The organism is Pontibacter litorisediminis, from assembly GCF_029360645.1.
Lineage (GTDB): Bacteria > Bacteroidota > Bacteroidia > Cytophagales > Hymenobacteraceae > Pontibacter > Pontibacter litorisediminis.
The window spans coordinates 115,344-173,014 of record NZ_JARDUA010000008.1; the positions used below are offsets into that span (position 1 = coordinate 115,344).

Below are 57,671 nucleotides of genomic sequence, written 5' to 3' on the forward strand. Positions count from 1 at the left end.
CAGCTTTGTCTTGAAGCCGACCAGCAGCATGATGCCACCTAGAAGCAGGCCAACGCCTGAAAGGATGATGAGCGTTTCGGCAGGTGCCATCCAGGTGGCCAGGTGTGCGAACGGTGCCTTCTCTAATCTGGCAGCTGCACCGGCAGTTTTTATAAAGTGGCTGAGACCAGCCATGATAAAAATCAGGCTGCCCAGGCTACGCAGCACCAGGAATGATATTTTTTGTTTTGGAGTAGTTTCCATACGTTTTGATTTTCTTAAAATAACTTGTTAGATAAAGTATAAACATACCTGTAGCAACTCACCTTTTGGCAAGTATAGGTAGGACAGCACCAACTGTTACTGTAATCAGTTGAGTTGTTGCTGCAATGGGTAGAAGTGTATTTTAAGCCAGCTTTGTCTTGAAGCCGACCAGCAGCATGATGCCACCTAGAAGCAGGCCAACGCCTGAAAGGATGATGAGCGTTTCGGCAGGTGCCATCCAGGTGGCCAGGTGTGCGAACGGTGCCTTCTCTAATCTGGCAGCTGCACCGGCAGTTTTTATAAAGTGGCTGAGACCAGCCATGATAAAAATCAGGCTGCCCAGGCTACGCAGCACCAGGAATGATATTTTTTGTTTTGGAGTAGTTTCCATACGTTTTGATTTTCTTAAAATAACTTGTTAGATAAAGTATAAACATACCTGTAGCAACTCACCTTTTGGCAAGTATAGGTAGGACAGCACCAACTGTTACTGTAATCAGTTGAGTTGTTGCTGCAATGGGTAGAAGTGTATTTTAAGAATGCCGGGGCGGCTCAGGGTCGTACTCGAGCACAGGAGCTAGGTGCTTCCGGGTATATGGAAGAGTAAAACTCTGTTTAGTTGACAAAGGAATAAATCGCTCTGAATACAACTCATTTACGACAGCATACACCTGCTGAACGCAATCTGTAGCTATACCTGCTGCGCTGTTTTGCTGATTAGGGTGTATCTGGTGTTTGAGGCATTTTTTTGCACAAGGCTTTTTACCGAAACGCTTGCTGTACTGACAGTCTTTTTTCAGCGCTACTTGCTGTGCAACGCTGCGCATGCTGCTGTCTTTCGGCAACGTGAAGAGCAGTAGCGTAAGGCTTACAAATAACAGCAGGTAGTTTTTCATGTACTTTTTAAGCGCTCCAGTATCTGTTTATGAAGGAACGTAGACAGAAGTCATTGTTGCTTTATTTTCCTTCAGAGGATACGGTGAGGCAGCTTTAACAAAGTTAGTACTACATTCCTTACTATGCCAGAGCAGCTTTTTGCTGCAGCACATCCTGTACTCTGATAATAACCCTGCCCCCACGGTAAGTATGGCGGTGCCAAGTATAACAGCTTCTAGTCCGAATAGGTCGCCGAATACGCCGGCAGCAACGGCACCAGCAACGTAACCAAAATCACGCCAGAACCGGAAAATGCCGAGGCTCTGTGCCCGTTGGCTCGGGTGCGTATTCTCTGCTACTACAGATAAAAAGTTAGGATATACCAAAGCCGTGCCTGCACCCAGTATAACGAGCGCAGCTACCAGAAAAGGGTAGGAACCGGCATATAAAAGCAAGCCTATCGCCACACCCTGTATTATCATCCCCATACTGAGCAGCTGTTTTTTGCAAAGCACATCACCCAGTTTACCTGTTACCAGTTGGCCCAATCCCCACACGATTGGGTATATACCAGCTAGTAAACCAGTTTCGGTCAAGGAATAGCCCTTCGTACTCAGTAGCACCGGCAACAGCCCCCAAAGGATGCCATCGTTCAGGTTGTTCACAAAACCATTCAACGTAACAGAACCTAAATTTTTATGCTGCCAGGTGGTGTCTTTCCAAATGTTGCGCAGCAGCGGGATACTGGTTTGCTTCGTTTCCGTCTGTACATGGCTATGCGTATCACGCACCAGGAACACGGTCAGCAGCAAACCAATCATGGAGAAAGCAATACCCGGAATAAATGCATAGGTGACTTCGCCGGTGGAAGAAGCGATATAGCCTGCCAGAAACGCCACCATACCAACTGCCAGGTAACCGGCAAATTCGTTGATGCCCATAGCCAGGCCACGGTTCTTTTCACCTACCAGGTCAATCTTCATCACCACGGTGGCCGACCATGCCAATCCCTGGTTGATACCCAATAGTAAATTTGCGAAAATTACCCACCACCAGGCATCGGCATACCATAGCAACCAGGGCACGGGCAGGGCAAACAGCCAACCGATCAGCAGCAACTGCCGACGCGTATACTTTGTAGCCAGCTTGCCCATCGACAGGTTAGCACCCGACTTCGCCAGGCCAAAAGCTACTATAAACGACAAAAGCGCCGTGTGCCCGTTAATTCCGAAAATTGTTTCAGCAAACTCCGGTATCACGGAGCGCTCTAGGCCTACCATCGCACCCACAAAGCCATTTACAAGTACCAACAGCCAGAACTGCCTTGTATTCTCCCGTAACCCAAGCTTTGTTTCCGATGGTTGCATCATGGCGATTGAATAATTTTAATTTGCTAAACTATGTATGTCAAAAAGCCACCAGCACTCTGGCCCGTGACTTTCACGAAACACTCAACTTTTAGCCAATTTCTTAATGTGGCAGTCTGTCTTTGATAGCGCCGTACAGGTACGTGCCGGCTATGGCGCCACCTACTGCTATCAAGATAGACCAGTACTGGAAGCCGATGTTGACAAACATTGGTCCCGGGCAGGCCCCTGTCAGTGCCCAGCCTAACCCGAAGATGGTACCACCAATCAGGTAACGCGGAATAGACATTTCCTTCGGTGTAAAGACGATAGGGTTGCCCTGGTAATCGCGTAGTTTATATTTCTTGATCACATAGGTAATAATTACGCCCAGTACTACGGCAGTACCTATGATGCCATACATGTGGAACGATTGGAAGCGGAACATCTCCTGAATACGGAACCACGATATGGCTTCCGATTTACTCATCACGATACCGAACAAGATGCCGGCAATTATAAATTTTAATCCTCTCACGGTATATAATTCTTTATTTTAACAATGGCTGTTTAATGGGTGCTTCTCTAGAAAATGAGCGGTAACAAGATCCAGGTAGTGATCAGACCACCAATAAAGAAACCTATAACAGCGATAAGCGAGGGCAGCTGCAGGTTAGACAACCCACTGATCGCGTGGCCTGAAGTACAGCCCCCGGCATAACGGGCTCCGAACCCGATGGCAAATCCTCCTAGCAACAGAACCAGGAAACCTTTCAGCGTAAAAGCAGCTTCTAGGCTAAAGATTTCTTCCGGCTGTAGGTCATCAGGCGCCGAAAAGCCTAATGCTTGCAGGTCTTGAACAGTAGCCTGTGAGATCTGCACCACCTCGCCGGTTGAAAGAAATTCTGATGCGATGAAGCCACCTAATACGGCGCCCACCAAGAATAATAGGTTCCAGGTCTGAGAACGCCAATCAAAGTCAAAGAACTTGACATTTTTGCCTGCACCACAGGCGGAGCAGATGGTGCGCAGGTTGGCCGACACACCAAATGATTTTCCAAAGAACAGCAGCAGTACCATAACAAAGGCGATAACAATACCCGAAGTGTACCACGGCCATGGTTGGCTCAAAAATTCTAACATTACTTACTCGTTTAGTTTAGGTTTAGAAGATAGGGCAGGAGCCGGTTTTAGGATTTCCGCCCTATCATTTTGTCTGTTATTATCTTGGCCAGGCACTAATGCCCCCAGCCAGGTTATAGGCCTTAAAGCCCTCTTTGCTCATGATGTCGCAGGCAGCACCGCTACGGTTGCCGCTGCGGCAGAACACGAAGTACTCTTTGTCCTTGTCCATGGTCTTCAGCGCCTGCTGGAACTGGGAAGAAGTCACGTCCAGGTTTTTAGCGCCCTTTATAGAACCGCCAGTAAATTCACCGGCTGTTCTCACATCCAGCAGCTCCGCTTTAACAGCGTTCTGGTACCTGGTTCTGAAAGTATTCCCGTCCAGGTTCTCGTAGTTTTTGGGTTTTGATCCGAATATGTTAAACATGGCTCTTAGTCTTTTGTATGCGTGATGAAATTATATGATAGTACAAAGGTCGGGAAAATCGCAGCCCTTGTCTGTGACTTTGGTCACGCAGGGAAGGGAAGTTCTTTAAAACTCAAAGGCTGGCGCAGCATCATACTGCGCCAGCGCTTCAAGCGTCTTTAACTATAAGAAATTACTTTAGTGTGCTCGGGCAAACAAAGGCTGTTTTAGGCACATTGGTCTCCGCAATAGCCTTAAAGCCACCTTCCACGTTCACAACATGCTCGTAGCCTCTGGCTTTTAGGATAGAAGCAGCAATCATGGAGCGATAGCCACCAGCACAGTGCAGGTACATCAGTTCATCCTTCGGCAGTTCGGCTAAGTGTTCGTTCAGGTAATCCAACGGGGCACTTAGTGCTGTCTCCACATGCTCTGCCTGGAACTCACCCGGCTTGCGCACGTCCACTACTTTAATGGTATTATTTTGCTCAAAACGCTGTGCAAATGTCTCTGCTGAAATAGAGTTAATAGTATCCAGTTCTTTGCCAGCCTGTTTCCAGGCATCCACACCAACATTCAGGTAACCTATCGTATAATCGTAGCCTACGCGGGCCAGCCTCGTCACCACTTCCTCTTCACGTCCCGCTTCCGTAACCAACAATATTTGCTGCTTGATGTCCGGAATCAGCGTTCCAACCCAGGGAGCAAAGTTGCCATCAATACCGATGTTAATGGAGTTCGGGATGAAACCAGCTGCAAAGGTTTCCGGCTTACGGGTATCCAGTACCAAGGCACCGGTTTCGTTGGCTGCTGTTTCAAATGCTTCTGGAGATAGAGCCTGCAGGCCTTGCTCCAGTACGTTTTCAATGTTGTCGTAGCCTTCCTTGTTCATCTGCACGTTCAGTGGGAAATAACTTGGCGGCGGTGTCAGGCCATCTGTCACTTCCTTAATGAACTCTTCTTTGGTCATATCGGCACGAAGGGCGTAGTTCGTTTGTTTCTGGTTGCCCAGCGTATCGCTTGTCTCCTTGCTCATGTTCTTACCACAAGCCGATCCCGCCCCGTGTGCCGGGTAAACGATCACGTCATCTGCCAGCATCATGATTTTGTTGCGCAGCGAGTCGTACAGATGCCCTGCCAGCTGGTCTTGTGTCAGGTCAGATTTAGCGGCCAGGTCCGGACGTCCCACATCACCGATAAACAAGGTATCTCCCGAGAAGAGCGCATAGTCATTCCCGTTTTCATCTTTCAGCAGATAAGTGGTAGATTCCATCGTATGGCCCGGGGTGTGCAGCACTTTTATAGCGACATCACCTACCTTTAATTCTTCCCCGTCTTTTGCAATGTAGGCATCATAGGTCGTTTTGGCATTCGGGCCGAAAACAATGGTAGCACCAGAGGCCTTCGCCAAATCCACGTGCCCTGAAACGAAGTCCGCGTGGAAGTGTGTCTCCAGCACATACTTGATGGAGGCGTTATCTTTCTCCGCTTTTTCCAAGTATGGTTTTACCTCCCGCAGCGGATCAATGATGGCGGCTTCGCCGTTGCTCTCGATGTAGTAAGCGCCCTGTGCCAGGCAACCGGTATAGATCTGTTCTACTTTCATGGTAGCTGATTTTATAGATTTTGTTTTTCTAAGTTTCTTGTCACCCTTATTACTGATGACACTACAAATTTCGGAATTACTATAGCCTGTGTCTGTGACTTATATCACGCTGCGGGATTTAGGCGAAGAATATTTCTTTGATGATGATGTAGATGCCCATCAAGAGCACAAACCAACCGAAAGAAGTCTTCAGTTTATCGGCATGGATCTTAGTGGATAGATAGGTGCCAATGAAGATACCGGCAATAGAGATGGTGGAGAAAATGCCCAGAAATAGCCAGTCAATCTCATAGTTGAACACATCCCCGATAAAGCCAAATAGGGATTTAACAGCGATAATAAGCAGCGATGTGCCCACGGCCATTTTCATGTCGAGTTTACTGAACAACACCAATGCCGGAATGATCAGAAATCCGCCACCTGCCCCTACAAGCCCTGTGAGCGTGCCTACTACCAGACCTTCAGCCAAAATACCACCATAGTTGAACTTTGGCTTTGGGTGCGCAGCTTTTGGATCAGTATGCTCCACGTCCAGTTCGGTGTCAATATTCTCGTCTACTACATCGGCAGGTTCAACTGGTATTTCTTTTTTCTTTTGGATCATAGATATCGAAGCAAACACCATCAGTCCGGCAAACAAGAGCATTAATAGCACGCCTTTCGTTACAGCCAAGTCACCTACCGTGAATAGATTTTCAGGTATGGCCGGCACTAGGTAGCGGCGTGTCAGGTACACGGCCACAATGGAAGGTATACCAAACACGACAGCCGTCTTCATGCTGACTAGTCCTTTTTGGTAGAATTTATAAGAACCTACTAAACTAGTAAGGCCAACTATAAACAGAGAGTAAGCCGTAGATATAACCGGGCTCAGGCCCAGCAAATATACCAGCACCGGTACGGTGAGAATAGAGCCGCCTCCACCAATTAGGCCCAAAGACAGGCCGATAAGCATGGCTGCGATGTATCCGAGTATTTCCATTTCTTAAGGTTTTATATTGATTTCAGACACAAAGGTAGGTTCACGCTGAAAGGAGTACAGTGACTGTTGTCACACAGGAGTATTTGCTGTAAAATTTAAAAGCAAAAGGCGACCTGATAAACTCTCAGGTCGCCTTTTGCTTTTGTCTTTCCTTTTAGACTATATCCAGGTCATGTACTTCAATGTAATTTCGATGCAGCGTGATTGCCCCGGTTTGCTCTAACTTTTTCAGGAGCCTTGAGATTACCTCCCGGGAACTGCTGAGCTCATTGGCAATCTGCTGGTGCGATAGTTTTACCTCGTTTCCGCTTACTTTTACATGGCGTCGCAGGTAAAAAATAAGTCGCTCGTCTAAGGCTTTAAATGCTACGCTATCCAGTGTTTGCAGGAGCTCTTCAAAGCGTTGGCGGTAAGAAGCGATCACGAAGTTATGCCAGGTTTTATACTTGGCCAGCCACAGCTCCGACAGGTGCGATGGTATCAGTATAATCTCGGATGCATCCACTGCTTTCGCCATGATTTGGCTCTGTTCGTTGCGGGCGGTACACATCATGGAAAGGGCGCAGGCATTCCCCGGTTCCAGGTAGTACATCAAAAACTCATTACCTTCTTCGTCTTCGCGGTACACTTTCAGCAGGCCTTTAGAAAGCAGCACAGTTGATTTAATGTACTGGCCGGTGCGCAGCGCTTCTTCACCTTCTTCCAGGTGCTTAAAGGTGCTTTGTGCCAGTATCTCTTCCAATAGGGACTGCTCTAACTGTGAGAACTTCTGCAGTAACGCTTCTTTATCAAGACTTTCCATATCTTATCCTTAACGTTATCCCTATGCAATAGGTCCGGTGGTATCCTTTGAGTGTTGTTTTGGTTGTGGTACACTGCAGCCCGATGGGCCGCAACAGCCTGTATTTGTAACAGCTTGCCCTAAAAGCAAAATGGCAAATGCACCAACCAGCACATCGCTCGTCATGATAGCCTGTACCAGCAGGGCTACGCCAAGTACCAGACGAATCCAGCGGGCCAGGTGCCAGCCAGTCAGCAGTTGATATTTTAGAGTCTTCATCATGCCTTTTCAGATAAGCTAAGCGTTGTATCCTGATCCTGTTCTATTGCATGCGCTGACTCTAACGCTGCCAGGTAGCGTTCCGCATCAAGGGCCGCCATACAGCCTGATCCAGCTGCCGTTACAGCCTGGCGGTACGTAAAGTCCTGTACGTCGCCACAGGCAAACACCCCGTCGATGTTGGTTTTGGTACTGCCTGGTATGGTACGAATGTAACCATTCTCATCAAGGTTCAGGTAATCAGCAAAAATATCAGCGTTAGGCTTATGGCCAATGGCCACAAAGAACCCTTTCAGAGGTATCTCCCGCATCTCATTATGGAGTACGTTTCTGACTCTGATTCCTTCCACAGTATCCTCGCCTAAAATTTCTTCTGTTACTGTATTCCAAAGAATCTCGATGTTGTGAGTTTTCTTTACACGCTCCTGCATAATGGTAGAGGCACGCATTTCATCACGGCGCACGATCATGTATACCTTGTTTGCTAGGTTGGCCAGGTACGTTGCTTCTTCAGCCGCCGTGTCTCCCGCACCAACGATGGCCACATCCTGTCCCCGATAGAAGAAACCATCGCACACGGCACATGCCGATACCCCGTTGCCATTCAGACGTGCCTCAGAGTCCAGTCCTAGCCACTTGGCGGATGCTCCTGTAGATATAATAACAGCTTCGGCTTCTATTACCTTCTGATCGTCTATCGTTACTTGATGGGGCTTAGAAGAAAAGTCGACAGCAGTAGCGATGCCATAGCGCACATCGGTACCAAAGCGCTCTGCTTGTCGTTTAAAGTCTTCCATCATTTGGGGGCCATTGATGCCGTCCGGGTAGCCGGGGTAATTTTCCACGTCGTTTGTGATGGTCAGCTGACCACCGGGCTGCAAGCCCTGATACAATACAGGGTTAAGGCCGGCTCTGGAAGCATAGATCGCAGCAGTATACCCGGCTGGGCCGGAACCAATTATCAAAACTTTTACCTTTTCTTTTTCCATAGTAATTAGTTTCTCTTAACTAAAGAGAGTTTATTTTGATGCCTTTTAGCCTGTTTATATACATCAAATGCAGTCTCCTTACCCTTAGGGAGCAGGAAGCTGCCTTGCTTTACAAAGGAAGCATTATACGTAGCATTCGTCTGTGATTTAAGTCACACATGATAGCGGTAAAGCGAGTAATGCTCCAGGGGCAGGACTGGCGTAAATACACACACTGCCTGCACTTCATGAGCACAGACAGTATGTGTACGTCTTACTATTTTTCTGTCAGTCTAAGTAGACATCCTGGAAATTAAAGCTTCCACGACAGTGCCGTATAGGCTGCTATTAAAAGGACTGGAGCTGATGGCACAACTACCGTCACACCCGAAGAAAGCATAGATAGGATAGCCTAGTACGCCGCCAGCAAACATGCCCAACACCAGTTTTAAACCGGTACCGAGCGATAATTTATTCAGTATCATAAGGCCAGTTACCAATGCCACCACTCAGGTTATACAGTTTTGTAAAACCTTGCCCCGCCATATAGTTGCAGGCTTGGGCACTTCTGTTGCCTGATCGGCAGTATAACACATACGGCTTGTCTTTATCCAGTGCATCCACCTTTTGCGGAAACTGGGCATCCATCAGGTCTACGACCTGCGCGCCCGGTATTTTGCCTTGGCTTACCTCCATGGGAGTGCGAACATCCACTACAGTGGCATCTGGCTGTTCTTCACGAAGCTTTTTAAGCTCTTCTCCGGAACTATCTTTATAGTTCATGATTGTTGGTATAGTTAAGGTAAGTAAGAGCCCCTTGTGGGCAGGAGCTCCTATTTTAGGTTATTTATTTTTAAGCTCTGTGACAGCTTCGCTCATATCGAGCACCTTCACCTTTGGCAGGGCAGCCTCTACAATGCTGCTGCCTGCTGCGGAGCGGTAGCCGCCGGCACAGTGCACCACCACCGGCTTGTCGGTCGGAATCTCGTTTACCCTCTCCCGCAGCTCAGGCAGTGGAATGTTAATCGAGTTGTCGAAGAACTTGCCAGCCTTAACTTCGGAGGCGTTGCGGATGTCCACGATCGTGTAGTCGTCTTTGTGCGCCTCAAAAGAAGCTCTTTCAAACCTGCCGCTCTCTTCGCCATCCTGCTTGTCGTACACGAAAGCCCCTTTTAATAACAACTCATACCCGATTTTAGAAGCCTTGGCAATCAGCTCATTCAGCTGCTCATCACTTTCACCAATCAGGTAGTAGCTTTCGTTAGGACCAACGATACTGCCCAGCCAGGTCTCAAACTTGCCGCCGTTCTGGATGTTGATCGCACCTTTGTAGTGGCCTTGCTTGAAAACCTTCTCGCTGCGGGCATCCACGATTATAGCACCATCTTCCGGCTTATAGTTCTTTTCCAACCTTACCACGCCCTCCACGCTAGGTTTATAGTCAGGTGCGCCCTGCTTGTTCAGGCTCACATCGTAGCCAAAGTATTTTGGTATAAAGGGCTGGTCTTCTGTCAAAACTTTTACAAACTCGTCTTCGCTCATTGGCTTCAGGGCATAGTTGCCCAGCTTTTCGTCGCCAATAGTACTGCTGTTGGCATCGCTCAAGCCTTTGCCGCAAAGCGAGCCCGCGCCGTGTGCTGGGTATACCACCACATCGTCGGCCAGCTGCATCAGCTTTTCGCGGGTGCTGTGGTACATCTGGCGGGCCAATTCTTCGCGCTTGGCAGTTACGTTGCCGGCACTCTCGCGCAGATCCGGGCGACCAACATCACCGATAAATAAGGTATCTCCAGTGAACACGGCTTTATCTTTTCCTTCATGCTCCAGCACAATGCTGATGCCGTCGGGGGAATGGCCTGGTGTGTGCAGCGACTTCAGTTTTATCTCGCCTAGCTGTAGTTCTGCACCCTCGTCAAACGCCTGATGAGGATAGTCGGCCCCCACCATACTATGCGTGTAAATGGTTGCACCGGTTTTCTGGTGTATCTCCAGGTGCGAGCTTATAAAGTCGGCGTGCGGGTGCGTTTCTATCACACCTACAATTTTTGCATGGTGCTCTTTGGCATACGCATAGTATGGCTGCGGATCGCGCGCCGGGTCAATCAGTATTACTTCCTTTGCGCTCTCGCTCAAGATGGCGTATGCATAGTGGGCTAAGCCCTTGTCTTCAAACTGTTTAATTTTCATAGATTCTCTGCTATCTTATGGTTGAACTAACTTCCTGATACAAAAATAAAGTTTTGGCTGCCCAAGTTCAGTGATGTTTGTCACACAACTTATTGTACTGTATAAACTTATGATTTGATATGGCTGGAGGCGTAAGAGCTAGGCACAAAATATAACGCTGATGCCCATGCGACAGGTAGCCTAGAAGTTTAGCTGCGTGACAAAGTTTAGATTATGGAAGTTGGTAGTGTAGTACATGGCTCCGAGCGGCAAGTCTGTACCCGGCGATGTTCTTCCAACATAAAGCAGCCGAAAACTCAGGCCTTTCAGCACTGGTTTTGCTGGGCTATAGTTTATGTCAGCTAACCAGCCTATGTAAGGAACAGCTCCATACTTATTGTGTGTATAGTTCTCCCGGCCAGGCATCCAGGCTTTAGAAGCAGCTGCTTCTAAGGATAGCCTGTCTGACCAGCGTTTTTTTACTTTCACTGCTAGTAAGTCTGATTTGCCTGTGCCTTCCATTCGGCCCCTGGAGAGTGTGGCGAAGAACTGCTCACGGCCCCATTCCCGCGGAAACAGGAAGCGCCCCTGCCCATCTATGTGCAGGTAATTTAGCGATGTATTCCAAGTTCCGGTCTCGTAAGCCAGCTGAGTGCCTACCAGCCATTGTTGCTGATTCGGGAAATAGGCAAGTGCTTCTTCCGGGTTGCCCCCGTTGCCTGCCTGCACCTGGTAAAGGCCTTCTATACCTGCTTTTACTTGCGGTATAATTTCTATAGTTGTCCGGCCATAGCTGGTGTTCGATACATTCTCGACCCAGTAGTTCCATACTTCTGCATTAAAGCTATGCTTAACAGCCCCTGTATTTACCTGTATACCTGTTACAGCAACACCTTTGGTTTCAGTATGGTGTGTATAACCTGATCGATTGCCCCATGCATCAACACCTACAGGAAACGTACCTATGGACTCACCCGCTTTAAACCACTCTACCGTGCTTCTGGGTGAGAAATGATCAAACCAGGCAAGTGTCAGGTGTGCTTTTTCTTGTATTGGAAATTGAAGACTGATACCTTGAAAGGAGTAAGGCTTCATGCGTGTATCCTGCGGATTCATCAGGGGCGAGGTAAAGCTGAATCGGCCAGCTTTCGCGTGCAGCCAATCTACTTTATACTCCAGGTACAGTTCGTCCAGCCGGTCCAGGCCGGCTTTATTTTCCGGATCTTCTACATTAAAGAGCTCCAGTTCCAGCTTAGGGTACTTACCTGTTACAGGATCCTGATGTGCCATGCCAGATGAGAACAAGTTGTAGGTAAACAACCCGGCAACCCCCACTCTGAAACCATGGAAGGGAGCTGTTTTATAAGCTATCTCGGCACCGATGGCATTGGCATAGTTATCAGAAAGTTCGCGGTGGTTCCAGGTTGCCATGAAATAATTCCGCACATGCCCGTGCACGGTACCTTTTGTAAAGAGCTCCTGCACGCTGTTTACCTGTACAGTATCTGGTTGATAAGTTTCGTGATGTTTTTGGGCAGAAGCCGTACCCCAGCTCATACTGGCTGCCAGTATAGCCGCCAGGGTAAATCTGTTACGCATTGTGTTTAGTGTAAAAAAGATGTGCAGCCTGCGCTGCACATTGAAGAGAAAGGATATTAGTTAAGGTGATAGGTCATCAAAGGGCGGATGCAGTGGTTCACCAGCGTTTCAGCGACACTACCGTAGAAGAGGTGACTGATGCCTTTTCTACCATGGGTACCGATCAGCACCAGATCCATTTCCGATACTTCGTTAAAGCTGCGGACACCGGCCGGAACCTTATAGTTGTGATGCAGGTGCAGTTCGTAGTTTTGCAAGTTCAGTTGCTCCGCAAACACCCGCATCTTGTATTTCAGTTGCTGGGCTTTGGCTTCATCTTCTTGGTCAACGATCTGCAACAGGTGCAGCTTTGCATCAAAGAGCTGCTGCAGCATTTTTATCGTTACTACACTTTTCTCTGGTTGTTTTTCCGCTTTAAAGTCTGCCACCCATAGCAGGTGTTGGATAGGCGTGATGGCCGCATGTTTATGGATGGTGATGACGGGAATGTTCGTATACCTGACCACATGCTGCGCTTCTGAGCCCGATACTTTCTCAAGCCAGCCAGCAGCGCCATCTGTACCCATAATCACCAGGTCAATGCTTTGAGCATTGGCATAGGTAGCGAGCGTTGTAGTTAACCCACCAAACAGCACTTCGCTGGTAAAGCTGAAGTCCGCGTGCTGTTTCAGCTCTGCAAACATCTGCTCCGCCAGTTCCTGCTTTTGCTTTAGCTCACTTTTGTTTACTGTTTCTGATGCAGCTACAGAACCGGCCCATTCAGCGGAGTTTATTTCTATCACATGCACCAAATGCGTGTTAATGGGCGTTTTATCCATCAGGAAAGCCAAAAATTCAATGGCTCTAAAAGACACCGGTGTAAAGTCTACCGGCACCATGACGTTCAATTTATCTTTCATTTGAGTAGTGGCTTTCAGCCTTTACATTTTAGTTTTGCTATTTCTATTCTCTTGATTGTCTGTCCTCTTTTGAGCTACCATTCTGGTTATATAGCCCGCTCCGCTGTGGTAAGGTCCTTCATGCAGGTGTATGTCCAGTTCCTGTAGCAACTTTATGTCAAGCAGTTTGAAGTCATCCTGTAGCACTTCGGCGGTATAGAGCATACGTTCATCTTTTGGTCCGCCGGAGCTATAGCTCAACTGATATGGGTGGAAAGCTTCCAGTATCACAGTGCCACCGGGTGTGAGCCAGTTGATTACCTTCTGATGCAGTTGCTGGCGCAGCGCAGGCGGAAAGTGAGCATAGATCAGTGCCACCGCCACCTGGCTCTCAGGCTCACAGGAGAATTGCGCTGCATCGGTTACCTGGTAGTTTAGGGGTACTCCACGTTGTTTTGCCAGTGCCATGGCCTTTTTGCGACCGGCTTCGCTGAAATCAAATGCTGTTACCTGCCAGCCTTTCAGAGCCGCATACACCGCATTTCTACCTTCCCCTTCGGCAGGCAACAATAATTTTCCGGGCCGCAGGAACTGGAGCTGCTCCCTGAAAAATTCATTTGGTTCAGCACCGTATACCATCTGTTCCTGGTTGTAGCGGTCATTCCAGAAGTCTTTCATAGTCATGCTTCTTAAGTTGATCGATACAAAGGTGGTATTTGGCCTGCCCTGGTTCAGTGACATTGGTTACACAAGCCACAGATTCTCGAATGACAGGCAGCCAGGTAATAAAAAAGGCTGCACTTGTCAGCACAGCCTTCTGATATTTTATAGTTAAGGAATCGCTAGAGCTTGTTGATCGCAGTTTTCAGCTTCTGGCTCACTTCTTCTGCTAATGGAGCAAGATTCGGGTTATCTACGGCAGCCATGGTTTCCATCGGATTGATAGCGGTTACTTCCACCTCTCCGTTTTCATGCTCCTGCAGCAACACATTGCAAGGCAGCATAACGCCAATGTTAGCTTCCTGCTGAATAGCCTGATGCGCCAGCCTTGGGTTGCAGGCACCCAGAATCTTATAGTTTCTGAAATCTACCTGCAGCTTTTCTTTAAACTTCTCTTTTAGGTCTATTTCACTAATCACGCCGAAGCCCTCCTGTTGCAGGGCTTCTTTTACTTTGGTGGTGGCCTCTTCAAAAGAGCTGTTTAACTTCTTACTTAAGTGATAACTCATAGCTTATCTTTCTTTTAGTGTTCTATCGCTTATGCCTGTTATAGGGTGTCGAAGTTGGCTACATCATATGCAGGACAACGCCCTACGGATTCTGTAAGCGCCCAGACGGTCGCCAAGTCACCAATGGCAGTGGCTGCAGGCCCTTTAACCGTTTTTGTGGTATTAAGAGCTGCTACGCCCGCTCCTAACGCAGACCTGTCAAACCGATTTGTGGTTCCCACGTTCTTCATCATAACATTTAAGTCAAGTGTTTCTGATTGCCAACAATGGTTAGTTGGTTAACGCATGGCTTCTAAGAGTGTTCCCGGATTATACAGCCTTTGCCCGTTTGTTAGAAGCTTACCATAAGGCCGGCTTTTTTACTTTATCATGACCTTCCTATTATTTTAAAAAATACATCGTAGCGGAAGTGGTTAATTAAAATACCAAAGGTTGTTGCAGTGATCTCTATGAGCCGCAGTAGAACTCAAAGAGGGAGTGCATGATGTTTTTCTACGTGATCGGAGAGCACTTTGAGTAGGTGGCAGTGCAGCGTTCAAGCCGCTCATCGATTACCGGCTCGAGGAGAAAGAGCTAGCTAGTGACAGAAAATCGTATTTCTAATTGGAAGTCAAGACAAAAAGGTAAGGGACGTGATGCAGGTAAAGACGGAGGAAAAAGTGGTTTTGGACAGGGAACTGCTCTTTGAGCGCTTCTCCCTTGATAGGTTGCCCTTACCGGGTAATTGAAGAAAACATAGGGAGAGAGGGTGCTGGCAGGCATGATCAACCAGAACTGGGTGGTTGAAGTGACGGTGGCATTCTTCTACGAGGACAGCACCTAAAAGCTTCATCCTTATGGTACATCTCTTTTCAATAAAGGCAATGCCAATACGACGGATATTAAAAGGGTTAAACACTTGAAAAAAATGATGTATTCTCTTGATACACCTTCACCCATCAGTAGGGTAACAAAATGATAGCTACTGTAAATGGAAGTACCTTTTATCGTTAGGTGCATGTAGCGACACATCAAACTCCGATCAAGCGCATAGCAAACAAATAGTTGTGGCGTGATGTAAAATCTTTTGTTTTTAATTGTAATTATTAAGTTATATTATTATAATTTGGTATCAGCAGCGCAATATACCTCCGTATGAAAGCACAAAGTGACGCATCACACCTCATGCACGGTTCCATGTTTGTACTGCTCGAACGATTTGTCGTAAGCACCTATGACCGCAGCACATGGATTGACCTGCTGGAAGAGTCAGGCGTTGACCATATGTCCTTTCGAATGCAGGAGATGTATCCCACCCACGAGATTTTTGCCATTCTCAGCTGTTTGAGCGAGTCAGCGGAACAGCCTGTTTTTGATTTGATGGAGCAGTTCGGTCAGTTTATGGTGCTTGACCTGATGCGGATGTACAGCAGTTATGTTCAACCAGAGTGGCGTACCTATGAAATGCTGATTAATACAGAGGATGCAATGCACAGTGCTGTTAGAAGGGAGGACAGGAGAGCCAATCCACCGAAACTGTTGGTAGCAAAAAAAAGTGCAAACCGACTCATGATAGAGTACTCGTCAAAACGCAGGATGGCTGGCGTTGCAGTGGGTATTATCAAAGGCATTGCCAGGTACTTTCATGAAAGCGAAAAGGTGGAGGTAATGCTGTTATCACCTGCGGATGCAGAGAACGTGCAAATTAAGGTAGACTTCCTGGTTTGAGTGGCATAGCTCCTCCGATTGCACCTCTACAATACCTAAAAATTAAGAAACAGATGTTTAAGCAGGTATAAATACCTCCAACAATGACCTGCCCGGGATGAGAAGCTACAAGGCTGGTTTAGGTATTCGTTATTCTCCTTTAACCGGTACTGGGAAGATTGGACTGCCGTTCTCGAAGTACAAGACGCTTTTCAAAAGCATAGAAGTACGTCTCGGCAATTAGTAGCATCGGGCCTTTATCATCAGCACGGATTTAAATCTCACGATCCCCGGATTTTAGTTATTTTTATGGCACCAGGATAACGTTCTTCATAAGGTTGGTAACATAGGTTGCCTGTTGTTTTTATACTTCTTTCTTACCCTCGTGATGCTGCACGCAGGTATTATCCCCACAGCCAGGTACTACTTCCGCTTAGTTTTTACATGGAGGTATGGAGCTTCCCGGCGCAGCAGCAGCAATTGTGACCAAAGCGCCGTTAGCCAAAGGAGCTACCGTGTTCCTGGCAGGTGCCGGAATCTGGGTGGCGACCTTTGGAGCAATGAAACTTTACACAGTTGTCCCAAAGCCATTGCACGCTAACGTCTAACTCATTATCGTCTGTTGTGCTGTCAGTGGGGCGACAGGGGCGTCTGGCGCTGCTTGCCGGAGCTGCCTCTGCCGGCGGAGTGGTTTTGAAGGATGTGAAGCGGCAGAGAGCCGGTCTGGTATCGCTAGGAAGCATACTTGTCAGCGCAGGCATGACCGGCGCACGCTTAAAAACCAGTTTCACCGCTACAGGCCCAGCGACACAGAGGAAAACCACTACTTTGGTGGCCCCTATGCCTCAGGCCATACTTTGCTTCCCTCTGCACGCGGCCTCAGTATTTTCCGTGGCGAACGTATATGGCCTAGAATTCAGGTTCATGCCCCGTGGTAAGTTAGCTGTCGTCGAAAGGAGCGAGTTACCTCTATGACATGTCAGTCAGCAGTGGAGGATACACAAAGAGCGGCGGTCGCTGAACACGCCACAACCGGATCTCAGGTTAGGAGGTGTGAGCGCTACACTTGTGATTTAGCTGCCGCCATGGCCTTGCTATTTGCGCGCTTCTTATACTTGCTTACATAAAAGTGCTCTAACCTACTCATCATGTACAAGGACAAAGTCAGCCAAAGTACGCCTATTAGATATCCCGCTGCAACATCAGTGGCATAATGCATGCGCAGATACACGCGGCTAAAGCCTACCAGTATCACAGTCAGTGTGAAAAATACCGACAGTACCCATCGCCAGGTTTTGTTTTTAACAGTAGTCCAGATGATGTAAAGGAGCAGGCCATGAAAAACGCCTCCGTTCATTGTATGGCCGCTCGGAAAACTGAAGCCTGCAATTTCCAATGGAACAAGAACAGGTCTAGGACGCTCATAATAGTGTTTCAGTAGTTCGTTTAACATAGACGTGGTAAAGGAAATGACAAGGACCCGCAGCCCATTCCAGCGCATGTCCCGGTAAAATGAGAATAGCAAGGCAAGTATAGCCGGCATGATGACAAGGTAGCGGGCTGAGCCCAGAAAGGAAGTGAGCTGCATCGTACAAGTCATGGCAGGGGAGGTGACACGGTCTGTAAAGGCAAACAGCATGGAATCAAAACCAGTGTCCTTGTCGGCGAATACATCATGGATGAGGTGGAACAACACGAGCAGGCATATTATGAACAGCAGACCGATTAGCAGGAGCTTGACAGAAAGCAGGGCCAGTAGGTGCAGTATGTGTCGGAATAGTCCTCTCATACGTGTAGTTAGCCTGCAATGCTCACCCCAATCAGTTTACCGATACCAAAGGTGATGGCCGCAGCGGTCAGGCCGAACAGCACCTGCCGGAAGCCTGAGAACCAGATGCTTTTGCCGGTGAAAAGCGTAATGGCTGCGCCAATTACAAACAAGCCCGCCGCGCTGAAAGCCAGGCTTTGGAGGATGGCCGCATAGCCGGAAGTATAAAAAAAGGGAATCACCGGTAGGATGGCCCCTACCGCAAACAGGATAAAAGAAGCAATGGCCGCTTCCCAAGCCGAGCCTTTCAGTTCCTCGGTATTGATTCCCAGCTCTTCCTTTACCAGTATTTCATGGGCGTGCTCCGTGTCTTGTATGGCAGCGGCTGCCATGTGGTGCGCTTGTGCTTCGGGTATACCCTTGGCCATGTAAATCAGGGTCAGTTCCCGCTTTTCACCTTCGGGGTTGGTTTCGATTTCCAGCATTTCAAGGGCCATCTGACGTTCATAGAGCTCCTGCGAGCTCTTCACCGAAATCCACTCGCCCAAGGCCATGGAGAGCGCCCCCGCCAGCAAACCGGCCATACCTGCCAATAACACGCCGCTCTGCCCCGCAGTAGCACCTGCCACCCCCATCACCAGGCTCATGTTGGAAACCAGCCCGTCGTTGGCGCCCAGCACGGCTGCCCGCAACGCGTTCCCGCCAATGGTGCGGTGCTTGCCTTCAATGCGGGAGAGGTGTTCGCCGGTGACCTTGCTCTTGTTATTGAGCAGTGTCTGTAGGATTTTAACATGGTTCGCCTCGTCCCCCGAAACAGGAATATGGCTTTTCTCTTTTTGCGTCAGTTGCGCATTGGTGATGCTTTTCTCGGTGTCCAGCAGCACGCCAATCACATAGCCATACCCGAAAATCTTCCCAATCCGGTCCAGCATGCGGGCGCGCCAAGATGGCGGGGGCAGGGCAATGGTTATGCCTTTGTTGCGCAGGTTGGCTTCCATCTTGGTGGCGTGTTCGTGCTCAATGGCACCCAGTTCCCGGAACATGCTGGCAATGGCCGGCACTTCCTCAGCCGCTGCGATACGTTCGTAGAGAAAAGCGGCGTCTACCTCTGTTTGCAGGCTGGCGGTATAGTTTTTATCCGGAAGTGTATTTGTTGCGGCCATGGGATATCAATGATGTGAAGTGGAGAAATCTTTATTCTTCCTCCTTGTTTTTCAATTTCATGAGCAAGGCGTAAGCTCCGCTGGTGACGTAGGTCTGGCTTTCTGGGTGTAAGTTCGTGCTTGGAAGAAGTGCCGTAAAGCCATTTTCAGAATGGCCGGTCTGGGCTTCTACCATCTCATAAATGCTGCTGTCCCGCACCGCGAAAACATATTGCTTGTTGCCGTAGCGCACAATGGCCTCGTCGGGCAAAGTATACGCCTTCTTGCTCTGCACCTCTATTTCCGCGTTCATGAACATACCGGGCACCAGTGAACGGTCCTCCTTATTTAAATGGCAATGCACCTCCACCGCCCGATCGCCAGTCACGTCCTTGCCTATATAGATGACTTTAGCAGGATATTTGTTCTCCGGCTGGTTGGCCCGGTGTGTCAGTACCTGTTGCCCAATCTCCAGTTTATCCAGGTCCTTCTCAAACACGGTGAGGATGAGGTGTAGGTCGCGAGGGTCCACCAGTTCAAACAGCACGTCCGTCGGCACGACATACTTGCCGATGTTCACATTTACCTTCGTTACATAACCATCAATGGGAGAGTAGAGGCGTATGGTGCGGGTGAGCGTACGTTCCGTGAGCCGGCTGGGGGTAACTCCGACCATGCGGAGCTTCTCGCCCAAGGCCTTGAGGAGTACCTGCTGGCTCTCGTATTCTGCCCTGGTTTGCTGGAAAACTTTATCGCTGCTGGCCTTGCTCTGGTTCAGGGCGCGCTGCCGGTTAAACTCCTGCTCGAGATACCCTAGGTGGGCTTTGGCTGTCAGGTAGTCCTGCTGCAGCTGGATATAGGTCTGGTCTTCGAGCTCGGCCATCAGCTGCCCCTTTTTCAGGTGCATGCCAGGGATCAGGGTGGTTTGTTTCAGGTAGCCGCCCAGCGGAACGCTTACGGAGACCATGTTTTGTGGGGGAGCTTCCATTACGCCGTTTACCTGCAGCACCGTTGAGATGATTTTTTGTTTTGGTTTGCCCGTCTCTACCCTGGCGTTCTTAAGTTGTGCCGGTGTAAGCTGCACCAGGTTCGTCTCCTGTGGTTTTGCATCAGGGGCTGATTCGACAGGCCGGTCTGTGCCGCAGCCTGCTAGTAAACTGAGCACGGCTATAAGATAGATATGGAATGACTTTTTCATGGCATTACCAGCTTTGGGTAAGGGCGTTGATCTCGAGTATACTCAGGTTATAGGTTCTAACAGCGTCGAGGTAGTTGGTCTGCAGGGTGATGGCCTGGTTGGTGAGCAGCACCCACTCCAGGTAGTCGATCTCACCGCCCCGGAACTGCTCATCAACTGTCCGGATGATGGAGCTGGCATTGGGCAGGGCCGTCTGTTCGAAATAAGAGAGGTTTTCCTGGGCCAGTCGGTGCTGCTCCAGCGCCTTTTGCAATTGGTTTTCCAGTCTTAGCTTTCCCGCTTGGTAGCTGTTCCTGGCTACCTGTTCCTGTATCCGGGCGGCCCGGATCCGGGACTTCTGCGCTCCAAAAAACAGCGGAACCCCCACCCCGAGTTGCACAGCAGAAAAACGATCTGAGGAAGTATAATTTCGTTCTACGCCATCCACATTCTGCATTCCCTTGATGCTTTGGTTGCTGTAGCCTGCCTCTAACTCGGGCAGCAGCCTGGACTGCTCCACCTTGGTCTGGGCCTGGCTTACTTCCTGCTGTTGTTGTAACAGCTTCAGGTAAGGGTGTGTGTCTCGTACTGCCGTATCGCTGATGGCAGGGAACTTCATTTTCAGCGGATGTGCAGCTGGTAAGTAAATGGTGTCGGTTTGGAGCAGCAACTGAAACTCTTGCTGAAGGCCGGCTATTTCCTGTTGTAGCTGCTTGAGTTGCATACTTACCTGCCCGCGCTGCGTTTGGGCCGTGTTTCTCTCCAGGATGTTGCTGGCCCCCATTTCAAAGCGAAGCTCTGCGTTGCGCAGGAAAGTGGCATACAGGCTGTCGGTATGGAGCAACAGCTGCTGTTTTTCGCGGGCATACAGCATGTCGTAGTATACGCGCGTCACCTGCCATTGCAGCTCAAAAGCGGTGAGCTCTGCCTGCAGCACGCGCTGCTGCCACTGGCGCCTGAGCAGCTGCTTGTGTTTAGTATATACCGTTGGAAAATGGATGCTTTGTGTCACGCTGAAGCGGGTATCGTTGTAGGCGGTGTTGATCTGCCCGTACTCCCCGGCTACGGTTGTTTGCGGAATGTCCCAGGTTGTTCCCTGAAGTTTCTGCTGTGCTACTGCCTGCAGCCGCTCGTTCTGTAGCGAGAGATTCTGATGAAGTGCCTTGGCAATCGCCTGTTCCAGCGTAATGGACTGCTGTGCCGAGGACAGGTTCGGCAGCAGTAGCAGGAGCATGACGCTCACACAAGTGGCAACCGGTTTGTTTACGGGCGTGTCGTGGTGTGCCGCTTTCTCAAAAAGGATGTACAGTGAGGGCAGCACAAACAGGGTGAGCAAGGTGGCGACGATCAGGCCGCCGATCACCACCGTGGCCAGCGGGCGCTGTACTTCGGCCCCGGCCCCCATGCTCAAGGCCATCGGCAGAAAGCCCATACTGGCCACGCTGGCTGTCATCAGCACCGGGCGCAGGCGCGTTTTGGTGCCTTCCAGTACAATCTCCTGCAGGCTCAGCCCACCGGTCAATCGCAAGCGGTTAAACTCGGCCACCATCACAATGCCGTTAAGTACGGCCACCCCAAACAGCGCTATAAAACCCACGCCCGCTGAGATACTGAAGGGCATGCCCCTCAGCCACAGGGCAAAAATACCACCGATGGCGGATAGCGGGATCGCCGAGTAGATGAGCAGGCCGTAGCGCACCGAGCGGAAGGCAAAGTATAGCAGCAGGAAAATCAGCGCCAGCGAGATAGGTACGGCTACTGTCAGACGATCACGGGCGGCTTTCAGGTTTTCAAATTCGCCGCCGTATACCACGTAATAACCGGGGGGGAAGCTTAGCTGTTGGGCTACTTTTTGCTGCAACTCATCCACGATGCTTTGCACGTCGCGGCCCCGCACGTTAAAGCCCACCATAATACGGCGTTTTGCATCTTCGCGCTGTATCTGGAAAGGTCCTTCCTGCAGCTGTACATTCGCCAGCAGATAGAGTGGCACCTGTTGCCCGGAAGGGGTCGGGATGAGCAGGTTCTGCACGTCGCGCAGGTTCTGCCGCAGCTCGCCCTGCAGGCGCACGACCAGGTCAAAGCGCCGCTCCCCCTCAAACACCAACCCGCTGCTGACACCGGCAAAAGCGGCATTTACCGTCCGGTTGATGTCGGCGATGTTGGAGCCGTGCTGCGCAATGGCGGCGTGTTTATACTTAATCACGATCTGTGGCATACCGGTCACCGTCTCCACGTACAGGTCGGTGGCCCCTTCCACGGTGGTGGCCAGTTCGCCCAGCCGGCTGGCGTAGCGGGCCAGCGTGTCCAGGTCCTCCCCGAATATCTTGCAAACAACATCCTGGCGGGCGCCCGTCATCAGTTCGTTAAAGCGCATCTGCACCGGATACTGAAAACCCGCCGTGATACCAGGTACGTCCTGCAGGGCGCGACCCATTTTTTTGGCCAGTTCATCAAAGGAGGTGGCAGAAGTCCATTCTGCTTTCGGTTTCAGGATCACCATCATGTCGCTGGCTTCGATGGGCATCGGGTCAGTCGGTATCTCGCCGGAACCGATCTTGGTCACCACTTTCTCCACCTCCGGGAATCTCTCCAGCAAGATACCGGCTGCCTGCTGGGTCGAGCGGATGGTGGTGTTAAGGTTACTGCCCGTCAGCACGCGGGTATCCACGGCAAAGTCACCTTCCTCCAGGGCAGGTATAAACTCACCACCCAACGACATCAGCACCAGCACCGCCGCAGTGAACAGTACTACTGCCCCGGCAATAATCATTTTAGGGAACGCAATCACGCGGCGCAGCTGCTTCTGGTAAAAATGCTCCACCGTGGCCATCATCCTGTCAGAGAAAGTAGGTGTATGGCTGATCTTCTTGCTTAGTAAAAGCGCGCTCATCATCGGCACGTAGGTGAGCGAGAGAATGGCCGCACCAATCAGGGCGAAGGAAACGGTTTGGGCCATCGGGCGGAACATTTTACCTTCTATTCCTACCAGCGCCATAATGGGCAGGTAGACGATCAGGATGATGATCTGCCCGAAGATGGCGCTGTTCATCATCCGGCTGGCAGACTGTTGCACCGTATTGTCCATTTCAGACTGAGACAGGCGGGTGGCCGTGGCGAAGCGCTTGTTGGAATGAAATGTGTGGAGTACTGATTCCACAATGATCACGGCACCGTCTACGATCAGGCCGAAGTCCAGCGCGCCCAGGCTCATCAGGTTGCCGCTCACGCCAAAGGTGTTCATCATGATTACGGCAAAAAGCATGGATAGTGGAATAACCGAGGCCACAATCAGCCCAGCCCGAAGGTTCCCTAGGAACAGGACCAGCACAAAGACCACGATCAGGGCGCCTTCCAGCAGGTTTTTCTCCACCGTGCTGATGGCGTTGTTCACCATCTTGGTCCTGTCAAGGAACGGTTCGATGACAATACCCTCCGGCAGCGATTCGCTAATCTGGTCGATGCGGGCTTTTACGTTTTTGATAACTTCGTTGCTGTTGGCGCCTTTGAGCATCATCACAACGGCACCGGCCACCTCACCCTGATCGTTGTAGGTCATGGCGCCGAAGCGGTTGGCATGCCCATAACCTACCTCCGCCACATCTCGCAGGTAGAGGGGGGTGCCAATCGCTGTGTTTTTCACGGCTATACCCCGAATGTCTTCCAAGCTACCCAGCAGGCCCTCGCTGCGGATAAACAATACCGCGTCACCTTTGTCGATGTAGGAGCCGCCAGTGTTCTGGTTGTTATGCTCCAGTGCCGTGAACACGTCTGAGATGGTCAGACCGAAGGATTTGAGCCGGGATGGATCTACTGCAATCTCATACTGCTTCAGGTAGCCGCCGAAGCTGCTCACATCTGCCACGCCAGGCACCCCTAGCAACTGCCGCCGCACGATCCAGTCCTGAATAGTGCGCAGCTCCATGGCATCATACTTGCCCTCGTAGCCCTTCTCGGGCCGCACCACGTACTGGTAGATCTCCCCCAGGCCGGTGGTGACAGGCCCTAATGCCGGCGTTCCCACGCCTGCCGGGATTTGCTCCTGCACGGCCTGCAGCCGTTCGGCCACCTGCTGCCGGGCCCAGTACACATCGACCCCATCTTCAAACACGATGGTTACCAGGGAAAGGCCGAAGCGGGAGAAACTGCGGATTTCTTTGATGCCCGGAATATTGCTGTTAGCCTGCTCTACAGGGAAGGTGACCAGGCGCTCGATGTCCGGAGCGCCTAGCGATGGCGCCACCGTGATGACCTGCACCTGGTTATTGGTGATGTCGGGCACCGCGTCTATGGGCAACCGTGTCAGGTTATAGATGCCCGTTATGATCAAACCAACCACGAAAAGCCCGATAATGAGCTTGTTCTGTATGGAGAAAGATATGATCCTATTCAGCATAACTGGTAGGCTTATTCACCAACGCTTTCGCTACTGTGTAGCTGCTGGCCTACGGGCTGGTCCCGCTGCAACTCTGTATGCCTGATCTGGCCACCCAGGTACCCGACGCGGGCCATGGCCGCAAAGGCCAGCAGCGTCAGGATAGTGGCTAAACCAAAGGGTGCTTTGGAGGAAGACCGGTACTGCAGCAGCAAGGCGGCCAGGGAGGCTACACCTGCGGCGGCCATCACCCAGATGGCCAGCTCTGCCGCCTCTTCATGCTCCTCCAGCGCGCTCTCCAATATACCCGGAACATTCTCTACCAGCTCTTCGGCAGGTTCCCCAGTCAGGTATACCGGTATGGCCAGGATTGTCATGGAGATAATGATGGCAGACGCTACCGCTTTTATCGTTTTCTGATTTCGCGCCATGCCCCACAGCATGACGCCACCGCCGATCAGGGTTCCGACAATCGGAAAATGATTCAGCAGCAGATGGATATGGGTTAAGTCCATGGCTATCTCTTGGAATACAATCTATAGGATGTGTGCCTTTGGTAGGGTTCAAAAGTTGTCAGTTGTAGCTCATGTCTTGGCTGAGACTGTAGTCAACTGCCGCGCCTCCATTAGGAAGGTAGCTGGTGCTGAGGCAGCTTTAGCTGCTAAGGACTTAGCCGTGCTGTGGTGTCTCCGTTCAGCAGTTCTAGGGTACAGGTCGCCAACAGGTGCACATTTTTTATGCTACCCGGTGTTGTTTAGTCCATCTACTGTTGAATAACGAATGTTGATTAACAAAATAAATGTACGAGAGTAAAAGTAAATTGTAAATGATAAAAATCATGTTTTAGAGGTGCATGGGATTATTATTGAGGATTTGCTTCGCAACCAGCATGCAGCTGAGCCTGCTGGATACAGTGGGCCGGGAGAAGCATGCCCGGCTGATGCAAACGCTCACCTCCCTACAAGATCGATAGGACCGCTCTACCATCGATAGGACCGCTCTACCGGCATGAACAGGATGCATGGCATCGGAAAGGGGCCTTGGCCACTGCGGCAGGAGAACCTTTCGCCCTGCTACACTACCCGCCTGGGGGATCCTCCTGAAGTCCAGGTGAAGCAAAACAGGCTTCGCCGCATGCGGAAATGACTTTGGGCGCGTTACTTTGTTGCACCCGTACCAGGCTGACGAATAGCCGGGTGGGATCTTAATCATTTCATGACAAAAAACACCATGATAAAACACTTTTACCGATCACTTCTTCTGCTCCTCATCGTTCTTTCGAGTTGCAAGGACTCGGAGGTGGCGCCACAGCGGTCCTTGACCCTGGAGGAACAGCAGTTGCTCTTGGGGAAACCCAGCGCAGCCACAATGGACATTAGCAAGCCTGACAATTACCTGATCACAAGGCCTCAATATGCCCTCTCATACAACCGGGAGCGCAGCACGCCCAACTGGGTGAGCTGGCACGTAAACCAGGACTGGCTTGGAACTTCTGACCGCCAAAACGATTTCCGCCCCGACCCGTCGCTTCCGGAAGGCTGGTACCGCGTCTCGGCTACCAGTTACCGCAACAGCGGCTTTGACCGGGGGCACAACGCCCCGTCAGCCGACAGGACCCGCACGGCCGAAGATAACTCGGCCACTTTTCTGATGACCAACATGATCCCTCAGGCTCCCAATAACAACCAGGGGGCATGGGCTGATTTGGAAGACTACACCCGAAAGCTGGTCTCGGGAGGCATGGAAGTGTACGTGGTGATGGGCAGTTACGGGAAGGGCGGGACCGGCTCCGCTGGACCCGCCAGTACGATAGACAATGGCCGCATCACGGTGCCTGCCCGTATCTGGAAGGTACTCGTCGTATTGCCTGAAGGAGAAGGCGACCTGGAGCGTATCAGCGCCAGCACGCGCGTGATCGCCGTGGACACACCCAACAGCGATGCGGTGCAGTCGGACTGGGGCGCTTACCGCACCACCGTAGATGCCATTGAGCAGGCTACCGGATATGACCTCTTGTCCGCCCTGCCAACCAGTATACAACAGGTGCTCGAGCGCAGGGTGGATATAGGCCCTACGCGATAGACGGACTACCACATGAAATGAAAAAATGAGCAGCAACAGCGAAAACACAGACACCGTGCTGGAAGACCTTCGCCATCTTTCGGAGGGTTTGCTATACCAGAGCGAGACGGACGCGCCGCTGGAGGTTGTGCGCTTTTCCAATACCGCGCCTACGGTGGAGGAAGTGACTGCCTGGGCAGAAAAACCAGAGGAAAGTAAGGTAGAGATGATAAAGCTTGAGACCTTCTTCCGCCCAATGATCTCTGCTGCATCGGAAACGACACAAGAGCGGGAAAGCGTCTCACGTTTCCAGGCACTGCAGACCTACCTGGAGCAGCACTTAAAAGAAGTGAGGGTGTACCGGATAGGAAGGCGCCGCATCACGGCCCTAGTTATTGGCAGAGCAAGCAACGGCGAATGGGCAGGAGTGAAGACGGAGCTCGTGGAGACGTAGCACAAATGTTTAGAGTAGGCGCAAAGTTTCCGCTATGCTCCCGGGCGTTTGCCTCAGTCTGATAGGCAGACGCACGTATAAGGCGGTACAACATGAAAGAAGAAATGTAAAACTATGAAAACAGCACTCGTTATTGGCGCAACAGGTCTGGTAGGAAAGCAGCTCGTTCAGCTGCTGCTGGCAGATGAACGCTTCCAAAAAGTGATCGTGTTTGGCAGGCGGTCCTTGGGCATCGCCCATGCCAAACTGGAGGAGCATCTTATCAATTTCGATGCGGTGGAGGAGTGGCAGCACCTGGTGAAGGGAGATGTGCTCTTCTCTTCGCTCGGCACTACCCTGAAGCAGGCTGGGGGGCAGAACCAGCAGTACCGAGTGGATTACTATTACCAATACAAGTTTGCAGAAGCCGCTGCCCGAAACGGTGTGCCGACTTATGTGCTTGTTTCCTCGTCAGGAGCCAATCCCAATTCCATGATCTTCTACTCCCGCATGAAGGGCGCGTTGGAGGAGGCCGTTAAAGAGCTTGGCTTGCAGAGTACTAACATCCTGCAGCCGGGCCTGCTGCACGGCGACCGCGAAGAGAGCCGCTTTGGCGAAAAGGCTGCCTACAAGGTGCTGCATTTGCTGGACAAGGTAGGGCTGGCGGGCAAGTACAGGCCTTACGAGGACAGGGTGGTGGCGCAGGCTATGGTTCACGCTGGCACTGCCGCAAAACCCGGTATGCATACCTATACCTTGGAAAAGGTGTTTGAGCTGGCGGAAAGAAAGCATTAGCAGGAGGCGCTCTTCGCGGCTTCCGTACCTAGGTAGGAGTGTATGGCGGGTGTCTACAACGCTTTTATTTTGCTGGCTTGCATGTTCATTCTGTTAGAAGTAATTAGGGGCATCTTCTAGGGGCATTTGTTGAGGTGGTGCATCCTAATTAAGTTTAAAAGGTGTTTACCCTCAGTGTTTTATGTTGCTGAGAACTTGTGTAGGTAAATAAAATGCTAAGTTTATTAGTATTGTTGCAGCTTGACTAATTAATTTAGTGGCCAGTTTTAATACTGCAGCAGGCTTTCGTGCTGCGTTTTTACCTATGCCCACAGTAGCACCAAACAACTTCTTTAGCCACCGGCGCAGCTTTACGGAAATCAAACAGGAGCTACTACTGCCTTTCTTTGATGCCTGGTGCGATCTGCAGGTCACCAGGCTCAAAGAGCAGACCGTTCAAGGTATCTTTTATACGGACCTACACGCCGGAAGCAAGCAGAGCGCTGTTTCTGATACCAAAACGGCCTTATGTAAGAGTATCCTGACGAGACCGAAGCTGAACCAACAGGCTCATACGTTTTACTACAGCAAATACAAAGATGTGCTGGAGCAGGTTCAGCAACAGCTGCTAGGCTGTGCTTATTGCGCAGAACTGCAGCACTCGCCCAAAAGCCTTGCTACACCTGAAAACAAAACCCTGCCAGGAGAATTGGCTGGAGCAGGCCATGCCTCCCTGGTCTTTGCGGATCCGTTTGCGAGCGCCTTCGCACACGGGGTAGCCAAACAAGCCATCCTTGAATGGCGCTCGGACCTTTTTATGCTCATAAGCCCTGACCATGTAACCAAAACCATGGCAGGTAAAAAGCAGCCGGAGATACTGGCCCGGTTGTTTGCCGATCAGCTGCCACAGGTACAGCGCTTCTGCCAACTGGAGAAGGATAAGGCAAGGCGCCAGCAGTTTATCTTGGAGCAGTTTGAGAGCGTGTTACGGAGCAATGGATATACATCACTGCTTTACAAAATCAATCTGCCAAACCGTGAGCAAGCTGCGTTTTACCTGCTTTTTGCGTCGGCTGATATAAAAGTCTACAGGGGCTTTAAAGAGCACATGATGGCGTACAGCGTTTCGCGTGAGGATGGTGTTCCAGAATGGTCAGCGCACAAATTTGTGCCGGCACAGTTCTCCTTGTTTGTGGAGGAGCCAGCCTATACGATTATGAAATTGGTGAAAAGGTTAACCATAAACCAAGGGCAGTACAAGTACAAGTCGATTGGAAAGATTTATGAGCTCGATAATCCGGGGACTGCCTACTGCCTTGCTAATTACCTGACTGCCTTTGAACAGATGCAGCGAGACGGGCTAGTAGAATTCTTAAATGCCAGTACCCGGCAAACGACTAAGTGCCCTACTGACACATCCATAGTGAAATTTAAGACATAGCTTGGCTCTTGCTGGAAGCAACGGCAAAAGGGGAAAAAAGGATCCGTTTGCCTCTACCATTCCTTTTCCCAGAGCCAGGCATGGTAACTGTAAAGCTGCCAGCCCATGAGCAGGTAGAACAGGCCTAACAACAGGTAAAAATGAGGGTTCTTTAGCGGGAACAGGAGATTTTGGAAAGAAAGCTCCCGGGACACCCGCCTCGGGGGAAAGTACTCCTATCATCTTCTAAGGGGCTTTATGCAGTTGCGGTAGGAGAGCTTTGTTTCGGATCGGCTTCAACGGCAGGATGCCTTATCCGGTAGTACAGAAATAGTAGTTGCATGCGCAGGCTGGAAGTCATTCGCCCTGCCATTTAAGAGAGCTATGACTAAAGGGGTAGATAGCTTCCCTATCATGTCAACTTTTAATATAAAAACCTGGCATTATGTGCGCTATCCGCCCCAGCTATTTGTGTCATCGTCCATGACACAAATAGCTTACTTAACATTCAGCGTTGTTAGAGTAAAGTGTTTTGGGCTTGTGCGGAGATTAAGTTTGCTAATCTCCGCAATTATGCGGAGATTAGCAAACTTAATCTCCGCAATTAAAAACCAACATGAGTTTATACATATACCAGCATCCGGCGTGGCCGCAGTTTACATGGGATGAGCATTCACTCTCCAGGCTCTTAGGGGAAGTGCGTTATGTGCAAGGACGATCGGCAGGCCGTATGGAAGGGCTCGGGTTCTCCGTCAGAGAAGAGACTATGCTGCAAACCCTGACGCAGGACGTGCTCAAATCCACCGAAATTGAGGGGGAGTTGCTGGAGCCCGATCAGGTGCGGTCATCAATCGCCAGGAGACTGGGTATGGATATAGCGGGGCTCATCCCATCGGACAGGGATGTGGAAGGGGTGGTGGAGATGATGCTGGATGCCACCCAGAACTACCAGGAGCCCTTAACAAAAGAGCGCTTGTACAATTGGCAGGCCTCTCTGTTTCCAACAGGTAGAAGCGGCATGTATAAGATCATCACCGGGGCCTGGCGGGATAATGAAAAAGGGCCCATGCAGGTTATATCAGGTCCACTTGGCCGGGAGAGGGTGCACTTTGAGGCTCCTGATGCGCTCAAGCTGGAGCGTGAGATGGATAAGTTTCTGGACTGGTTCAACGGGGAGTCGGTGCTGGACCCGGTGTTGAAGGCTGGCGTAGCCCATCTCTGGTTTGTGACCCTGCATCCGTTTGATGATGGGAACGGCCGTGTGGCGCGCGCGATCACGGACATGCAGCTGGCGCGTGCTGAGAAAGGCGGACAGCGGTATTACAGTATGTCCGCCCAGATACGGCAGGAGCGAAACGCCTACTATGATATCCTGGAGAAAACGCAGAAGGGTACGCTTGATATAACTCCGTGGCTGGAGTGGTTTCTATGCTGTCTGCTCAGCGCGCTGCATGCGGCAGAGGAGAAACTGGAGACCGTGTTGGAGAAAGCCCGTTTCTGGGACCTGCATGCGGAGACACCGCTAAACCAGCGGCAGCGCCTGCTGATATTGAAGCTGCAGGACGGGTTTGTCGGGAAGCTCACTTCTTCCAAGTGGGCAAAGATCGCCAAATGCTCCCAGGATTCGGCGGGCCGTGACATACAGGATTTGATAGGCAAAGGAATTCTCCGAAAGGAAGCTGCCGGAGGAAGAAGCACGAGCTACAGTCTTATTAATGACTAACAGGCGTTTAAAAGTAACAAAGGGGTTGCCTGATTTCCAGGCAGCCCCTTTGCGACCCTTAAGCAGCCGCTTTTACATCGAGCGGTGCTTCTTGGGTCTCTTTTACCTTTAGCTCCAGTATATAGCTGGCTGCCTTGAAGGCCCTGGCGGCGGCGTAGAGGAGCACGGTCCTGTCATTTCGGAGCCGGCGCATCCAGCCCTGCAGGTAAGCCACCGAGTTGGGAAAGACCTGCTCCCGGATGCCGGTGAAGGCGCAGAGGAAGCTGGCGCCCATTTCGGCCACCAGCTCCTCCTTGCTGTAGGCCTCGTCTCCGAAGCGGCTGGCCTTTTCCTCGTCTGAAAAGCGGTTGAGGCGCGTCGGGTGGCCTGTGGCGTGGATGAGTTCGTGAAAGAGCGTGGCGTGGTAGGTCGCAGCGGAGGAGAACTGTTTCGGCTCGGGCACCTGCACCCTGTCCAGTGCTGGCGCATACCAGGCTTCGGAGCCTCCGAGCCGGATCTGGGGTGCAGGGGAGGGGAAACTATCCACCACCTGCTGACAGGCTTCAATGACCTGCTGCCCGCTGCGATTAGGCACGGCGGGCAGTTGAAAGTCCACGCCATCCACCTGGTCGATGTTGAAGACGGTCCAAAGAAAGGGAACAAACCTGCTGTCGGACCGGTTGCTGTTCTCCGCAGGCTGCTCTTCTGCGTTTTTGCTTTCCTGGCTTTCATATACCTTCCAGTAGACGATGCGGGTGCCTTTCTCACCCCTGCGGATGCTGCCGCCCTGTTCCTGGGCCTGCCTGAAGGTGAGGAAGTAGGGCGCCGTGAAACTGTTTTTCTCCGTAATGTGGTGGAGGTAAAAGGCATTGAAGCCCCCGTAGGGGCGGTTGGAGCTGTAGTTTTTCGGCAGGCCGTAGGAGCCCCAGGGCTGTTGCCAGAGGACCTTTCCTTTCTGGAGCTCGGCGATCACCTCATCTGTTACTTGCTGGGCAAGCTGGCTGAATTTCTGGTATGCGTTCATAACGTATAAGCTTTAATGGTTGAAGAACTTGTTGAAGGCGCCTCTGAGGACCGGGAAGCGCTGCCGGTAAAGATGAGGGGCTACAGGAGCCCCTCGTCTGCTAGAGAATAATAGCCCTCGCTGGTGAGGATAAGATGGTCGAGGACGGTGATGTCCAGCAGCTCGCCGCCCTGCTTGATCTTCTTGGTGAGCTGCAGGTCGGCCTGGCTGGGCTTGAGGTTGCCCGAGGGGTGGTTATGGGAGAGGATGATGCCGGAGGCGCAGGCTTTCAGGGCGGCCACGAAGACGAGCTTGGGGTCTGCCACGGTGCCGGCGACCCCGCCGGTGGAGAGCTCGTAGACGCCCAGCACCCGGTTGGCCCGGTTGAGCAGCAGTACCTTGAATTGCTCGACGAACTCTAGTTTGCTTTTGTCCCAGCTTTCCTGCAGCACCTTATAGGAGTCGGTGGAGCAGGTGACCTGCGGGCGCTCGCTGGGCTTTACCTTGTTGCGGTAGGAGAGCTTGACTTCGGCTACTCGGGTGTTGGCGGATGTTTTAACGGTCTTTTCCATAATCATTGATGTTAAAGTGTGAGAAAATTGATTATGGTGCTGCCGCTGCCTTCGGGCCGGACTAAAGGCAAGGTGGAGGCGGAGAAAATGCGGAGGGTCCACGGCCAGTGGATACCCATTTTGTCCGCACGACCTTGCTCCTGTGTCCGGCACGCAAGGCTACCTTTGCCCCAGAATGAATGACGGTTGGATTTTTTGCTTTTTGAGTGGCCTTAAGAGAGGGGCCTGAAGGAAAACCAGCGCCCCCTAGGTAGCAGCATAATGCTTTGCAGTAGCCGCTGACCAGCTTTGAAGAAAGAGGCATGAAGTGCTATTACAGCCTGCGTGGGCATCAGGAGGTTTACGGCCCTGTTACTATTGGTTTGCAGGCTCCATTCTTCTACGCCTGAGGCACTCGGAGTGTGGCTTTTAGATGGCAGGCCGCAGAAGAGGGTAAATCTGGAGGAACCCTGATCTGGTCATGGGTAAGCGGCTTCCCATGATGTTTGGCAACTGCTCGTTGCCTGGGAGCTACTAAAGTAAGCTCGATCAGTAGAATTAGCAGAAATCTACAACAACAATTCCCGTTTAACCCCCTTCTTTTATTGCATCGGGTTGTGGGCTGTAAAGCAGGGGAGGGGGTGCAAGGGACCTGTAGGTTCTTTACTAAGAAATCTATCCAGAGCAGTGCTTCTTCCCTAGAACCGGAATGTTTACATCTTCTATTTTCTTGTGTGGGTCAGGCGGATACTTGTGCTCTGTCAGCGACGCAGGTATGCATCGGGTATATCTTCATAAAAGAATATTTGAATCATATTTATGAGATACTGAATTATTCCAATAAATTAATGTTGAAGCATCTATATTTTAATAAGTGAATATTATATCCTATTTTAATTTGTAATATTGAAGGCAAATTTATGCTAGTCAGTATGTTGTACTCTATGATCGTGTTGTCAACTTCCCCTTCTGTCAAACCGGCTAGCGCTTTTAAATGGCTTACTAACTAATTATTGTACCATATTTAAAACTTCTACAATCCAACCATTTTATGAAGACCAAGAACGCTGCCTCTTTCGGTAGAGGCCGTGGCGTACCTTTACCTGTGCTGTTGAAAGCGAACAAAAAGGTATGCTTCGCCCTTGTGTGGGTCATGTTGCTGCTGTCCTTTCAGCTACAGGCACAGCAAACCTACGATTTCTCCACACCCGCCACTCTCAGCGGAAATGTAGGCCCATCCTGGCCCTGGGACACCAAAGCTGCCTTCGTGGCAGGGGGCGTGGAGTACGAACTGAACCAAAGCGGTAATGGCTCCTGGACAAACAGTACGACGGGAGGGGAGGGCAACTCTGCCAGCCTCTATTATGAAACCGCGGCAACGACAAGCGTCACCCTCAGGCGGAAAGACGGGCAGAAGTTCAGGTTTTACAATGCCTGGTTGACCTACCAGTGCTTCAGTGACCCGACTTTCTACAAACCGCCGCATTTAAGGGTGTCTTACCAAGGGGCTACTGCGGCCGAAGACATGTTCAACGATCAGAACCGAGCCAACCTGACCTTAGCAAAAGATGTGGAGGTGACGTCCGTGACGTTTTTCTTCAGCGGACTGTGGAAGCTGAACCTGGATAATATCAGAGTAGGCCCGGCGGGCCCGGTGCTTTCCAGCAACGCGAACCTGGCAGCCCTCAGCCTGGACGCCGGTACCTTATCGCCTGCCTTCGCTCCCGGCACCACGGCCTACAGCGCAACGGTGGCCAATCAGGCAAGCAGCCTGTCGGTCTTTCCTACCAAGGCGGATGCCAACGCGACTATCAAAGTCCGTATCAACAACGGCGCCTTCACGTTGGTCAGCAGTGGCACGGCATCACCTGCACTGCCGCTTAACGTGGGGGGGAATCAACTGGACGTCCAGTTGACGGCCCAGGACGGAACTGTCCGAACCTACACGGTGGCGGTGACACGGCTGGCTGCCTCCTCACTGCCCGCGCACCCACTGGCATTCAATGGGACCAACCAGTACGTCAGTGTACCGGCCAACCCGAAATTCGAGACATCCAGTACCACCGTTGAGCTGTGGGTAAAGCCTGACTGGACTGCCGGCCAGGCCAGCGGGAACCCCACGCTGCTGGGCGTTCGTTCCGCAACGGGTACCCGCTACAGCATCCACCTGAACAATGGCCTCAACATGATAGGCATGTGGAACAACAGCTCCTACCAGATGGTGCCCTATACCTTTGTGAAGGGCACCTGGTACCACGTGGCGGTTGTGATGCGACCGGGAGGCTCTGACTTTTATGTGAATGGTGCCTTCATCGGCGCTATCGGTACTACATTGAATACCGGGCTCACGGGAAGGCCGGTCCACATCGGTGTGGCGGATGCCGGGCTAGGGGAGCCCTTTAAAGGGGAGATGGACGAGATCCGGATCTGGAACACGGCCCGTGCTGCCGGTGAGATTGCGCAGCACTACTGCAACCCGGTGCCTGCCGGCAGCAGTGGGCTGGTCGCCTACTACGACATAGAGCAGGGGGTGACCGGTCCCGGCAACGCAACGGCCAAACGCCTGGCAGACAAAACAGCCAATGGCCTGCATGGTACGCTTTACAACTACTACGCTTCTAATGCAGACCTGGCAAACCTGGCCGTTTCGCCGGGACAGCTGGCTACTGTTTTCAGTCCGGCGACGCTGAGCTACAAGGTAAACCTGCCTTACCAGCAGCACTCGATCAGTATCACGCCTACCGTGGCGGACGCAAGATCCTCAGTGGTGGTAGCCGGTACGGCGACGCAGAGCGGCAATGCCCGGACTATTAATCTGAATGTCGGTCAAAATCCTGTAGACATCAAAGTGACGGCAGAGGATGGGACGGTAAAGACCTACACCCTGTTCATTTACCGGGATGCTGCCTCGGCAAATGCCGGGCTGGCTAGCCTGACCCTGAGCAGCGGCACCCTGGCCCCGGCCTTTGCCACAGGCACGACGAGCTACAGTGCGGCAGTAGCCTACACGACATCTGCCGTGGACCTCACGGCAACCCTGGCTGACGCAATGGCCAGCCTCACTGTAAACGGGGTGGCGGCAGTTAGTGGCCAGGCTGTTACTGTGTCGCTGGTGAGTGGCGCGAATGCCATCCCAATCCTGGTAACAGCGGAGAATGGTACGACAAACACCTATACCGTGACCGTGACCCGTGCCGCTCCCCCTGCACCAGCCATCACCCTACAGCCGGCAAATATTAACGTGTGTCCCGGAAGCGGTGCGGCGTTCCATGTTACAGCCAATAATGCGCTCTCTTACCAGTGGCAGGAGTACATTACCAGCTGGCGAAATATCGCCAGCAGCAGCACATATGCTGGGGTAACGACAGCTGTACTTACTATTAGCAACTCCACCGGTCTGCACAACAGAAAGTACCGCGTTGTCGTGAAAGGCGAAGGCAACCAGGAGGTAACCTCTGCCGAGGCCACGCTTTCGGCCCAGGACCTTGTGGCGCCCACCTTCACAACGCCTGCTGACGTGACAAAGCCGTTGGCGGAGACAAAGACTGTGACGATACCTAATGACAACCGCTTCATCGGGGCAAGCGGTAGCGTGTTCAATTTTCAGGATCCGCTCCCGGCGGGGGCAGTGATGACAGGGTTCTCCATTGCTTTGAAAGTGCAGGCACCCTACTTGTCGCACGTGAGTCCTAGTGTTTCCGGCACGTCGATAGGAGACTTTTACCCGAATAGGGAAACGAAAACAGTTACGTTCAACGGGGACATACCCACTTACAAGTACGGGGGCACCAACAACCTGACGCTCTATGCCTGGTGGAATGCAGTGTACTTTAAGGGGGCGACCCTTACGATCAGCTATACCCTGGGAGGCAAAGCCTGTGCGACCAGTGTCAGCGTCCCGGCTCCTGCAGCTACGGATGACTGCAGTACTGTGCGTTTAGTCAACAGCTTCAACGGCACGGCGGATGCCAGTGGTGAATACCCTGTAGGCACGACCAACGTGATCTGGACGGCAAGGGATGCCAGCGGCAACGAGAGCACCTATACCCAGCGCGTGACGGTAGTGGATAACGTGACGCCCACGATCACGGCTCCCGCTGCTGTCAGTGTGTCTACGGATCCCAGTAAAAGCACGGCTTCCGGCGTTGCGCTCGGCACACCTGTGGCCGGCGATAACTGTCAGTTAAAAGCTGTGGCCCATGATGCACCGGCCCTTTTCCCGCTGGGACAGACAACGGTGACCTGGACCGTGACCGATGAAGCCGGTAATTCGGCTACCGCCATGCAGCTGGTCACCGTGGAAGACAAGGAGGCGCCTGTGCCGGCAGTTGCCTCACTGCCAAAGCTGACAGGAGCCTGCGCTGTAACTGCAACGGCTCCAGCGGCTAAAGACAATGTGTCCGGCGTAATCACCGCTACGACAACTGATCCAGTTAGCTATAGAACGCAGGGTACTTATAGGATTACCTGGACCTATACCGATGCAGCCGGCAATTTTGCCACGCAGACGCAGGAGGTGGAGGTAAAGGATGAAACCGCTCCTGTTTTCACGCCCGTGAGTGCCATTGCAAAGGATACGGATCCGAATACATGTGGTGCGGTGGTGACTTTCCCTTTGCCGACAGTGACTGATAACTGCTCGGCGTCTGTTACCATTACACAGACGGCGGGCCTTGCCCCGGGAGAACTTTACCCGGTTGGCAAAACGACCAATACCTTTGTGGCCACCGACGCTGCCGGTAACACCTCCACAATCAGTTTTGATGTGACCGTGACAGATACGCAGAAGCCATCGGTGGTCACCCGAAATATCACCGTGCAGCTGAATGGGGCTGGTCAGGCGACCATCACGGCAGCGGAGCTGAACGGGGGCATTGCCGATAACTGTGGCATCCGCTCCATTGTGCTTGACAAGACTACGTTTGACTGCACGACGATCGGTGATAATGTAGTCAACCTGACCATCACCGATGTGCATGGCAATGTATCTAATGGGTTTGCCTATGTAACGGTAGAGGATAAGACGGTTCCGGTTGCCAGAGCAAGGAACCTGACCGTGCAGCTAAACGCGGAGGGCAAAGCCACGATCACACCGGCCATGGTAGATGACAACTCCTCTGATACGTGCGGAGAGATACGCCTGGCGCTGGATAAGACCACTTTCGATTGCGGCAACACAGGTCGTAACGAGGTGGTGCTGACGGTAAAGGACGGGAGCGGCAACGTAGCGACTGCTACGGCCATAGTGACAGTAGAGGATAAGCTGGCCCCGGTGGCGCTGACGCGCAACCTGACCGTGGCCCTTGATGAAACAGGCAAGGCCGCCATTACTACCGATCAGCTCAACAACGGCTCCACGGACAACTGCGGCATTGCCCGTATTGCGCTGGACAAGGAAGGCTTTGACTGCAGTGACCTGGGTGACAACACCGTTACCCTGACCGTGACGGATGTACACGGCAACGAGGCTGCGGCCACGGCTGTGGTGAAGGTGGTGGACACGACTGCCCCGGTAGCCCGTGCAAAGGATGTAACGCTCTACTTGGGTGCGGACGGCACTGTGTCGCTGACGCCGGAGCAGGTAAATGATAACTCTTCTGACAACTGCGCCGTCGCCTCGCTTCGCCTGGACCAGACATTGTTTGACTGCTCCCAGGTAGGCCAGAACACGGTAACGCTTACTGTGACGGATGCCAGTGGCAACAGCGCCAGGGCCACAGCGACTGTAACCATTCGCAGCAACACGGCGCCGGTAGCCAGAGCGCGTAACATCACCGTCGCGCTGGGCGCTGATGGCAAGGCGGTCATTTCGGCAGCTGATGTGAGCGACGGAAGCGCCGGTGCCTGCGGCATTAAGTCCCTGTTGCTTGACAAGACGGATTTTGACTGCTCGAACATTGGCGAAAACATGGTGACGCTTACCGTGACGGACGTGAACGGCAACCAGTCGGCAGCCACGGCAGTTGTGACGGTGGAAGACAAGGCCGCGCCTGTCGTACGAACCAGAAACATGACGGTCCGGCTGGATGCCCAGGGCAAGGCGGAGATTGTGGCGGCCGACATCAACAACGGCTCCAGCGATAACTGCGGCATTGCCTCCATGACCCTTTCCAGCACTGCCTTCGACTGCAGCCAGATAGGCCTGAATGAAGTGGTGCTGACCGTGACAGACGTACACGGCAACGCCGCCTCAGCAACGGCGCAGGTAACGGTAGAAGACAAAGTGGCGCCAACGGCTGTGACCAAGAACATCACGGTCTACCTGAATGCCTCCGGCAGTGTTACGATCGACGCAGCTGATATAAACAACAGTAGCCAGGAGGCATGCGGTGAGGTTAGCCTGAGCCTGGACAAAACATCGTTTGACTGCACCAATATAGGGGAGAACGCGGTAACCCTAACTGTGAGGGATGCCAGCGGCAACGAGTCTGCCGCGACGGCCACGGTGACCGTGCTGGATAACCTGGCGCCGGAGGTGCGCACCCGTGCTGTCTCTGTACAGCTCGACGCCGAGGGCAAGGCGACGGTCACAGCCGCGCAGGTCAATGCAAACTCCACGGACAACTGCGGCATTGAATCAATCATCCTGGATAAAACCTCTTTCGACTGCAGCCAGACGGGGGCCAACACGGTAACCCTGACTGTCACCGACAAGTACGGTAATTCGGCTTCAGCCACTGCCTCTGTCACGGTGCTGGAGGCCATCGCGCCTGTGATACTGACGCGCAACCTGACCGTTGCCCTGGATGAAGCAGGCAACGCCAGCATCACTGCCGGGCAGATCGACAACGGCTCGTACGACAACTGCGGCCTGGCCACGGTGGAGCTGTCCAAAACGGTCTTTGGCTGCGAAGACCTCGGCGAAAACACTGTGACCTTGACAGTAACCGACAAGAGCGGCAACCAGGCTGCGGCAACGGCCATTGTGACGGTGGAAGACAAAGCAGCCCCGATAGTAGTGACCCGTAACCTGGTCGTGCAACTGAACGCCAACGGCGTAGCCGGTATTACGGCGGCTCAGCTCAACGACGGCTCCACGGATAACTGCGGCATAGAGACGCTTAGTCTGGACAAGGCTAGCTTCAGCTGCGAGGACCTGGGCGAAAATACCGTCACGCTGACCGCAACAGATAAGAGCGGCAACCAGGCTGCGGCAACGGCCATCGTGACGGTGGAAGACAAGGCCGCGCCGGTGGTGGTCACGCAAAACCTGACAATCCAACTGGATGCGGCCGGTGCGGCAACCATTGCGGCAGCTGACATCAACAAGGGTTCGGGCGACAACTGCGGCATTGCATCGATGACGCTGTCCAGGACTTTGTTTGACTGCAGCAACGTAGGCGAAAACGAGGTGACGCTGACGCTAACAGACGGAAGCGGCAACCTAGCGACGGGCACTGCGATTGTGACGGTCGCAGATAAGCTGTTACCGGTTGCGGTGGTGAAGGATGTTACCGTGCAGCTGGATGCCGCGGGCAGTGCCGTCATCACGGCTGCTGATCTGGACAACGGCTCTTCTGACAACTGCAGCATCGCGAGCATGTCGCTTGACAGGAGCGCTTTCAACTGCGAGGACTTGGGCGAAAACACCATCATGCTGACCGTGATGGACGCCAGCGGCAACAAGGCTACAGCCGTGGCCACGGTGATTGTAGAAGACAAAGTGGCGCCAATGATCTCGGCGCCTGGGGCTGTAGTGGTCAATGTGGATGCCGGTAAAACAACCGCTTCTAACGTGGATCTGGGTGAACCGATCACCTCTGATAACTGCGCAGTAGCCACTGTTACAAACGACGCGCCTGCCGTATTCCCGACAGGTACCACCACCGTGACATGGACTGTAACGGATGCTTCGGGCAACACGGCCACCGCTACCCAGAGGGTAACGGTAAGACGCGATATCGTGTCGGTGACGAACCCGTCCCAGATCAACGTGCCGATCCGCACGGCCTATGCCAGCGTGCCGCTTCCGGGTACCGTAACGGTAACCTACTCTGACGGAGCCACGGAGGCGATTGGCGTGGTGTGGGTGCAGGGAGCCTACAACGGGCTGGTGGCCGGGACCTACCCTCTCACAGGCCGGCTTACGCTTGCCGCCGGTACGACCAACCTGCGAGGTATTGTCGCTGAAGTAGCCGTAGAGGTGGAGCCTAACATCGCTCCATCCAATCTGACATTCAGTGCCACCACTTTCAAGCCGGAAGCCACGGCAGACGAGGTGATCGGTACCCTGACCACCTCGGACCCGGATGACACAGAGTTTGCCTATACCCTGGTAAGAGGCGAGGGCGACACGCACAACCATCTGTTCGAGACTCGTGGGGACAAGGTATACCTAAAGTCCAACAACGGCCTTTCGGGCATGGTAAGCTTTACGATCCGCGTGCGCAGCACTGATCCGTACCTGAACAGCATTGAACGCACGTTCCCGCTGACCAAGCAGGCCTACGACCGCACGGTGGACCAGCTTAAGATCGTCAACGCCTTCTCCCCGAACGGTGACGGCATCAACGACAACTGGACCATCCCGGAGCTCAGGTTCTACAATGAGGTCTACATCCAGGTGTTCGACCGTTCCGGCGTGCGCGTGTTCGAAACCAGAGATCCGGAAACAGGTTGGAACGGCCGCAGTACCGGCGGTCAGTTGCTCAAGGGCCCTTTCCTGTACATTATTGAGGTAAAGGACATCAATTGGGTGAAGAGAGGTGTCGTGACAATCCTTAGCAAGTAATCAAGATGAAAAAGTTAATCCTATCCTTATTGTTAGCTGCTTCTGTTCTGGGTGTGAAAGCCCAGAACAGAAAGCACATTGCCAACTTTCAGCTGTTTCAGCAATACTACAACCCGTCCCTGACGGGCTACGAGGGCTCTATGCTCAAAGGATTCCACCGAAATCAGTGGTCGGGGTTTGAGGGCGCCCCCAGAGCCTACTTGGCCTCGGCCGAACTGGACCTGGCAGACCTGTCCGCCTGGCAAAAAAACGATGTGCTGCGCACCAGGCAGCACGATTTCTTCGACCGCCAGGCCGGCGCCCGCCATGCTTTCGGCCTGACCGTGCTGCAGGACGGGTTCGGCCCTTTCTCGGAAAGTCAGGTGCACCTGGGGTATGCCTCCCGCGTGCGGCTATCGGAGAAGCTTAGCCTGCGTTGGGGTGGAGCGCTTGCCTATAGTGCCCAGCGCCTCGACGGTACGAAACTGACGGTGGACAACGAGAGTGACCCGGAGTTCCAGGGGGTGCTGGGCCAGCGCCTGCGACAGGGCAAGCTGGACCTGAACCTGGGCCTGACACTGACGGCTGACAAGTTCTACCTCGGGTATGCCATGCAGGACGTGACCCAAAGTGGCATCGTGTCGGGTGGGGATGCCTTCCTGCAGGATCTCTACACCCGCAAGCACCTGGTGCAGGCGGGCTACCGCACCGCCATTACCGAAGAGATTGGGCTGGTGACCAACGCCATGTGGCAGTATGACGACCAGCTAAAAGAGAGCGCCGAACTGCAGCTAAAGGCTGTGTACCAGAACATGCTCTGGCTCGGAGGCAGCTACCGCCAGGAGCTGGCCTGGAGCGCCACGGCCGGCGTACGCTTTGCCCAGTTCAGGGTAGGGTACGCCTATGAGATTCCGGTGCAGGATGCCCGCCATGTGAGCAGGAGCACCAGCGAAATTTCCCTCACCTATAACCTGATCCCGGTAAAATACCCGAAGTACGGAAAGCAAGTGACCATCTGGTAAAACGAAGAGAAAATGAAGAAAATCGTATGCACAATCGTGTTGATGCTGGGGGGGCTGAACCTGGCCCAGGCTCAGACAAAGCTTGTGGAGAGTAATGATGAGATGGCCGGTGTTGCCCTGGTGGGGGAGGACATGCTGCTTGTCACCAAGAAAGAAGCAGGGGGGCAATACCTCTACACTGCCCGCCGGGGAGAACCGGAAGCGGCGGAGCGGGCTCCAGCCTTGAACGCCGGCCAGATCAACACCGTAATTGGCGGGAACCTGGGGGTAGGCGAGGTGTTTGTCTACCATAAATCAGGAAGGAAGGCCGCAAAAATCAGTATCTACAAGTGGACGAACGGGGAGTTCGTGAAAGGAGAGGAGCTGCCCGTGCCCCGTATGCGCAACCACTCCTACAACCTGGGCCTTTTCCTGACCGAAGACCAGCGGCGGCTGTTCATTGCCGCTGAGCTGGCAGGCACCGAGGGCTATGACGACCTGTACCTGAGCGAGTGGAACGGCAAGAGCTGGTCCAAGCCGCGCAACCTAGGCAAGCAGGTCAACTCCAGGGGAGCGGAGTTTGCTCCGTTTGTGAGCAACGACTCCCTGTACTTCTCTCGTGAGCAGGGGGAGACCGCCTACATTTACAGAGCACCCCTGCAGAATGGGCAGCCGGGGGAGGCTGTGCGCCTGCAGGGGGTAGTGAACGAGCAGGAGGCTTATAACGCCTACTTCTGGAAGAGTGGCGACCGCACCGTCTGGGTGAGCGGTACGGCCAAGCAACAGCCCCGCTACATCGCCTACATACTCGGGGAGCTGCCTGCAGCGGCTGTCCCAGCCCCACTTGCTGAGGCTGTTTCAGCCCCGCTTGCAAAGGAAGAGGTGCCGGTGCAGGTGGAGCCGAAGAAAGTTGGCACTGCTGCCCGTGCCGTAAAGTCTCCTGTCCGCGCTGCCGCTCCATCGCTGGTGCTTTACAATGAGTTCAACCGGGTGCACCTGAGTCTGGAAGCGCTGGCTGGCCTCTCGCGCTTCCTGCGCCAGCAGCCGTCCGGTGCGTCTTTTATCATAAAAGGCTACTCAGACGGATATGGCGAGCCTGCAGCCAAGCAGCGGGTAAGCGAGCAGCGGGCCCGGAGCGTGAAAGCCTATATCCAGCGCTATTTCGCAGCGAAAGGTTTTCAGGTAGAAGTAGAGTACGAGGTGCTGCCGGAGAAAGGCAAGGTGCACCGTAAAACCGAGCTCTACCTGGTGCAGTAAGTCAGGTTAAGCAGGAACAAAAACCGACAGGCCACGCACACAGCGTGGCCTGTTTTTTTAGCTTGGCGGGAGTGGGCCCTTTGCACACCGCTTGTCCGGCTGTGTTTCAGGAAACTGTAGGCCATGCTTTCAGCCAGCACCTCCGGCGAGGAGGAACCGGCTAGCACAGATGCCGCCGTCGTTGCCCTACAGCGACTGGCGTAAATTATTAAATTATAAGGTGTGTATTGTCTCAGAGCCGCCCTGGATTTCTGCAGCTCCATGACGATGACGCCTTGAAGCGTGGCCTTCCAATTCCGCTCAGGCTGAAAAATTTTTCAACAGTACAGTGCCGTCTTTCTGGGGCAGTACCACCCCTTAGCCGGGAGCCTTGTAGGAGTGTCCCCCTAGTAAAAGCCGGCCAGCATCGGTTCTGAAGTAGTCAGTTTTACATTTCTCCAGCTACCGAAAGAGCCTTCTGACTGTATCCTGGCTGCTCCAGGCCAGCACCTCGCCCGTCTCCGGTGCGTAGGCATAGAAAAGCCTCCTTTAGCATCTTCTCCGTTCTTTAACAAACGTCCACACCTCGTCTATTTGCACTGAGATGTAGGCTTTGCTGGCGTGAATAGGCTTCCGCCTGTTAGATGAGACATCGTAGCTCAGTCTGCCGGTGTACGCTCGTCACCTCTTCAAAGTCGCGGATGCCGGAATTTTTCACCAGAATGCCAAAGACCAACTGTTTTGCCTGGAGGCGGCAGTCAACCTTTTCAGAGGCATACTGAAACTGCATGCCACAGGCACAGCACAGGAAGTTCTTCTGCTTGTTAAGGTTTTTTCTTGACGCGTATATTTCAGTTTGAGAACATTTCTTGTCAAAAGCTAAATTTGTGATTCGCTAATTCTGTTTTTTCTTATATATTGAACTTTATTTTGCAAAAAAGTCTGTAAATGAAGCCGAAGTTCATCACGATAAGCGAGTCGATCATTGAGAAAATCAAGGCGGGCGAGCTGCAGCCAGGAGACAAGATTCCATCTGAGAATGAGCTCATCAAGCAGTTTAAAGTAAGCAACACGACTGCAAGAAAAAGTTTGCTTGAGATCGAGTCCAAGGGCTGGGCACAACGCATCAAGGGGAAAGGCACCTTTGTTTTAAACCGGACGGAGGATCACCACTTGCTGCGTACACTGGGCTCCATTGATGCTACCCGGCGTGGCTTCAACGAGGGCCTGCGGGCAGAAGGCTTCAATCCTAAGAACATTGTGTTGGAGAAGTCCATTCTACAGCACGGCATCTCTTCCGAAATCAGTGGGAGGCACTTTATCATGGATGGCCCAGTGCTGAAGATCCATCTGCTGCGTTATGCCGACGAGGTGATCATCAAGGACGAGATCCGCTACATTTCCCTGAGGCTGTGTCCTAAAATCAACATGATGTCTACAGACATTTCTTATTTTAAGGTATATGAGGATAAGTATCACCACAAGATCACAGACATCAAGCAAACATTAAGCGCAGCCATCATGGCGCCGGAGGCTGAGGAGAATAATTTTGAGGTGGCAGAGCAGATTCCTGTCTTTGTGCTGGACAGTGTGATCCTTTGCCAGCCTGAGCAGGTGCTTGAAATCGAGAAGTCCTACTACCGGGGAGACAAGTACAAGTTTGCGATCGTGGCTAATCCGGAATACAACGACACAGCAGAGCGCTCAACCTCGGTGGAGCAGGGGCACATTACCTGAAATAACTTCATTGCCGGTGTTCCTGTCGGTAAGTTCTATTCTATTCTTTTGCCCCTATTTTTATGGGGCGGGTCCTCTGCTAAACAACACTTCCTTTGCATCCTTCTCTCTAGCATCTTAACGGTAACCGCTCACTTAACAAGGCATTTGATATGAGCCCTTAGTGCGTTAAGATTGATACACATAGCTTAAACGGAAAAAATAACCAACTTAGTTTTTCTAGCCATTATAGCCTGTGATGGGCTTTTTTGGCTTTTGGTCTAAACAATATATAAAAATATTGAAGTACAGTCTTGCCTTTTGGTTTTTCTTTTAGTAGGTTTAGTGAGTGATTACTTATACAACATAGTGCGTTAAGTTATGCAGTCTCCTATTCGCTGGTTTATTCTCATACTGGTCTTTGTGGCCACCGGTCTGAATTTTTTGGACCGGCAGGTGCTGTCGATGATGATCATTAAGATCCAGCAGGAGTTTAACATCAGCGATGTGGAGTATGGTATGGTGAACACCAGTTTCCTCATAAGCTATGCGATCATGTTCACGGTCGGCGGGAGGCTGATCGATAAGTTTGGCGGGAAGCTGGGGATGGCGCTGTCGGTTGGCGTGTGGTCTGTGGCCACTAGCCTGCACGGTGTGATGACCGGCTTTGGTCAGCTGCTGGCCTTCAGGTTTTTACTGGGCGTGGGCGAAGGGGCCTGTTTCCCGGGTGCTGCCAAAACCGTGTATGAATGGTTCGGGAAAAAGGAACGCGGCATGGCCAATGGCATTGCTATCGGTGGGTCGGCGATCGGTGCCGTACTGGCGCCTCCCTTAACCATGCTGATCGCCTCCAACTATGGCTGGCGTTGGGGATTTATTCTCCCCGGCATCATCGGCATTGTTTGGGTGCTGGTCTGGGTGCTTATCCCCTGGCGCAAGCTGGGCAGGGCCCAGGCGGTGGAGGAACTGCCACATGAAAAGCCCGTATCCGTGCCTTTCATGGCGTTGCTTAAAAATAAGGAGGCGTTCGCCTTTATCCTCATCCGCTTTCTGTTAGACCCGGTTTTTTACTTTCTGATGTTCTGGGTGCCCAAGTACCTCAATGAGGAGCGGGGGCTGTCCTTTGAGCGGATCGGTGAGCTTTTCTGGATCCCGTTCCTGGCGCTGGGCGTCTCAAATATCGCAGGGGGGTGGTTTTCTGATAAACTCATGGCCCGAAATCTCTCAGTTAATAAATCACGGAAGATTGTGATGGGCGTTGCTGCCATAATCACCCTGGTGGCCCCTATGATCGCCTGGGTGAGCTCAGTGAATGTAGCCATCCTGCTGATGGCCATCCTGATGCTGGCCCATGGCTTCTGGATCACCAACTACATCACCGCCATCTCCGATGTGTTCGGCAAGTATGCCACCTCTACAGTGGTGGGCCTCTCGGGTACGGCCGGGGCGGTGGCTGGCATGCTGATAAACCCGCTGATGGGCCTTGTTATCCAAAACTATTCCTATACCCCACTTTGGGTTGTGGCAGGTGTCATGTATCCGCTGGCATTCCTGCTGCTGTTGATTTTAATTCCCAAGATCAGGCCTGTTGCGTTTGGGACGGTAACACAGAAGGATACAGTACTGAAGCAGGTAAGGAGCTGAGTAAAAATTAAAAATTTTTTTAAATTAAAGTTAGTGCGTTAGGATTTTGGCTGCAAGCGTTTGCTTGTCTGAGAAGGGAGTATGGTGTCATGGAAGGGGATACGGGAAGAGTGCGTTTTCGCATTTGTCTGTTGGGGATAAAAATTTTCTGTGGCATACAGACGAAGGATCAACTACATAAAAACTATTCCTATGATACATTTTTTACACAAGCTTTTATCTCTCAGGATGATGGGGCTTCTGCTGGGCCTGCTGCTTGGTGCGGGAAGCCTGCTCGCTGCACAGGCGCAGAGCCGCATTCCCATCAGCGGCAAAGTAAGTGGTGCGGAGGATAAGCTTCCGCTGATTGGTGCCTCCGTGGTGGAGAAGGGGACCAGTAATGGTACGGTCACGGACAACGAAGGCAGGTTTACCCTAAACGTTTCCGAGAAGGCGACCCTTTTGGTGACGTACCTGGGATTCCGGGCAGGGGAGGTCCCTGTAAGCAACCAGGATAACTTAAGCATTGAGCTGGCAAAGGATGACCAGAAACTCAGGGAGGTGGTGGTCATTGGGTATGGCACCTCTACGCGGGGAGACATCCCAAGCGCGGTTGGCCAGGTAAAGATGGCTGATTTTGAGAAAGCGCCTGTCAAATCCTTTGATGAGGCACTGGCCGGACGTGTGGCCGGTGTCACTGTTTCAGGGAATGACGGCCAGCCAGGCGCCAACACCAACATTGTTATAAGGGGAATCGGCTCCATTACAGGCAGCACGGCACCGCTTTATGTGATTGACGGGTTTCCAATGGAGGAGTCTTACGCCAACACCTTAAACCCCAGTGATATTGAGTCCATTGATATTTTGAAGGATGCCTCTGCCACCGCCATTTATGGTGCCCGGGGCGCAAACGGCGTGGTGATGATCACGACCAAGCGCGGGCAGGCCGGGGCTCCTGTTATCACCTATAACGGCTACTATGGTTTCTCAGAGAACCCCAGGCCGCTCAAGCTGATGGATGCCTATGAGTTTGTGAAGTACCAGAGCGAGCTGAACCCCGAATTTGCCAATAAGGTGTACTTTGCAGATGGCAAGACGCTCGAGAGCTACCGCAACGCGGAAAGCATCGACCTGCAGGATGAGATTTACCAAAGCTCCCCTGTCCAGAACCACGAGCTTTCGGTGCGAGGCGGGTCTGAGAACACCCGTTACTCCATTTCCGGTAATGTGCTGGACCTGGATGGCATCATCATCAACTCCGGCTTTAGGCGCTATCAGGGTAGGGTGACGCTGGATCAAGACATCAAAAAGAAGCTGAAGGTGGGGGCAGACCTGACCTACAGCAGCGAGAAGACGCATGGTACGATTGTCACCCAGTCCAATGACAATACCTATACCTACGCCAACCTCAGCCTGCTCTACTCTGTGTGGGGCTTCCGTCCGGTTGCCGGTGCGAACGAGAACCTGCTGGATGAGCTCTTCGATCCCTCTATTCCCACCACTGATTTCAGGGTGAACCCTATTCTCTCGGCCAAGAATGAGCTCAGGGAGACAAAGCTCAACAATTTCAGGGCCAATGCCTATGCCGAATACGCCTTCCTTCCGGAGCTGACCCTGCGGGTAGCCGGTGGCGTGACGAACGTGACGGTGGAGCGGACCGGCTTCTTTAACTCCCTGACAACGGCAGGCAACGAGAGAAGGGATCAGAAGCAAAACGGGTTTGTTTATTACCGGCCGGTATCCAACTGGAACAACACCAATACCTTAACTTACAAGAAGACCTTCAACGGGGTGCATAACCTGGACGTGGTGGCAGGCACCGTTATTCAAAAGCAAGAGGACGGGGACTATGGGTTCTCCGCCATCCAGGTACTCAATGAGGGGACCGGGGTGGACGGGCTGGATGAAGCCGCATCGAACTTCGGTGTCTCCGGCAGCTCCCGTTGGTCCATGGCCTCCCTGCTGGGTCGCGTAAACTACAACTATAAATCAAAGTACCTGCTCACCGGCTCGCTGCGCTATGACGGCTCTTCTAAGTTCGCTCCCGGTAACCGCTGGGGCGTCTTCCCCTCCGGTGCCTTCGCCTGGAGAATGTCCGAAGAAGCCTTCCTCAAGGAGCTTGATTTTATTCACGATGCCAAACTGCGTGTAAGCCACGGCGCTACCGGCAACAACCGCATCTCAGACTTTGCCTACCTGTCCACGTTGGCTATTCCCAGGTTCGGGGGGTATTCGTTTGATAACGCGGCACCGACAAGGGGGGCCTTGCTGGAAAATTTCGGCAACCCGAACCTGCGGTGGGAAACCACGATCCAGTCAAATGTCGGTTATGACCTTTCCCTGTTCAGGGGGCGGGTGGACCTGACGGTGGATGTGTACCGCAAGACAACAGAGGATGTATTGCTGAACGCCAACCTGCCTTATAGCTCAGGCCTTACCTCAATCTACAATACGGCTACCGCTTACAAGAACATCGGCAGAATCCGGAACGAGGGACTGGAGCTGTCTTTCAATACCATCAATGTGCAGGGCCAGGACTTTGAGTGGAGCACGAACTTCAACATCAGCTTTAACAAGAACAAGGTGATGGAATTGAACGAGGGCCAGACCGCCTTGCTGCAGAACGTGAACTTCGACACCGATTTCCGGAACACCACGCCTTACATTGCCCAGGTGGGGCAGCCGATCGGGCAGATGTACGGGCTGATCTGGGATGGCGTGTACCAGTACGAAGACTTTGACCTGGTGCTCGGAAACTACGTGCTGAAGGACAATGTGCCCACGAACGGGCAGCCCAGGGCAAACATCCAGCCCGGGGATATCAAGTATCAGGACATCAACGGTGACCTGGTGGTAAATGAGATGGACTTCACGGTGATCGGCAGAGGGATTCCGATCCATACGGGTGGCATGTCCAACAACTTTGCCTACAAGGGCTTTGACCTGAACGTGTTCTTCCAGTGGTCTTACGGCAATGACCTGATCAATGCCAACAGGCTCTTCTTTGAAGGCAATGCCAAACGGGTGGTTTCCCTGAACCAGTATGCCGACTATGCCGACCGCTGGAGCCCGGAGAACCCGAGCAACACGCACTTCAGGACAGCCGGTAAGCGGGATACCTACTATTCAAGCCGGGAGGTGGAGGATGGCTCTTTCCTCAGGCTGAAGACGGTATCGCTGGGCTATACCTTCAATGAAGCCCTGGTCAACAGGCTCAGGCTGAATTCCCTACGGGTGTATGCGGCTGCGCAGAACCTCCATACCTGGACAAACTACTCCGGCTCCAACCCGGATGTGTCTACCAGGCACTCGGCCCTGACCCCGGGATTTGACTTTGCGTCCTACCCGCTTGCCAGAACGATCACCTTTGGACTTACCACCTCTTTTTAAGCTAAAACTGTACTCCTCATGAAATTAAGATACTATTTGTTCAGCTTGCTGGTATGTGTCGGCGCCACCTCCTGCGAGGACCTGCTCGATACAGCGCCTACAAACTTTGTTGCCCCGACCTACAAAACGATAGGGGAGCTGGAGACCGGCCTTGCCGGGGTGTATGATGTATTAGGTAACAGGGCGGTGTATGGTGACGTGTTACCGTACTGGTTGAATGTCAGCACCGATATCAGCTATACCAATACCGGGCAACTTAACACAACGGCCTATGTCTACACCCCTGCCGATGCGCAGATAACTGATTTCTGGAAGGTGCTCTACCAGGGGATCTACAGGGCGAACCTGGTGCTGGCCAAGGTGGATAACCCGGAGCTGGATGAGTCGAGGCGTAACCAGATCAAGGGACAGGCCCTTTTTCTAAGGGCTTACTACTATTTCCTGCTGGCCAGCAACTTTGGCGATGTGCCGCTTTTATTAACCGATGCCCCGGATATAGATAACATGAACGTGCCACGCTCTCCGGTACGGGAGGTGTACGACCTTATCGTAAAGGACATGACAGAAGCCGAGGCATTGGTGGAAGAGGCCGTCAACTTAAGCGGGGGCGGCAGGGTGTCCAGATCAGCGGTACAGGGCATCCTGGCCAAAGTGCATCTGACGATGGCAGGGTACCCGCTGAATGACAAATCACAGTATGCCGAGGCCCTGAAGTGGGCCAGGAAAGTAAAGGACTCGGGGATGCATGCCCTGAACCCGGACTATAGTGATGTGTTCATTAAGTATGCCCGGGACGAGTATGACATCCGCGAAAGCATCTGGGAGGTAGAGTTCCACGGGCTGTTGTCAGCAGGCTTGCAGGAGTATACCTACTATGTGGGCGTAAGGGGAGGTATCCGGAGCGCCGACCCGGTTATCGGGCGCAGCAGCGCCCAGGTGCTGGCGACCAAGAAGCTGTATGATTTGTATGAGAAGGCACCTGTCGAGGAAGGAGTGCCGCTGAACTCACCGGATATGCGCCGGGACTGGAATATTGCCACCTTTACCTACGCTGGCAATCCGGGGATAAAGACACATAACCCGGATTTGTGGCGCAGGACGATGGGGAAATGGAGACGAGAGTATGAAACGCTGACGCCCAAGGACGCCTCTGTTTCCGCGCAGAACTTCCCGATCCTCCGCTACTCGGACGTCCTGCTGATGCTGGCAGAGGCGGAGAACGAGGTTAACGGACCGACTGCCCTGGCCTATGAGGCCATCAACGAAGTGCGCAGGAGGGGATACGGTGTGTTAAGTGAAGGAAGCCAACCGTTAAAATACATCGAAATGACAGATGGGGGCACAGGGTATACCGTAGCCCCTGATGTGTACATCAACGGCGTGAACGCGACGGCCAGTGGGATGGCCAGGGTTCACCTGGCTTTTGCTGAGGGGGAAGCCCAGGGAAAAGTGGCGGGGGTGTTCTATGAGCCCAAGCCCGGTGAGTTCACAAATGGTTACGTTACGCCGCCCACCATCACCTTTGAGACAAAAGCCGGCGACTCGGGCAGCGGGGCCGCCGCTATGGCCGTGCTGACCGAGCAGGCCGATGCGGACCTGCAGCCCGGGCTGGGCAAGGAGGACTTTCTCCAGGCGGTGAAGGATGAGCGGGCGCGTGAGCTCTGCTTTGAGAGCTCCCGAAGGCCGGACCTGATCCGCTGGGGTAACTTCATCGGGGACATGAAGGCGTACATGGCCTGGGCCCTTGCCAATGGAGCGGTGCAGGGGCATGTGCTGGCGCAGACCAACGTAGCGGAAAGAAACCTGCTGCTACCGATTCCTACCTACGACCTGGCTTTGAACAAAGCCTTAACACAAAACCCAGGATATTAATAAACGGAACGAAGTCATGAAACATATCTTCATCATTCTATTGGCCGCCTTTGCGCTGGCTTCCTGCGAGAAGAACCTGGAAGTGGATGCCCCGGACTTTGATGTGCAGGTCGAAAAGACAACCTATCAAGTGGGGGAGCCCGTTACCTTCACCTTCAGCGGCTATGCCGGCAATATTACCTTCTACTCAGGGCTACCGGGGGCAGACTATAATTTCCGGGAGCGTACCGAAGTGGAAGGAGGCAAGCCACAGATCGACCTGGTGACACAGTATGGCGGCGGCGGCACCCAGGGTGAGTCGCTGAGGCTGATGGTGACCACAGATCTGCAGGCGCTGACAAAGGAAGGGGTGCTTGCCGCGAACTGGACAGACATTACCGACAGAGCGGCCATCGCGCCGGACCCTACTATCACGCCTTCAGGAACCATCGATCTCTCGGATCTCGCTGTGTCAGGCAAACCCTTGTTCTTTGCCTTCAAGTTTAAGGGAGAAACAGACCCGGACCGTGCCGCCGGCAACTGGATCGTGCGGGATTTTAACGCTGCCACGCTGCTGCCTGATGGCTCCGCCATACCCGTGACCACACTGCAGACGGCCAGCTGGCAGCCCTTCAGCATCACCAATGACGCCAATGCCTGGTATTCCAGGGGCACTCCGATCGTGGACCTGGTGATCATTGGAGGTGGTAAGAATGCGCCGGAGAGCGAGGACTGGTTTGTCACCAAGCCACTGTTCTTTACCAAGGTGCCGCCAGACAGGGGCGTGCCCCTCCAGAACATAGGCACTAACGCCCTGGCGGGGCATACCTTCGTGTACAACCAGCCTGGCACCTACACCGTGACCTTTCTGGGTTCAAACTACAGCGTGGATGAACACAAGCAAACTGTGAAGCAATTCGAAATTAAAGTGAGTGAATGATAGGTGAATGCAGCTGATGGAGCCTGGCTGGCAGAAAACAGGCCAGGCTCCTGAACTGCCCGAACCAGAATACCGGAACAGGGGCGGTAAGGAATGCGCCATACACCATACACCTGCATATTGGCAGGGAATATCCTTTATTTTTTTTAACTTAGTGCGTTAAGTATAAAAGGTGGTGGCAAGAAGCTGCTGACCGCGCCATCGGATTGCCGGGGTACGCCTGGGAATAACGCTCTGATTGGCCAGGGACAGCAGTGGTTTGCTTCACCTTAGTGCGTTTAGTAAAAGCAATATATAATCAAATTTATCAATATGGATCAAATCGTAGAGTCGGCTGTGGTAGAGCCTGTAGCAAATGCCCATATGTCTCCCACAATTAAGAAACGAAAGGCAACAACCCCAAGGATCGGTGTTTTTGGCGTGGGCTATGCCAAGTATTGGGAGCAGTTCGAAGGGCTGTACGACCAGATGCTGGAGAAGCAGGCCGTCTTCCTGGAAAAGGTGAAAAAGCACCAGGCAGAAGTGATTGACTTTGGGATGGTGGATGACGTGCAAAGCGCCTACGAGCTGCTGCCGAAGCTGAAGGCGGCAAACCTGGACCTTATCTTCTGTGACATGCTGACGTATGCCACCTCCAGCACCTTCGGCATCATCATCAAGAGTGTGGATGTGCCCATCGTGCTGGTGGCACTGCAGCCGGACAAGGCACTGGATTACAGCAAGGCCTCCACGCACCAGCAACTGTACAATGACGACATCTGTTCGCTGCCGGAGTTCACCGGGGTGGCCGTGCGTATGGGGAAGAAAGCCCCGGACGTGATCATCGGTACCCTGCATGAGGATGAGGCAGCGGAACAGGAGATAGGGAAGTACTGCGACATGGCCCGCGTGCTCCACGACCTGAAAACCGCACGCATCGGACATATCGGTCACCCGATCGAGGCAATGCTGGATATGCACTCGGATGCGACCATGCTGACGGCGCATTTCGGGGTGCACATTGTGCAGTGCGAGGCGCATGAGATCGTCCAAAAGTACAGGCACGTGGCTAAATCGGATGTGGAGGCGGAGAAGGAGCGCATTCTGGATTTCTTTGATACGCCGGACCCGGTATCTGACCCGATATCGGAAAAGCTCCGTGACGCGGATCTGGAAGTGGCTGCCCGTGTATCGGTAGCCCTGGAGAACTTTGTAAAGGACAGAAAGCTCGATGGCCTGGCCTACTACTACGAAGGCGAGGCCAACAGCGATACCCGTATGGTGATGACCAATCTGATTGTGGGCAACTCCCTGTTAACGGGTGCCGGCTTCCCCATGTGCGGGGAGTCTGATCTGAAGTGCTGCATTGCCATGCTCATCATGGAGCGCCTGGGCATTGGGGGAAGCTTTGCTGAGTTCCACCCGGTGGACTTCAAGGAGAATTTTATCCTGGTCGGCCATGACGGGCCCCATAACGTCACGATCGCACAGGGCAAGCCCGTGTTGCGAAGCCTGAAGAAATACCACGGGAAGCCGGGCTTCGGTGCCGGCGTGGAGTTTAAGATAAAGGAAGGCCCGATCACCATGCTTAGCATTACCTCGACCTACGAGGGTAAGTTCAAGTTCGTGATTGCCGAGGGAACCTCCGTGGAGGGCCCCATCCCGCCGACCGGCAATACCAACACCAGGGGGTACTTCAAGCCGGATGTGCGAACCTTCCTGAAAAAGTGGGTAAAAGAGGGGCCGACGCACCACTTTGCCCTGGGTGTCGGGCACCATGCCGAGACCATCAGGAAGATAGGGGAATACCTCAACATCGAATCCGTGATAGTAGAATAAATTGATAGGTTGCTTATGAAGACGGCAGTTGCGTACCTTTTTTTCCTGTTTATCCTCACCTCCTATGGGCAGGCAACAGCCTCTGCTGACAAGCAAGCGCAGGCGCCTGTACAGCGGGAGGCAAAAGCCTTGTTCCACCTGGGTTTTGAGAAAAGTCTGGGAGCCAGTGCAAATGGGGCCTCAGGTCCGGTTCAAGCCGGAAACAGGCCCGAGGCAGTAGACGGAATCAAAGGCGCAGCCGCCTTCTTCAAACCTGGGCAGGTGCTGCAGTACGCGGCGGCAGGGAACCTGGATAATAACCAGGGCACGATCGCCATGTGGCTGAAATTGCCGGCGGAGGATGAGGCAAACGCTAAAGGCCCCCTGACCCTTTTCAGTGAGGGCGGGCCGGAGGCAAAAGGCAGCAACAGCCTGAAGATCGAGCTGTATCCCGGCCGCTTCATCCGCTTCAGCCTGAAGGACCCGAAGGACTCGCATATCTACTACCACAAGATCGATGCCTGGGACAGGCAGGAGTGGCACCACCTGGCCTTTACCTGGAATGTGAAGAAGGGGGCAGCCATTTATGTAGACGGGATGCCCGCTTCGATAGGCTGGATGCCTGGGTGGACTCCTAAAACCTATGATACCTTTTTTGTAGGGGCCGCCAATGCCCGGGGAGAGCAGGCGTGCCAGGCTGCCCTGGATGAGTTGGTCATCTATGACCGGGAGATAACGGAAGAGGAGGCAAGAAAAGCCTTCGGCCAGTACCGGGCCTTTTCGGCGGAAGTGGTCCTGCTGGATCCCTTTATCCGTGCGTCCGTGCCAGGAAGCATACCGGTGGCTATCCACAACCCCGGCCGGGAAAGTATACTGCTTACGCGTTTAAGCTACGTCCTTTCTGATCAAAAGGGCACGGCCCTGCTGCAGGGCCCGCTGCCGGATCAAACCATAAGCGGTCTAACTAGGCAAATGCTGCATGTGCCCCTGGCCGTTGCCGTTGCCAGCACCTATACCCTTACCCTATCCTACACAGAAAACAGACAACCAAGACAAGTGCAGGCCCCTGTGCAGGTGATAGCCGCCTCCGAGGCACCTGCTGCGCAGCCTGCCCGGCAGACACTGATTGCCCAGGTGGATGCGGTAACGCAGCCGCCTGTGGGAGAGGCGGGCGGTACCACCACTGTTTCCTCGGCCCTGGGGGCCTACCGGGAGGGTGGGAGTAAGGTGCGCGACCGCTTTGCCCTGGGCTTCGAGGTACGTGATGTGAATGAGCCGCATGTGGCCGTGATCACCTACCCCGATGACAAGCCCAGAACCATGGAGGTGATGCTGCAGGACTTTGGCAACAACATAGACTTTCAGGTGCACACGGGGGTGTTCACCGGGGAGGAGTACCCGCTTTCCCACAAGATGCTGGAGCACCGCGTGGTCTTTTGGCCGCGCTCTAAAAAGCAGGCATTCATCTTCATGACCGCCGAGGAAGGCTACCCGGCGGCGGTGCAGGGGATAAAAGTGTACAGGCTGCAGGATTTTGCGGTTGCCTCCACCAATGGGAGGTTTGCGGGGAGCGTGCCCGCCCGCAGCACGGGGCTTTACTACGAGGACCCGGTGCTGTTCCATAATTTCGGTACCGGCCGCGACCTGAAAGGGTTCACAAAGGCAGCCGACAGGATGATTCAATACATGCAGTCCTTCGGGCAGACCGAGGTCGAGTATCCGTTGGCCTGGTATGCCGGGCCTTTGTACGGGACCGCGGTGGAACCTTTTCAGCCGGACATTGACGGGGCGCAGGGTGGGCAGCGGCCGCACCCGGCGGGCTACCCGGCTTACCTGCTGCAGCGACTCGGGGAGCATAACATGAAGTTCACGGCCGGCCTGCACATCCATACGCTTCCCAGCCTGAACAAGTATGCGGTGGCTGATACGGCGCGCATCCACAAAGGCGATGAGACGGTTATTAACATCAACAAAGACGGGAAGCTATGGTATGGCTACTGGCACGGTGCGGACCCGAACTACAACCCGGCTGACCCACGGGTGATGGCCTCGGTAAATGCTATTGTGCAGGAGATCACAGCGCGGTATGCCAAGGCGCCCGCCTTTGACGGCATCTCCCTGGTGATGGCCCGCCCCAAGCTGTTTACCTTCGGGTCCCTGGCCTCGGGCTACAACGACTCCAACCTGCAGCGCTTTCAGAAAGAGGCAGGCATTCGCATTCCCACCTATACTCCGGGCGATCCGGAGCGGTTTGCCAAAAGTTATACTTGGCTGATGGAAAACCCGGCTGCCAGGAAGGCCTGGATCGACTGGCGCTGCCAGGTGCTCTACGAGCATTACGCCGCCATGGCGAGCCAGATGGCAGCCTACCGTGCTGACCTGAAGCTGAAGCTGAATGTGTTTGTGCACCTGACCCACAACGAGCGCCTGGCTGATTACCTGGCGCAGCCGCCGGTAGAGGTGATGCGGGAGATGGGCATCGATCCGGCGCTGTATAAGGACCACCCCAACATTTTGCTCAACTATACCTCCGTGCCGGCCGACCTGCGCTGGAAGCGATCGCACTACCCGCCCGCCCGCCATGAGGTCAACCGCACCGTGATGACGGCGCCGGAGGTGGTGGCCTCCTTAACAGATCATAAGCAGGTGCGCATGACCATACATGACCGCTATTGGGAAGACCCGGTCGGCAGTGAGCAGCCGCTGGAAGGGCTCAAAGCCATGGGCGTAAGGGAGATGGTGTGGCGCGCCTCCACCTTTAACGGGGCCAGGTTCCATAGTCTGGAGCCCTACATGTTCGCGCTGCATCACCTGGATGCTACTAGCATGGTGAA

The 57,671-nt window shown here is 53.0% G+C and carries 43 protein-coding genes (2 of these 43 cut by a window edge); 17 read left to right on the plus strand and 26 right to left on the minus strand.

The window, feature by feature from the left end; translation table 11 throughout:
• The 19 genes from PXG97_RS19145 to PXG97_RS21515 all read right to left on the minus strand — a co-directional run.
• Positions 1-243: the beginning of a DoxX family membrane protein gene (locus PXG97_RS19145; protein WP_276499443.1), read on the minus strand. Its footprint begins 642 nt before the window's first position; the window shows 243 of its 885 coding nt (coding positions 1-243); the start codon lies at positions 241-243; the stop codon falls past the left edge of the window.
• Positions 244-385: 142 nt separating this feature from the next.
• The gene (locus PXG97_RS19150) at positions 386-634 is read right to left on the minus strand and encodes a DoxX family membrane protein (protein ID WP_276499444.1); all 249 of its coding nucleotides are present in this window, start codon (positions 632-634) and stop codon (positions 386-388) included.
• 142 nt (positions 635-776) lie between these two features.
• On the minus strand, positions 777-1,139 hold the full coding sequence (locus tag PXG97_RS19155) for a hypothetical protein (protein ID WP_276499445.1): 363 nt from the start codon (positions 1,137-1,139) through the stop codon (positions 777-779).
• 27 nt (positions 1,140-1,166) lie between these two features.
• Positions 1,167-2,489: an MFS transporter gene (locus PXG97_RS19160; protein ID WP_276499446.1), complete on the minus strand. Its 1,323-nt coding sequence runs from the start codon at positions 2,487-2,489 to the stop codon at positions 1,167-1,169.
• A 100-nt stretch (positions 2,490-2,589) separates the two neighbouring features.
• Positions 2,590-3,003: a DUF6691 family protein gene (locus tag PXG97_RS19165; protein WP_276499447.1), complete on the minus strand. Its 414-nt coding sequence runs from the start codon at positions 3,001-3,003 to the stop codon at positions 2,590-2,592.
• A gap of 47 nt (positions 3,004-3,050) precedes the next feature.
• A complete protein-coding gene (locus tag PXG97_RS19170) occupies positions 3,051-3,608 on the minus strand; it encodes a YeeE/YedE family protein (RefSeq protein WP_276499448.1) in 558 nt (185 codons plus the stop codon).
• A gap of 79 nt (positions 3,609-3,687) precedes the next feature.
• Positions 3,688-4,014, minus strand: coding sequence for a rhodanese-like domain-containing protein (locus tag PXG97_RS19175; RefSeq protein WP_276499449.1), 327 nt, complete (start codon positions 4,012-4,014; stop codon positions 3,688-3,690).
• 172 nt (positions 4,015-4,186) lie between these two features.
• Positions 4,187-5,599: an MBL fold metallo-hydrolase gene (locus PXG97_RS19180; RefSeq protein ID WP_276499450.1), complete on the minus strand. Its 1,413-nt coding sequence runs from the start codon at positions 5,597-5,599 to the stop codon at positions 4,187-4,189.
• Between the two features lie 118 nt (positions 5,600-5,717).
• The gene (locus PXG97_RS19185; RefSeq protein WP_276499451.1) at positions 5,718-6,581 is read right to left on the minus strand and encodes a sulfite exporter TauE/SafE family protein; all 864 of its coding nucleotides are present in this window, start codon (positions 6,579-6,581) and stop codon (positions 5,718-5,720) included.
• A 154-nt stretch (positions 6,582-6,735) separates the two neighbouring features.
• On the minus strand, positions 6,736-7,383 hold the full coding sequence (locus PXG97_RS19190; RefSeq protein WP_276499452.1) for a Crp/Fnr family transcriptional regulator: 648 nt from the start codon (positions 7,381-7,383) through the stop codon (positions 6,736-6,738).
• 21 nt (positions 7,384-7,404) lie between these two features.
• On the minus strand, positions 7,405-7,644 hold the full coding sequence (locus PXG97_RS19195; RefSeq protein WP_276499453.1) for a hypothetical protein: 240 nt from the start codon (positions 7,642-7,644) through the stop codon (positions 7,405-7,407).
• Positions 7,641-8,630, minus strand: a complete 990-nt coding sequence (gene trxB / locus PXG97_RS19200) for a thioredoxin-disulfide reductase (protein ID WP_276499454.1) — start codon at positions 8,628-8,630, stop codon at positions 7,641-7,643. Before trxB ends, PXG97_RS19195 begins: the two co-directional genes overlap by 4 nt.
• 450 nt (positions 8,631-9,080) lie before the next feature.
• On the minus strand, positions 9,081-9,392 hold the full coding sequence (locus tag PXG97_RS19205) for a rhodanese-like domain-containing protein (protein WP_276499455.1): 312 nt from the start codon (positions 9,390-9,392) through the stop codon (positions 9,081-9,083).
• Between the two features lie 60 nt (positions 9,393-9,452).
• Complete coding sequence (locus PXG97_RS19210; RefSeq protein ID WP_276499456.1) at positions 9,453-10,796, minus strand: MBL fold metallo-hydrolase; 1,344 nt, start codon at positions 10,794-10,796, stop codon at positions 9,453-9,455.
• 180 nt (positions 10,797-10,976) lie between these two features.
• On the minus strand, positions 10,977-12,374 hold the full coding sequence (locus tag PXG97_RS19215) for a porin (protein WP_276499457.1): 1,398 nt from the start codon (positions 12,372-12,374) through the stop codon (positions 10,977-10,979).
• A 56-nt stretch (positions 12,375-12,430) separates the two neighbouring features.
• Positions 12,431-13,273, minus strand: coding sequence for a universal stress protein (locus PXG97_RS19220; protein WP_276499458.1), 843 nt, complete (start codon positions 13,271-13,273; stop codon positions 12,431-12,433).
• Positions 13,274-13,294: 21 nt separating this feature from the next.
• Positions 13,295-13,993 (minus strand): class I SAM-dependent methyltransferase, encoded by a 699-nt coding sequence (locus PXG97_RS19225; protein ID WP_276499459.1) that lies wholly within the window; start codon positions 13,991-13,993, stop codon positions 13,295-13,297.
• A 101-nt stretch (positions 13,994-14,094) separates the two neighbouring features.
• The gene (locus PXG97_RS19230; protein ID WP_276499460.1) at positions 14,095-14,481 is read right to left on the minus strand and encodes a DUF302 domain-containing protein; all 387 of its coding nucleotides are present in this window, start codon (positions 14,479-14,481) and stop codon (positions 14,095-14,097) included.
• Between the two features lie 38 nt (positions 14,482-14,519).
• On the minus strand, positions 14,520-14,714 hold the full coding sequence (locus PXG97_RS21515; protein WP_420851824.1) for a YgaP family membrane protein: 195 nt from the start codon (positions 14,712-14,714) through the stop codon (positions 14,520-14,522).
• Between the two features lie 901 nt (positions 14,715-15,615).
• Here PXG97_RS21515 and PXG97_RS19235 point away from each other — a divergent pair.
• A complete protein-coding gene (locus PXG97_RS19235; protein ID WP_276499461.1) occupies positions 15,616-16,188 on the plus strand; it encodes a heme NO-binding domain-containing protein in 573 nt (190 codons plus the stop codon).
• Positions 16,189-17,227: 1,039 nt separating this feature from the next.
• On the opposite strand, the gene PXG97_RS19240 is transcribed toward PXG97_RS19235, so the two are convergent.
• The 5 genes from PXG97_RS19240 to PXG97_RS19260 are packed head-to-tail and all read right to left on the minus strand — an operon-like array spanning position 17,228 to position 25,144.
• Complete coding sequence (locus PXG97_RS19240) at positions 17,228-17,956, minus strand: phosphatase PAP2 family protein (protein WP_276499462.1); 729 nt, start codon at positions 17,954-17,956, stop codon at positions 17,228-17,230.
• 8 nt (positions 17,957-17,964) lie between these two features.
• The gene (locus PXG97_RS19245) at positions 17,965-19,098 is read right to left on the minus strand and encodes a VIT1/CCC1 transporter family protein (RefSeq protein ID WP_276499463.1); all 1,134 of its coding nucleotides are present in this window, start codon (positions 19,096-19,098) and stop codon (positions 17,965-17,967) included.
• A gap of 31 nt (positions 19,099-19,129) precedes the next feature.
• Positions 19,130-20,275, minus strand: coding sequence for an efflux RND transporter periplasmic adaptor subunit (locus PXG97_RS19250; protein WP_276499464.1), 1,146 nt, complete (start codon positions 20,273-20,275; stop codon positions 19,130-19,132).
• Between the two features lie 4 nt (positions 20,276-20,279).
• The gene (locus PXG97_RS19255) at positions 20,280-24,650 is read right to left on the minus strand and encodes a CusA/CzcA family heavy metal efflux RND transporter (protein WP_276499465.1); all 4,371 of its coding nucleotides are present in this window, start codon (positions 24,648-24,650) and stop codon (positions 20,280-20,282) included.
• A gap of 11 nt (positions 24,651-24,661) precedes the next feature.
• Positions 24,662-25,144 (minus strand): hypothetical protein, encoded by a 483-nt coding sequence (locus PXG97_RS19260; RefSeq protein WP_276499466.1) that lies wholly within the window; start codon positions 25,142-25,144, stop codon positions 24,662-24,664.
• Positions 25,145-25,646: 502 nt separating this feature from the next.
• Here PXG97_RS19260 and PXG97_RS21520 point away from each other — a divergent pair.
• The 6 genes from PXG97_RS21520 to PXG97_RS19285 all read left to right on the plus strand — a co-directional run bounded on the left by PXG97_RS21520 (position 25,647) and on the right by PXG97_RS19285 (position 31,040).
• A complete protein-coding gene (locus tag PXG97_RS21520; RefSeq protein WP_420851826.1) occupies positions 25,647-25,775 on the plus strand; it encodes a DUF4113 domain-containing protein in 129 nt (42 codons plus the stop codon).
• Between the two features lie 84 nt (positions 25,776-25,859).
• Positions 25,860-26,711, plus strand: a complete 852-nt coding sequence (locus PXG97_RS19265; protein WP_276499467.1) for a DNA/RNA non-specific endonuclease — start codon at positions 25,860-25,862, stop codon at positions 26,709-26,711.
• A 25-nt stretch (positions 26,712-26,736) separates the two neighbouring features.
• Positions 26,737-27,144 (plus strand): nuclease A inhibitor family protein, encoded by a 408-nt coding sequence (locus PXG97_RS19270; protein ID WP_276499468.1) that lies wholly within the window; start codon positions 26,737-26,739, stop codon positions 27,142-27,144.
• Positions 27,145-27,258: 114 nt separating this feature from the next.
• Entirely contained in the window at positions 27,259-27,918 is a 660-nt protein-coding gene (locus tag PXG97_RS19275) for an NAD(P)H-binding protein (protein ID WP_276499469.1), read from the plus strand.
• Positions 27,919-28,174: 256 nt separating this feature from the next.
• A complete protein-coding gene (locus PXG97_RS19280; RefSeq protein WP_276499470.1) occupies positions 28,175-29,338 on the plus strand; it encodes a hypothetical protein in 1,164 nt (387 codons plus the stop codon).
• Positions 29,339-29,933: 595 nt separating this feature from the next.
• Complete coding sequence (locus PXG97_RS19285) at positions 29,934-31,040, plus strand: Fic family protein (protein ID WP_276499471.1); 1,107 nt, start codon at positions 29,934-29,936, stop codon at positions 31,038-31,040.
• Positions 31,041-31,098: 58 nt separating this feature from the next.
• Here the strand turns inward: PXG97_RS19285 and PXG97_RS19290 are convergent, their stop codons facing one another.
• Positions 31,099-32,043 carry an ArdC family protein gene (locus PXG97_RS19290; RefSeq protein WP_276499472.1) on the minus strand — a complete coding sequence of 315 codons (945 nt, stop codon included), beginning with the start codon at positions 32,041-32,043 and terminating at the stop codon, positions 31,099-31,101.
• 80 nt (positions 32,044-32,123) lie between these two features.
• Entirely contained in the window at positions 32,124-32,594 is a 471-nt protein-coding gene (locus tag PXG97_RS19295) for a JAB domain-containing protein (RefSeq protein WP_276499473.1), read from the minus strand.
• Positions 32,595-33,624: 1,030 nt separating this feature from the next.
• On the opposite strand from PXG97_RS19295, the gene PXG97_RS19300 reads away from it, so the two are divergent.
• From PXG97_RS19300 to PXG97_RS19345, 10 genes are all read left to right on the plus strand, one after another.
• Positions 33,625-41,304 (plus strand): cadherin-like beta sandwich domain-containing protein, encoded by a 7,680-nt coding sequence (locus tag PXG97_RS19300; RefSeq protein ID WP_276499474.1) that lies wholly within the window; start codon positions 33,625-33,627, stop codon positions 41,302-41,304.
• A 5-nt stretch (positions 41,305-41,309) separates the two neighbouring features.
• Positions 41,310-42,305: a PorP/SprF family type IX secretion system membrane protein gene (locus PXG97_RS19305; RefSeq protein WP_276499475.1), complete on the plus strand. Its 996-nt coding sequence runs from the start codon at positions 41,310-41,312 to the stop codon at positions 42,303-42,305.
• Between the two features lie 12 nt (positions 42,306-42,317).
• On the plus strand, positions 42,318-43,541 hold the full coding sequence (locus PXG97_RS19310; RefSeq protein ID WP_276499476.1) for an OmpA family protein: 1,224 nt from the start codon (positions 42,318-42,320) through the stop codon (positions 43,539-43,541).
• A gap of 927 nt (positions 43,542-44,468) precedes the next feature.
• A complete protein-coding gene (locus PXG97_RS19315) occupies positions 44,469-45,257 on the plus strand; it encodes a GntR family transcriptional regulator (RefSeq protein WP_276499477.1) in 789 nt (262 codons plus the stop codon).
• A 360-nt stretch (positions 45,258-45,617) separates the two neighbouring features.
• A complete protein-coding gene (locus tag PXG97_RS19320; protein ID WP_276499478.1) occupies positions 45,618-46,880 on the plus strand; it encodes an MFS transporter in 1,263 nt (420 codons plus the stop codon).
• 192 nt (positions 46,881-47,072) lie between these two features.
• Complete coding sequence (locus PXG97_RS19325; protein ID WP_276499479.1) at positions 47,073-50,249, plus strand: SusC/RagA family TonB-linked outer membrane protein; 3,177 nt, start codon at positions 47,073-47,075, stop codon at positions 50,247-50,249.
• An 18-nt stretch (positions 50,250-50,267) separates the two neighbouring features.
• Positions 50,268-52,121 carry a RagB/SusD family nutrient uptake outer membrane protein gene (locus tag PXG97_RS19330; RefSeq protein WP_276499480.1) on the plus strand — a complete coding sequence of 618 codons (1,854 nt, stop codon included), beginning with the start codon at positions 50,268-50,270 and terminating at the stop codon, positions 52,119-52,121.
• A gap of 16 nt (positions 52,122-52,137) precedes the next feature.
• Positions 52,138-53,040, plus strand: a complete 903-nt coding sequence (locus tag PXG97_RS19335) for a DUF5017 domain-containing protein (protein ID WP_276499481.1) — start codon at positions 52,138-52,140, stop codon at positions 53,038-53,040.
• 363 nt (positions 53,041-53,403) lie between these two features.
• Entirely contained in the window at positions 53,404-54,858 is a 1,455-nt protein-coding gene (locus tag PXG97_RS19340; RefSeq protein WP_276499517.1) for an L-fucose/L-arabinose isomerase family protein, read from the plus strand.
• A gap of 15 nt (positions 54,859-54,873) precedes the next feature.
• Positions 54,874-57,671, plus strand: the 5' portion of a protein-coding gene (locus tag PXG97_RS19345) for a LamG domain-containing protein (protein ID WP_276499482.1). The gene runs 574 nt beyond the window's last position; only the first 2,798 of its 3,372 coding nucleotides appear in the window; its start codon is at positions 54,874-54,876; its stop codon lies off the right edge, out of view.

Coding starts and splice junctions, on each gene's coding strand:
- PXG97_RS19300 (WP_276499474.1), top strand. CDS start 33,625: ATGAAGACCAAGAACGCTGCCTCTTTCGGTAGAGGCCGTGGCGTACCT.
- PXG97_RS19245 (WP_276499463.1), bottom strand. CDS start 19,098: ATGGCCGCAACAAATACACTTCCGGATAAAAACTATACCGCCAGCCTG.
- PXG97_RS19160 (WP_276499446.1), bottom strand. CDS start 2,489: ATGATGCAACCATCGGAAACAAAGCTTGGGTTACGGGAGAATACAAGG.
- PXG97_RS19220 (WP_276499458.1), bottom strand. CDS start 13,273: ATGAAAGATAAATTGAACGTCATGGTGCCGGTAGACTTTACACCGGTG.
- PXG97_RS21520 (WP_420851826.1), top strand. CDS start 25,647: ATGCATGGCATCGGAAAGGGGCCTTGGCCACTGCGGCAGGAGAACCTT.
- PXG97_RS19315 (WP_276499477.1), top strand. CDS start 44,469: ATGAAGCCGAAGTTCATCACGATAAGCGAGTCGATCATTGAGAAAATC.
- PXG97_RS19270 (WP_276499468.1), top strand. CDS start 26,737: ATGAGCAGCAACAGCGAAAACACAGACACCGTGCTGGAAGACCTTCGC.
- PXG97_RS19250 (WP_276499464.1), bottom strand. CDS start 20,275: ATGAAAAAGTCATTCCATATCTATCTTATAGCCGTGCTCAGTTTACTA.
- PXG97_RS19190 (WP_276499452.1), bottom strand. CDS start 7,383: ATGGAAAGTCTTGATAAAGAAGCGTTACTGCAGAAGTTCTCACAGTTA.
- PXG97_RS19330 (WP_276499480.1), top strand. CDS start 50,268: ATGAAATTAAGATACTATTTGTTCAGCTTGCTGGTATGTGTCGGCGCC.
- PXG97_RS19215 (WP_276499457.1), bottom strand. CDS start 12,374: ATGCGTAACAGATTTACCCTGGCGGCTATACTGGCAGCCAGTATGAGC.
- PXG97_RS19275 (WP_276499469.1), top strand. CDS start 27,259: ATGAAAACAGCACTCGTTATTGGCGCAACAGGTCTGGTAGGAAAGCAG.
- PXG97_RS19295 (WP_276499473.1), bottom strand. CDS start 32,594: ATGGAAAAGACCGTTAAAACATCCGCCAACACCCGAGTAGCCGAAGTC.
- PXG97_RS19255 (WP_276499465.1), bottom strand. CDS start 24,650: ATGCTGAATAGGATCATATCTTTCTCCATACAGAACAAGCTCATTATC.
- PXG97_RS19305 (WP_276499475.1), top strand. CDS start 41,310: ATGAAAAAGTTAATCCTATCCTTATTGTTAGCTGCTTCTGTTCTGGGT.
- trxB (WP_276499454.1), bottom strand. CDS start 8,630: ATGGAAAAAGAAAAGGTAAAAGTTTTGATAATTGGTTCCGGCCCAGCC.
- PXG97_RS19225 (WP_276499459.1), bottom strand. CDS start 13,993: ATGTCACTGAACCAGGGCAGGCCAAATACCACCTTTGTATCGATCAAC.
- PXG97_RS19260 (WP_276499466.1), bottom strand. CDS start 25,144: ATGGACTTAACCCATATCCATCTGCTGCTGAATCATTTTCCGATTGTC.
- PXG97_RS19195 (WP_276499453.1), bottom strand. CDS start 7,644: ATGATGAAGACTCTAAAATATCAACTGCTGACTGGCTGGCACCTGGCC.
- PXG97_RS19310 (WP_276499476.1), top strand. CDS start 42,318: ATGAAGAAAATCGTATGCACAATCGTGTTGATGCTGGGGGGGCTGAAC.
- PXG97_RS19335 (WP_276499481.1), top strand. CDS start 52,138: ATGAAACATATCTTCATCATTCTATTGGCCGCCTTTGCGCTGGCTTCC.
- PXG97_RS19340 (WP_276499517.1), top strand. CDS start 53,404: ATGTCTCCCACAATTAAGAAACGAAAGGCAACAACCCCAAGGATCGGT.
- PXG97_RS19320 (WP_276499478.1), top strand. CDS start 45,618: ATGCAGTCTCCTATTCGCTGGTTTATTCTCATACTGGTCTTTGTGGCC.
- PXG97_RS19240 (WP_276499462.1), bottom strand. CDS start 17,956: ATGAGAGGACTATTCCGACACATACTGCACCTACTGGCCCTGCTTTCT.
- PXG97_RS19205 (WP_276499455.1), bottom strand. CDS start 9,392: ATGAACTATAAAGATAGTTCCGGAGAAGAGCTTAAAAAGCTTCGTGAA.
- PXG97_RS19170 (WP_276499448.1), bottom strand. CDS start 3,608: ATGTTAGAATTTTTGAGCCAACCATGGCCGTGGTACACTTCGGGTATT.
- PXG97_RS19180 (WP_276499450.1), bottom strand. CDS start 5,599: ATGAAAGTAGAACAGATCTATACCGGTTGCCTGGCACAGGGCGCTTAC.
- PXG97_RS19185 (WP_276499451.1), bottom strand. CDS start 6,581: ATGGAAATACTCGGATACATCGCAGCCATGCTTATCGGCCTGTCTTTG.
- PXG97_RS19175 (WP_276499449.1), bottom strand. CDS start 4,014: ATGTTTAACATATTCGGATCAAAACCCAAAAACTACGAGAACCTGGAC.
- PXG97_RS19210 (WP_276499456.1), bottom strand. CDS start 10,796: ATGAAAATTAAACAGTTTGAAGACAAGGGCTTAGCCCACTATGCATAC.
- PXG97_RS19325 (WP_276499479.1), top strand. CDS start 47,073: ATGATACATTTTTTACACAAGCTTTTATCTCTCAGGATGATGGGGCTT.
- PXG97_RS19235 (WP_276499461.1), top strand. CDS start 15,616: ATGAAAGCACAAAGTGACGCATCACACCTCATGCACGGTTCCATGTTT.
- PXG97_RS19155 (WP_276499445.1), bottom strand. CDS start 1,139: ATGAAAAACTACCTGCTGTTATTTGTAAGCCTTACGCTACTGCTCTTC.
- PXG97_RS19230 (WP_276499460.1), bottom strand. CDS start 14,481: ATGAGTTATCACTTAAGTAAGAAGTTAAACAGCTCTTTTGAAGAGGCC.
- PXG97_RS19150 (WP_276499444.1), bottom strand. CDS start 634: ATGGAAACTACTCCAAAACAAAAAATATCATTCCTGGTGCTGCGTAGC.
- PXG97_RS19285 (WP_276499471.1), top strand. CDS start 29,934: ATGAGTTTATACATATACCAGCATCCGGCGTGGCCGCAGTTTACATGG.
- PXG97_RS19290 (WP_276499472.1), bottom strand. CDS start 32,043: ATGAACGCATACCAGAAATTCAGCCAGCTTGCCCAGCAAGTAACAGAT.
- PXG97_RS19265 (WP_276499467.1), top strand. CDS start 25,860: ATGATAAAACACTTTTACCGATCACTTCTTCTGCTCCTCATCGTTCTT.
- PXG97_RS21515 (WP_420851824.1), bottom strand. CDS start 14,714: ATGATGAAGAACGTGGGAACCACAAATCGGTTTGACAGGTCTGCGTTA.